We start from the raw sequence: 55,638 nt of genomic DNA, 5'->3' as shown, positions 1-55,638 counted from the left end.
AGCAGTACCTGCACTTCTGGAGCGCCCTGCTCCGGGGCGACTTCGGGCTGTCCATCTGGGTCTTCCCCAAGCCCGTCGCCGACGTACTGCTCGACGCACTCCCGTACACGCTGGGGCTGATGATCCCGGCCGTGCTGCTCAGCTGGTTCGTCGGCAACTGGGCAGGGGCGCTCGCCGCCCGCCGCAAGGTGCTCGACAACACCGTGCTGCCGGCCGGGTACCTGCTGACCGCCATGCCGTACATGTGGATCTCCGTCATCCTCGCCTGGGCGCTCGGCTCCAAGGCGGGGTGGTTCCCGATCTCCGGCGGCTACAGCCTGGACATCCAGCCGAGCTGGTCCACCGCCTTTGCCGTGGACCTGCTCCAGCACTGGGTGCTGCCGTTCCTCTCGCTGTTCCTGGTCGCGCTCGGCGGCTGGGCGATCGGGATGCGCAACATGATCATCTACGAGCTGGAGTCCGACTACTCCTCCTATCTGTCGGCCCTCGGCGCCCCGCAGCGGCTCATCCGCCGCTACGCGTTCCGCAACGCCGTCCTGCCCCAGATCACCGGACTCGCCCTCCAGCTCGGGGTCCTGGTGGCCGGCGCACTCGTCACCGAGATCGTCTTCGCGTACCCGGGGCTCGGCTCGCTGATCCTGGCCGCGATCCAGAACCAGGACTTCTTCCTGCTCCAGGGCGCGTTCCTGTTCATCGTCATCGGCGTACTGATCGCCAACTTCCTCATCGACATCGTGTACGTCGTCGTCGACCCCCGTACCCGTACCGGCATGGCAGGAGGCCAGTCATGAGCACCGCGCCCGACCCGGCCACCGAGCCCGCCGCACCCGTCTCCGCCGCCCGGCCCGGCCGGGAGACGCTCCACTACGCCGTGCGCAACCCCAAGCTGATCATCGGGTTCACCGTCGTCGTGCTGCTCCTGCTCGCCGGCCTCGTCGGACCCCCGCTGCTCGACAGCACCGACCCCAACGAGTACGTCGGCCCGCAGGCGGCGCCGCCGGACGGCACGTACTGGATGGGCACCACCACCTTCGGCCAGGACGTGTACGCGCAGTTCGTGCACGGGCTGCGCGCCACCTTCCTGGTCGGCGTCGTCGGCGGGGCCATCGCCGCCGTCATCGCCATGCTGGTCGGTTTCCTGGCCGGCTACCGCGGGGGAGTCGTCGACGAGATCCTCAACATGCTCACCAACGTGGTGCTGGTGCTGCCCGCCCTGGCGGTCCTGCTGATCATCAACGCCTACCTCGGGGTCCGCTCGGTGCCCGTGCAGGGCCTGTTCATCGGACTCACCTCCTGGCCCTGGGCGGCGCGGGCGATCCGGGCGCAGACCTTCTCGCTGCGCACCCGGGAGTTCGTGGACCTGGCCCGGCTCAGTGGCAGCGGCACCTGGCGGATCGTCTTCCGCGAGATCGCGCCCAACATGAGCTCGTACCTGTTCATGATGTTCATCCTGCTCTTCGGCGGCTCCGTACTGATCGCCTCCTCCCTCGACTTCATCGGGCTCGGCCCCACCGAGGGCGTCTCGCTCGGGCTGATGCTTCAGAGCGCCCAGCAGTGGAGCGCGCTCCAGCTCGGCATGTGGTGGTGGTTCGTCCCGCCGGGCGCCGGGATCACCGCGATCGTCGGCGCGCTGTACGTCGCCAACGTGGGCCTCGACGAGGTCTTCAACCCGAAGCTCCGGGAGGCCTGAGACATGAACGCGAACGTGACCGATCCGGGGGAGGCCCGAGACATGAACGCGAACGTCACCGATCCCGGGGAGGCCTGAGGCATGAAGCTCGAACGTGACCGATCCGGGGGAGGCCTGAGCAGATGACCCTGACCGTGACCGACCTCCGCGTCCACTACCGCACCCTGCGCGGCGAGGTCCGGGCCCTGGACGGCGTCTCCTTCGACCTGGCCGACGGGGAGATCCTGGGCCTGGCGGGCGAGTCCGGCTGCGGCAAGACGACGCTCGGCAAGTCGCTGATCCGCCTCGACGGCCGGATGCGGCACGCCGGCGGCACCGTCACCCTCGACGGCGACGACGTCCCGGTCTCCGACGACCGGGCGATGAACGCCTTCCGCTTCCACCGGATATCGCTCGTCCCGCAGTACTCGATGAGCGCCCTCAACCCGACCCGCCGCATCGGCCGCATGATCCGCGAACTGCTCGCCTCGCGCGGCGTCACCGTGGACACCGCCGAACTGCACCGCAGGCTCGACCTGGTGGGCCTGGACCACGACGTCCTGAACCGCTATCCGATCGAGCTGTCCGGCGGCATGAAACAGCGCGCCGTCATGGTGATCTCCACCCTGCTCGACCCGTCCGTCCTCATCGCCGACGAGGTCACCTCGGCCCTCGACGTCTCCACCCAGCGGGCCGTAGTCGGCGCGCTCACCGGACTCCGGGACAAGGGCCTGGTCACCAGCATGATCTTCGTGACCCACGACCTCGGCCTCACCTCGCACATCGCCGACTCCATCATGGTCATGTACGCGGGCAAGCTGGCCGAGAAGGCGCCCACGCAGGTCCTGACGACCGCACCCCGCCACCCGTACACGAAGCTCCTCCTCGGCTCGCTCCCCGAGGTCGGCGCCCGGTACGCCGACAAGCCCCTCAAGGGCATCGCGGGCGCCCCGCCCTCCCTGCTGAACCCGCCGGCCGGCTGCCGCTTCCGGGACCGCTGCCCGCTCGCCGACGAGCGGTGCGCCGAGGAACCCCCGGTCGTCGAGATCGCCCCCCGTCACTCCGTCGCGTGCTGGAAGGCCTGATGCTGACCCTCGACAACGTCACCAAGACCTACCGCGCCGGAGCCTTCGGCGGCGGTTCGGTCACCGCCGTGGACCGGGTGTCCTTCACCGCCGCACCCGGCGAGGTCGTCTCCCTCATCGGGGAGAGCGGCAGCGGGAAATCCACCATCGGCCGGATGATCCTCGGCCTCACCGGGGTCAGCGGCGGCAGCCTCACCCTGGACGGGCGGGCGGTCCGCCCGGGAAAGGACTTCTACCGCCGGGTCCAGGGCGTCTTCCAGGACCCCTTCTCCTGCTACAACCCGGTCTTCCGGGCCGACCGCGTCTTCGACCTGATCCGCCGCGCCTACCACCCCGGTGTGCCCGACAAGCAGTGGGCCGACCGCGTGGAGAAGGCCGTACGGGACGTACGTCTGGACCCCGGACAGGTACTCGGCCGCTACCCGCACCAGCTCAGTGGCGGCCAGCTGCAACGCCTCCTCATCGCCCGCGCCCTCCTGCTCGACCTGAGCTTCCTGGTCGCCGACGAGATCACCAGCATGCTCGACGCCTCCACCCGCATCGACGTCCTCAACCTCCTCGCCGTCCTCAAGGAACGCGGACTGGGCGTCCTGTACATCACCCACGACCTGGCACTCGGCACCTACCTCGCGGAACGCACCGTGGTGCTGCGCCGCGGCCGGGTGGTGGAACGCGGCGACACCCAGAAGGTGTTCGGCAACCCACTGCACCCCTACACCCGCACCCTGCTGGCCGCCGTGCCCCGTCTGAACACCCCGTGGAACCCGCCCGAACCGCTGGAGTCCTGCGCCTTCCACGAGGGCGGGGCACCCGGCACCACTGACCTGTACGAGACCGAGCCGGACCACTTCGTCGCCTGCGCCCAGCTCCCCGACTGCGGAAGGACCCCCGCGTGACCCTTCGCCACCTGCCCCTGCACGACGGCTGGACGCTCACCGCCGACGGCCCGGTGCCGCTGGGGCTCGCCACCGGGGGCGTCCCCGCCACCGTGCCCGGCTGCGTCCACACCGACCTGCTCGCGGCCGGGCTCATCGACGACCCGTACCTGGACGACAACGAGACCCGGCTCGGCTGGATCGGCCGCACCGACTGGACGTACCGCACCACCTTCGACTGGTCCCCGGACGGCCACGACCACGCCGACCTCCGCTTCGACGGCCTCGACACGGTCGCCACCGTCCTGCTCAACGGCACCGAGGTGGGCCGCACCGCCAACCAGCACCGCAGCTACCGCTTCCCCGTCCGCCCGCTGCTGCGCGAGGGCGCCAACACCCTGGAGGTACGGTTCACCGCCCCGTACACCTACGCCGAGGAGCTGCGCGACCGCCTCGGCGACCGGCCCGGCGCGTACGCGGAGCCGTACGCCTTCATCCGCAAGATGGCCTGCAACTTCGGCTGGGACTGGGGCCCGACCCTGGTCACCTCGGGCATCTGGCGGCCGGTAGCCCTGGAGACGTGGAGCGGTCCGCGGATCGCGTCGGTGAAGCTGCTCCCGGACCTGGACGCGGACGGGGTTCCGCGCCTGACCGTCGAACTGGAGGTCGAACACGACGGCTCCGCGCCGCTGTCGGGCGCGGTCGGGGTGATCGGCGCGGGCGCCGTCTTCATCGCGACGCAGGACGAGCACCGCGTCTCGGTCACCCTCACGGTTCCCGAGGCAGAGGTCTGGTGGCCGCACAGCCACGGCGAACAGCCGCTGTACGACGTCACGGTCCGCGTCGGCGACGACGTCCGGCAGGCCAGGACCGGCTTCCGGGCCGTCACCCTGGAACGCGAGGCGTTCCGCGTCTCGGTCAACGGTGAACCCGTCTTCGTGCGTGGCGTCAACTGGATCCCCGAGGACTGCTTCCCCTCGCGCCTCACCCGGCAGCGGATCTCCGACCGCCTGGACCAGGCGGTCGCCGCGGGCGTCAACCTGGTCCGGGTCTGGGGCGGCGGCCTCTACGAGAGCGACGACTTCTACGAACTGGCCGACGAGAAGGGCCTGCTGGTCTGGCAGGACTTCCCGTTCGCCTGCGCCGCGTACCCGCAGGAGCAGCCGCTGTGGGACGAGGTGGCGGCCGAGGCCCGCGAGAACGTCGCCCGCCTCGCCCCGCACCCCTCCCTGGTGCTGTGGTGCGGCAACAACGAGAACCTGGAGGGTCACGCGGACTGGGGGTGGCAGGAGGAGCTGGGCGACCGCACCTGGGGGCACGGCTACTACCACGAGCTGCTGCCCGGGATCGTCGCCGAGACGGACCCGACGCGCCCCTACTGGCCCGGCTCGCCCTACTCGGGCACCGAGGACGTCCACCCGCAGGACCCGGCGCGCGGCACCATCCACGTCTGGGACGTGTGGAACCGGGCCGACTACTCGGCGTACGCGGACCGGGTACCGCGCTTCGTCGCCGAGTTCGGCTTCCAGGGCCCGCCCGCGTACGCGACCCTGCGCCGCGCCGTCAGCGGCCCGCTCGCCCCCGACGCCCCGCTTCTCGCCCACCACCAGAAGGCCGAGGACGGCAACGCCAAACTGCTCCGGGGCCTGGGCGACCACCTGCCGCAGCCGGGCGCGGACTTCGACGACTGGCACTGGCTCACCCAGCTCAACCAGGCCCGCGCCGTCGCCTTCGGCATCCGCCACTTCCGCTCCCACACCCCGTACTGCATGGGCACGATCCTCTGGCAGCTCAACGACTGCTGGCCGGTCGTCTCCTGGGCGGCCGTCGACGGCGACGGCCGCCGCAAACCCCTCTGGTACGCCCTGCGGGCCGTCTACGCGGACCGCCTGATCGCCGTGCGCGACGGCGCGGTCCACCTGATCAACGACGCCCCCACGCCCTGGACCGGCACCCTGCGGCTGACCCGGCACGGCCTGGACGGCGCGGTACTGGCCGAGGAGGAGGTGGCGGTGAGCACGGCCGCGCGCTCGGCCACCCGCGTCCCGCTGCCGGTCTCCCTCGCCGAACCGGCCGCCCCGGACCGCGAACTGCTGGTCGCCCGCCTCGGCGACGCCAGAACGGTCGAGTTCTACGAGGAGGACACCCGCCTCGCGCTCCCGCCGGCCCGCTACGACGTGACGGTGACGGAGGCGGGGGAGCCGGCGGCCGGGCCCCCCGGCTACCGCGTCGAGGTCACCGCCCGCACCCTCCTGCGGGACCTCGCGCTCTTCCCCGACCGGCTGGACCCGGCGGCCGAGGTGGACGACATGCTCGTCACCCTGCTGCCGGGGGAGAGCACCGTGTTCATGATCACAGGCGCGGTCCTGAAGGACCCGGAGGCCCTGGGCCGGCACCCGGTCCTGCGCTGCGTGAACGACACCGTCACCCGGTAGGGGTGGCGCGCCCCTGGCGATCCGTGGCGCGCCCCTGGCGAATCGGCTGTGTGGGTGCGGCGAATTCACGTCAATTCGGATTGCCGGTCGCCGCGCCCACAACCCCGCAAAGGGTGCGTCTACGCCTCGCGGGTGTGCTGACGCACCCTCAAACGGTCAATAAAATAAGACAACATCGAGCCACTGTTCGGCTGACTGGGGGAGCCCCCCGGATAGGGTCATGTGCCAACGCGGAGCCGCGCGCCAAGCCCGGATGGTGGAATGCAGACACGGCGAGCTTAAACCTCGCTGCCCCTCGGGGGCGTGCCGGTTCGAGTCCGGCTCCGGGCACCACTGCGCGTGGGGGATGACCTGCGGAAAGGCCGATTCCGCCGGTCATCCGCCCGTGGCTTGGGAGCACGGCGGGAGCACCGCTGCCAGGCGGTCCGTCGAAGCCCCGCACCGCGAGGCGGAGAGGCCGGGCCGGCGCCGTCACGGGCCACCGGGTGAAGGGGTACATCGGCGGATTCCGGGCGGCCCCGATCCGGCCGGGGCGAGGTGATGACGGCCCGTCAGCGTCAGTCGACATGCACTGCTTGAACGCGCACGGGCGGAGGCCGTCCATCCTCGGGGGCCGGCAGGCGGAGCGGTTGAGTGGCGATCGGTCAGCCGACCTCTTGTGAAGGCCGTGGACGACGCGGGCCGGCGGTGGCGGGGTGAAGGGTCAGGGGTACATCACCGCGGTCAGTTCATTCACGCCGGCACGGGCATTCAGTGAGTTCGTCAGTCAGGTCGATGGCCACGGAGTGGGGTCGTACCGGCGGATCTTGGGTGTATGCCGTTGGCGAGCCTGCTCGTTAGGCTCCCGGCCATGACCGAATACGTGCAGGTATCCACGGCCACCGAGACGAAGCAGCAGGCGGTCGATCTCGCGGGTGGGGCTGTTCAGCAGCGGCTGGCCGCAGGTGCTCAGGTCGTCGGGCCGGTGGTCAGTGTGTTCTGGCACCTGGGCGAGTACGGCACTGGGGAGGAGTGGCAGCTCCTTCTCAAGACGACGACGGACCGGTACGCGGAGCTGGAAGCCCATCTCCTGAAGCATCACCCGTGGGACAGCCCGGAGGTGTGTGCCGTACCGATCGTCCGGGGTGCCGAACGGTGCTTGCAGTGGATCGCCGACTCTGTGGCAGCGTCCTAGCCCGCCGCGTGTTCCAAGAGATCTCGGACCACGGCGAGGTCCGTGTGGTTGCGCAGCTGGTCGAGTAGCGGAGCGATGCGCTGCCGAGGCCGGATGGACGCGACGCCCATGGAGAGCTCCAGCGCACGGCCGGTCGTCGTGGCCGCTTGCTCGACTTCACCAGCGGTGAAGTAGGCGTTGGCGAGCCAGGAGAGATAGAGCGCTTTGTCGCGCGCGTGGTCGTCGGAGTATCGGTTGAGGGCGTCGGTAAGGACGGGCACGGCGCGGAGCGGGCGGCGGAGCTCCGTCCAGCAGCGGCCGGTCATGATGTCGAGTTCGGTGTCGTCGACCCACGCCGACCAGTCGGGTTGTGGCTCGCCCTCCTGTGCGACGGCAAGGGCCTCGCGGGCGGCGGTGAGGGCGCGATCCGTACTCTGCGGCTGGTTGTCTACGGCGCAGGCCCAGGCGAGCCGTTCGTAGAGGAGAGCCCGGACGGAGGACGGCGTCCGGGCGGTGATCGTTGCGCAGGAGTCCTGCGCGAACACCACGGCGGCTCTCCGGTCGTTCGCGATGGTGCTGTAGGCGAGGAACGCCAGGCTGTTGCCGTAGAGGTCGGTGTCCTGTGCGCTGCGTGCGGCGTCGCGGCTCTCCTCGTACAGGTCCTGGGCATCGTGGGTGTGGCCGCCGTCGAACGCGGCCCACCCCGCTTGCTGGGCCTGCTCGGCGAGGAGAGCGGTGAGTCGCCGGCGCGAGTCGCCGGTGAAGGAGCCCTGGCGGAGGAGGCCCTTGGTGAACTGGACCTCGCCGAGGTACACGTGGTGCGTATCGCCTCCACCGAGGACGTCGTCCAGGCGGCGTAGCCGGGCGGTGCGGGCGCGGAGCCGGTCGACGTAGGAGTCGTCGATGCGTTTCGGGGGAGCGGGCCGGTGAAGGATCGGGAGGGCGGCGGCGAGGCCGGTGGCCGTTGCTGCCTGGAGGATGGTTCGACGACGCACGTATGGTCCGTTCTCTGCGCTGAATGTTCCAGCAGGAGCGGCGCCTTCCTCCCACGGCCGGGGAGCGAGGCCGAGCACGCGTCCGGGGACGCGTAGAGCATCCGCGATGGCGGTGATCTTTTCGAAGGTCGTGACTCTGCCCTGCCCACGCGCGAGCGTCCCGACCCGGTCGGGCTTGATGTCGCATTCGGCAGCGATCTTCGAGTAGCTGATCCCTGCCCGCTCACGCGCGAGGCGGAAGACCTTCCCGAAGTCGTGACCGATCAGCGCACGTTGTATTTCCTCGTCGTTGAGGAGATCCCTGGGTAGGGCCGTGGGGGGCTGGTAGGTCATGCGGCACTCTTCCTGCTCACCTGAGTCTGCGCGGTGGTGGCACCCGGCGTTCTACCCATCATGGGTATACCTCGGGTCGGGAGGCAGAGCTTTCGCGGGAGTACCACTCTGTACGCGAAAGCCCCGGGGGAGCGGTCCAGCCCGCCGGTCCCGGGGCGTGGACGACTGGATGGAGTCGCCGTGCGTGAGCGTACCCAACTCGCCTTCCGCGTAAGGCGGACCATGGAGGACTGTCATCGCCGATCCTTGGGGGTAGCGCGATGAGAGAGAGTGGACCCCTGGGCCTGGCCCCAACCGGTCCCCGAACAGTCGTGACGACCAGAGCCAACCGGACTCTGGCCTCAGGGTATTGGCTGTTGTCGGCCGCTCCACTACCCCCGCAGGCGAAGGCCGAATGGGAGGCGAAGGGGGCTGCCTGGCTGAGGCCCGGAGTCCTGTTCGCCGCCGCGGTGATGCGAGAGGCTGTGGTTCACGCCGCAGTCGGACTGACCAGCCCGCAAGCCTGCGCCGGACCGCTCGCTGATGTCTTCGAGAGCGGCCCGCCGTTTTACAGCGCGAACGGGTTTGGCCAGGAAGGCTCGTACACGGTGCTACTCCCGGCCCGCACGGCGAGGCTAAGGCCTGTGCCAGGTGCGACAGCGCACCCGCAACACGCCTTGCTCCTGGTGCCTGCTCCACACGTCACCGAACGAACCGATGACGGGCCCCGGTGGCTGACGCCCCTCGAAGGGCCGGGGCTGCTGTGTCCACCGGACCGCGTCGCAGCTCTGGCCGGCTTCGGCCGGGATGTCCTCCGGCGGCGTCAGGGGCGGCGGGATGCCTGAGTCGAGCCGTGCGACGGCAACAGCTCCGCCGGACACCTTGAGAGCGATCGGCAGGACGCTGTCCCGGCCCTTGAGTATGGGTTCCTCCATTGCGGTTGAGGGGGACCCGGCCGGAGGGCTGCGTACACCGAGACACTGCCGCGGCTCTGCCTGTGGATCGGCGCCTGCGCCCGGCACGACCTCGCCATATGAGGTAGCTCAGCGCTCTCGCTCACGGATCCACACCACCTGGCAACGCATTCCCACAAGGAGGCCGTCGGTGACCCTCACGACAAGCGAGAACTCAACGGTGAGCGCCACAGCGCTGTACGCCGTTACCCGGCGGGCTATCGCCCGCGCGGTCGAAGACCTATGGCCGGAGCGACAGATCGCCATAGGCGAGCAGTGCCCGAGCGTCACTTCCTACGTCTGCCGAGTCACGGTGGACGGCGAAGAGTTGATCGCCAAGTACAGCTGGCTGGGCATGTCCCTGGTGTCCGTACTACGGGGCGCCGGGGGGACGTGGGACGAGGTCCAACGAGCACAACGCCACTACGTCCACAGCACCGACCTGCTGACCGACCGCGAGAAACAGCACCTGGAGCTGCTTCGGGAACTCGGGAGCCCTCGGGTGTGCGAGACCGCCGGCATCCACAGCGGGGTGCTCTTCACACGGATCGCGCCGGGGAGGTCTCTGGCTGATGTGCTGGCCGACCGTCCGTGGGAGACGGGCGCACTCCTCGACACGGCCCTCCTGGCCCTCGGCGACCTGCACGGCCCGGCCGGTGCGCAGCGCATGCGCCGGGCGGCGCCGATCGGTGAGCGGTCGGTAGTCGGCGTCTTCCGCCGGAAATTCAACGGGGTGAGCGCCGCGGCCTATCTCGGGGTGCTCGGTATGGACAGCGGAGTACCGGAGGACGAGCGCCTGGAGGTCGTGGAGCTGCTTCGGACCGCGGTGTGGCGGCTGGTGCGTATGGCGGGTGCGGTGTCGACCCGTCAGGACACCGTGGTGTTCGGGGATCTCAAACCGGAGCACGTCTACATCGACGGTCCGCGCCTCACCTTCATCGACCCGGCTGTGCAGTGGGCTGCCGGACCTGAACCCGACGTTGCGAAACTGACCGGCCGGGCCCTGCTCCTCGCCCTTGCCCATCCGGAGGCGCGCGCCGGACAGCAGATCGTGCAGGGGGTCGCCTCCACACTCGCCCGGCACGCCGCAGCCGCCTTCCCTGAGCACGAGCGCACGGGACGTCTCCGTGAGGTCATGGTCCTGTGGCTCATGGACACGGTGAACATCCTGAGCACCTGCCTCAGCGCACCGCAGGGTCTCCCGCTGGCCTCCCATCAGCGGGCCCTCGTCGCGCAGGCCCGCGCGGTGGCGCGCGTCGTGGACCGGGCCAGCGCCCTCCTGGTCGGGTCGATGGCCGGGCCCCGCCTCCTGGACGCAGTGTTCTCCGAGGTAGAGCAAACCGCCGGGAGCGCCCGGTGAGCGGCCCGGTGGTGGGGGTCGTCGGTGCGGGTGCCGTCGGGCAGACCCTCGCTGCGGCCCTTGTGGCCGCCGCGCTTCCCGGGAGGCTCCTCGTCGTGTCCCGGCAGCCGGACCAGGCCCAGGGCCTGACCGCCGACCTCCAGGACCTCGCGCTCGCCGCCCGATCACGCACGACGGTTGAGGCCGGCGAGGTCGCTGACCTCCACGGCTGCGACGCGGTGGTGATCGCACTCCGCACCGACTTCAAGAACACCGCCGTGGGGGACATCCGGCGCGGCGGCGCCGCCGCGAACGTGCCCGCTCTCGGCGCGCTTGCGCGGGAGCTGCGCGGGTACAGCGGAACCGTCCTCGTCGTGACGAACCCTGTGGACCTGATGGCCCGCCGCTTCGCCGAAGTGTCCGGAGTGGATCGGGTTTTCGGGATCGGGTCGAACCTCGACTCGGCCCGCTACCGGCTCTTTCTGGCCCGGTATGCCCAGGTGTCTCCGGACCTTGTACGCGGCCACGTGATCGGCGAGCACGGTGACCGCGCCGTCGTGTGCGTGTCCACGACGACCGTCGCCAGTCGGCCGGTCGCGGTCCTGGTGGACGCGGTCGTGGAAGAACTCCAGCGACGGCCGGCCCTGATCCGCAATGGCATCGGCCGTACCCGCTGCGGCCCCGCCGGCGCCGTGCTGTCCACGCTCCGCAAGGTCCTCGGCCTGGTCGACGGTATCGAGGAGCTGTCCGTGCCGTACGGGGACGTCCATCTCGGCGTCCCTCTGCAATTCACGGGCGGCGAGCCCGTTCCGCGCTTGCCCCTGCTCACTCGTACCGAACGCCTATGTCTGGATTCTGCGGCCAGCAGCCTCCGCGACGCCTATGCCCAGCTCCCCGCTCATTCCGAGAGGATCGCCCCATGATCAGCGCTACCCGGCTCGAGGCCGCTACGGCGGCAGTCACCGTGCTCAGTAACCGACCGGAGGTCGCGGGCTGGGCCTTGCGGTACTTCGGCCCGTGGTGGAACGCCGCCACGGTGGACGCAGCCTCGGTGTGTGCCGAAGCGGTGGTGATCGCGGACGTCGACCCGGCCGACTACGAGGAGGTCACCCGTCTCGTCCGTGACGGCCGGTCCACGCAGGAGCTGGACTACGCCAAGCATCCGCTGCTGGTGGCGCATGACGGAGAGGACATCATCGCGACGTCGCCGCAGGAAGGACTCGCGTACCGCAGCACACCGTCCTCCGGTCGCCTCGTCCTTTCCGGCACCGACGCGGAGCCTCTTGCCCTGGCCGCAGCGCGCCTCGCTCGCGAGTCGATCCGCGGCCAGCTCCTCCGAGACGGCTGGGCGGTGCTTCACTCCTCCGCCGTCGTGCGGCCGAGCGACGGCGGCACGATCCTCGCGTTCGGCGACAAGGGCGCTGGAAAGACGAGCACCGCGCTGCTGCTCGCCTCGAATGGCTGGCAGCTCCTCGCCAACGACAGGGTGCTGGTCCGGCCGACCGGCGAGCGGGATGTCGAGGTCGTGCCCTGGCCGTCCGCCGCCGCGCTCGGTCTCGGGCTGCTCCACGCGCTTGGCTGGGACGTCACCGCACGGCAGCACCTGGAGGCCGGAGGTACCTTCCACCCGACGCAGCACGAATCCGTGACGGAGGCGCTGCTCGCCGGCGACCACACGCCGCTGTGGGAGAACGCGCGGAGGGAGTTGAAGGTCCAGGTGTTCCCGGACCAGTTTCCGGACCTGTTCGACGTACCGCTGGCCACCGGCGGCCGGGCGGCGGCGCTCCTCTTCCCCGAGGTCGACGCCGACGCGGCGCCGGACGTTGTCGACAGCATCCGCACGCTGAGGGAGGCCGACTTCATGTCCGGTGCGACGGAGGACAGGTACCCGGACGTCTTCGGGCAGGCCCACGGGGTGGACGGTGGGGGCCGGAAGAGCGCCCGCGCCGAGGTGGCGTCGCGTCTCGCCGCGCTGCCGCACCGTGCGGTCCGGCTGAGTCACGACATCCCGGCGAGCATTGCCGTGCTGAGTAAGGTCGCGGACACGACCTGACGCCCGTGGCCAGGCCCTTGAGGCTCCGGGAATCGAGTGTGGTGGCCCTTCCCCGGAACGGGGGAGGGCCACTGTTCTGTTGCGGAGGCGGGCTGAGACACGGCCCTGGTGACTGGTTCTGGACACTCGGGCGTTCCGTGCGAATCGCGACAAGTGGTCCGTGCGCCCACGGGCGCACGGGTGCGTGGCGGGACGGGGCTGGATGGGAAAGGACGGGAAGGAACGGTTGGCACGGCCCAGGTCAGATGGGAAGTGCCTGGTCAGAGGGTTGCGTGGGTCCGGTTCGAGTCCGGCTCCGGGCACCACTGCGCGCATGCGGCCTGACCTTTACGTAGGGTTTGTTCCGCATGTCCCCCTTATTCCCCCCCTTCCGGATGCGTGGGTGCGCCGTTGTTCTGCGGCGCCGACGGGGCGTACGTCGCGAGGCGTGAGAACAGGGCCGGCCGGGTCGCGAGCTACTAGGTGACGTGGCGCCAGGACGGTTCCCGAAAGGGGGACTGGCAGGCGGAGCGAGGCGATGACGGACCGTCTGCGGAGATCGTCCAAGGGACTGTTGGCGACGATGGCCGGCCGTGGCCGACGAGCTGGATCGCGTCCCGGACGCGGTGCGTCTGAGGAAGGGGGGCGGGGCTGGGCGTGCCGCGCCCTGGTCCGGCCGACCGGCGAGCGGGACGTCGAGGTCGTGCCCTGGCCGTCCGCCGCCGCCCTCGGTCTCGGCCTGCTCCACTCGCTCGGCTGGGACGTCACCGCGCGGCAGCACCTCCGGGCCGGAGGCACCTTCCACCCGACGCAGCACGAATCCGTGACCGAGGCGCTGCTCGCCGGCGACCACGCGCCTCTGTGGGAGAACGCGAAGCGGGAGCGGAAGGTCCAGGTGTTCCCCGACCAGTTCCCGGACCTGTTCGACGTGCCGCTGGCCACGGGCGGCCGGGCGGCCGGTCTCCTCTTCCCCCAGGTCGACGCCGACGCGGCGCCGGAGGTCGTCGACGGCACCCGCACGCTGGGGGAGGGCGACTTCATGTCGGGTGCGACGGAGGACCGTTACCCGGACGTCTTCGGGCTGGCTCAGGGCGTGGACGGTGGCGGCCGGGAGAGCGCGCGCGCCGACGTGGCGGCGCGGCTCGCCGTACTGCCGCACCGTGCGGTCCGGCTGAGTCACGACATCCCGGCGAGCGTTGCCGTGCTGAGCAAGGTCGCGGACACGATCTGAAGCCCGCAGCCCGGAGAGCTCAACCCGGCTCGACAACCTGACTCGGCTTCCGTGAACCGCAGTGGACCCGCCCGTGTTCACCTTGGAGTGAATGGCCTCAGTCGGACGCCCAAATATCGTCCGAGCGAGTGGTTTTGGGTCTTCAGCACGCTTCCTCCCGGAGCCGGCGCTCACGATGATCCCGTTGCTTCGCAACCCGGACACGTACCCGACGACTGCCGAACCGAGGAACGATGAAGCTGTCCCGCACCCTGTCAACGCTGGCCTCAGCCGCTGTACTGGGCACCCTCTCCGTGGCCGGTCAGGCGGCACCCGCCGCCGCCGACTCCTTCGTGGTCAGTGAAGGCCAGTTCAACCAGATGTTCCCGAACCGGAACTCCTTCTACACCTACAGCGGTCTGGTCGACGCGCTGAGCGCGTACCCGCAGTTCGCCGGCACGGGCAACGACGGCACCCGCAAGCGCGAGGCGGCGGCCTTTCTCGCCAACGTCAGCCACGAGACAGGCGGGCTGAGGTACGTCGTCGAGCAGAACACCGCCAACTACCCGCACTACTGCGACCAGTCGCAGCCCTACGGCTGCCCGGCCGGACAGTCCGCGTACTACGGGCGTGGGCCGTTGCAGCTGAGCTGGAACTACAACTACAAGGCCGCGGGTGACGCCCTTGGCATCAACCTGCTGAACGACCCGTACCAGGTCGAGCGGAACTCGGCTGTCGCCTGGAAGACCGGGCTGTGGTTCTGGGACACACAGTCGGGCGCCGGATCCATGACCCCGCACGACGCCATGGTCAACAGCGCGGGCTTCGGCGAGACCATCCGCAGTATCAACGGCGCTCTGGAGTGCAACGGTCAGAACCCGGGCCAGCGCGACGACCGGATCAACCTGTACAAGCAGTACGTCGGCGTTCTGGGCACCGACGTCGGGGGCGGCAACCTCTCCTGCTGAAGGGGCTGACCGGGGCGGAGCAAAGAGCCGGCCGCCGGACCGGACCGGTTGTCAGCTGACGCGTTGAGTGGCGAACAGTTCCAGGTGCGAGCAGGCCGGGCAGCGGAAGGCGTCGATCTGCCAGTGCGGCCTGCCCACTCTCTTCGCTCCGCCCAACAGGCCGCGCTCCAGGGCGCCCGCGATCCACCGCGCGTATCCGCGGGACCCCTGGCCGGAGTCGTCGACGAAGCCGGGCTCCAGCCCCACCGCACCGCACTGGGTGCACCGTATGTCATTGATCGGGTTCATCGGGGGAGTGTAGTGAGTGGCCGTGGGTGTTCGGGCCCGGCTCCGTGAATCCTCACGCCGTCCCGTGTGGGGCTTCCTCGCCCGTCGTGGCGCGGGCGGCCGGCGTCGGCCGGTCCGCGGTGCGGTGGGTGAGGGCGCAGACCGCGGCGCCCAGGGCGAAGCCGTAAGCGGACACGAGGCCGTGGCCGTTGGACTGGGTGAACCAGACCGCCAGGCCGAGTACGGGCACGCCCACGGCGAGCAGGGTCTCCTTGAGGTTCTCCCGGTCCTTGCGGCGGCCGGTGCGCAAGGTGCGCAGGGCGCGCAGGAGCAGGGCCGCGGACAAGGTCGCCGCGAGGAAGTACGTGGCGCCGGAGCTTCCGGCGAAGTTGCGGGGGTCGGTGCTGTGGCCGTTCTCGCCGAACAGGGCGTCGATGCGCTCGGGCAGCAGGATGCCGGCGAGGAACAGGGCCAGGGTGAGGGGCGCGCCCCAGAACCAGTTGGCCAGGGCTGCGATGACCGCGAGCGTCGCGATGTTCCACGCCCCGCCGAGCAGGCCGCCGTTCTGCATGAACACCGAGGTGTCGGTCCGCCACCAGCCGGACCTGGCCGGGTCGTTGTCGAGGGCGTCCATCGCACCCGGCCAGCAGAGCTGGGTGATCACCCCGGCGACGGCGACCGCGGTCAGTCCCACCGCCGCCCACGGGACGGGGCGGCGTCGCAGGGTGTCCTGGCCCACCAGGGCCAGTCCGCCGTTGAGCATCAACATCATCAGTACCGCCGTGGTCACGTTGAACAGCAGTCCGCCCATCGCCACCACCCCCCTTCTAACACTGTTCGATTCTCGGTGTGACGAGAGTAGACGCACGCCGGATGTTTTTCAAACGCCGTTTGAAAGTCGGTTACAGTGGGTTCCATGAAGCTGAGCAAGGACCGGATCATCGACGCCGGCATGGCGGTGTTCGCCGAGGCCGGCTACCACGGCCTGTCCATGCGGCAGGTGGCGAAGCGGCTCGACGCGCAGGCCGGCAGCATGTACTACCACGTGCCCAACAAGGGCGCCCTGCTCCAGCTGATGGCCGACAGGCTGGCCCAACAGGCGTACGACGCGGGCACCGAGGCACTCGCCGCACTGCCGGAAGGGGCGGACTGGCCGGAGCGGATCGAGGCCCAGGCCGTCTCGCTCCGGAAGAGCCTGCTGAGGCACTCCGGCGGCGCGGTCATGTTCGCCGACAGCCCGAAGGTGCTCAGCTCCGGCGCGCTGTCCCTCATGGAGCGGCTGCTGCTGACGCTGAAGGACGCCGGCATCGACGACGAGCACCTCGGCGTCGCCGGTGACGCGGTGTTCAGCCACATCACCGGATTCGTACTCCAGGAGCAGAGCGAGCCGCCCGTCCTCGACGTCAGCGCCGAGGACGTCGCCGAACTCCGCCGGCGCTTCCCGATGACCCTGGCGGCGGCGGCCTCCCACGAGGAGGACGAGGTCTTCACCCGCGGCGTGCGACTCCTCTGTGCCGGAATCCGGGCGCTCGGTGAGCAGGGGCGTCCGTGAACGACTCGGGGCGGGGCCGGCTTCCCGGCAACCGCCGGAAGGTGTCCCCGAAGACGGCTGCCGGGGTGTCGCGGTGACGGGCGATTCGGCTCCGCGGGACCGTGGCGAGTGCGGACTTCCCCCGGCCCGGCCGTGGCCGGTCACTCTCCGGTGATCACCGTCGGCGCACTGTGGACATCCCGTGGCAGACATGGAGAATGGGCTTTCTCATTCAGTCGCAGTGGGGGGTCGCATGAGTGGTAGTGGTGGAGCTTCAATTGGCGCGTTAGGGCTGATACTCATTCTGCTCGCCTATTTCGTGCCGACCGTGGTCGCTTTCGTGCGAGGGGTGCCGAACAAGGGCTCCGTTCTTGTGATCAATCTGTTTCTGGGCTGGACCCTGGTGGGCTGGGTCGTGTCGCTCGCGATGGCGGCGCGCAGCAATCAGCCGCGCCCGCGCATGTGAACCCGTCAGTCCATCGATTTCCGTGAATGCGGGTTGATTTCCGTGAGGTGGTCCGCCGGGTCTCCCCGGCGGACCGTGCGACCCGGCGGACCGGCGGTGTCGGGCGTCACCCGGGCCGGCGGCCGGCCACTGTGCGTAACGCCGCGTGCGCGCCCCGCCACTCCTCGCCCGCTTTGTCCGCGGGGCGGGCCCGGTTGACCCGGTGGCGTGTCTGAATTGGGACCGGGATTGGGCCCACGGGCCCGTGCCGTACCAGGTGCACCTCTCCTAGCCTCCCTGGCCTAAGGCCATACGGGGAGGAACAAGTCATGCCGCGAACGAGGCACCGGGAGCTCATACCCAGCAGCAGACGGGGTGATCGGGGAGCCACCGCGTTCGAGTACCTCGGGACGATCCTGGTCGTCGTCTCTCTCATCGGCGGTATGGCGGTGGCCGGTCTCGGTGGGCAGATCACCCAGCGGATCCAGTGCCTCGTCGCATCGGTCGGCGGTGGCAGCGGCGGGTGCGACACGGGCAAGGGTGACGAGGCGGGCGGCGATCCCAACGCCGAATTCGAGCCCATCACCTGTGCGACGGTCACGAAGTCCGGTACTCAGGGCGGCAAGATAGGCGTCTCGTTCGAGACGCTCGGTATCGAGTTCGGCGGCGAATTCGGCTTCGAGGAGACGACGTCCAAGGCCAATAAGGACGTCAACAAAGACGGAAAGATCGACGACAAGGACGAGCAGGTCACGCTCACCTTCACGGACGCCGGCTCGGTGAAGGGGACGGAGAAGCCCAAGGGCCGCGTCAAGATCGGCGACGTGGGCAAGGACAAGGTCGAGATCGGCGCCGGGCTCACGGTGACCACGGGCGACACCTGGGTGTTCGACAGCCAGAAGGAAGCCGACCAGTTCCGCAAGGACCTCCAGGAGTACAAGAAGCTCAGCCGGCTGAACAAGCTCTCCAACCTCAGCCCGATCGTGGGCGGCAGCACCGAGATAGCCAGCTGGTTCGGCAAGGGCCCGAAGGCCAAGGAGAGCCGCCTCAAGAAGAACATCGAGGACAAGCTCGGCAACAAGCACATCACCACCCAGAAGCTGAGCCTGGAGGTCGCCGCGCAGGCCGGGTTCCAGTTCGGCGCGGGGCTGAACGCCCCTGACACGACCAACCCCGACGGCACGACCACCCCGGCACCCACGCCGGGCGCCACCATCGAGGCGGGCGTCAAGATCTCCGAGTCCCAGGAGGTCACCCTGACGCAGAACCACATCGACAACACCGACTCGTACACCTACCAGGCCAAGGCCACCGGTGGTGCGTACGCGAAGGGAGAGGCCGGACCGGTCAAGGCCGGCGCCGAGGCGGAAGGCTCGGCGGCGGGTGCGATCACCGTCACGGTCGACAGCAAGACCGGCAAGGTGAAGAGCATCACGATGACGCGGACCCTTGAGGGCAAGGCCGACGCCAACGCCGGTCTCACGGGTGACGTCAGCGGCAGCAAGAAGGGCGGCGGGACGACCACCCAGGTCGTCACGACCACCGTGCCGCTGGACGACAAGAGCCTCTCCAAGGCGGAGTCCGACCGCATCAAGGCCCAGATGTTCTCCGGGCAGGGCATGAACAGTGCGTTCAACTACCTGTTCACCGGCACGCCCGTCCCGACCAAGGACCCCGGTCCCGGCGACCCGTTCGGCCACTACGCGTTCCAGCACGGCCAGGTCAGCAAGCAGGAGTACGACGGTTCCTCCTCGTCCGACGAGATCGGCCTCGACATCAATCTGGAGGTGGCGGGCATCAACGGCGCCTACACCACCTCCGAGAGCGAGAAGAGTCTGCAGAAGGCCGAGTTCCTGGGGGCTCCCACCAACGGGCAGCGTTCCTTCGTCCCGTACAGCTACTGTGCGAACTGATCGATCAGTACAAGGAGACGTGATCATGACCTACCGTTCCCTCCGCCGGACGGTGCAGGCTGTCGCCGTCACGACCGCTGTCCTCACCGCCGGCCTGACGCTCAGCGCCTGCGGCGCCGAGAAGAAGGACGCACCGGCCGCGCCCAGCGGCTGGAAGGAGCTGTCGGGGCCGACCGTGTCGCTCTCCTACCCGGCCGAGCTCACCGAGCAGAGCAAGGCGGAGCTCGGCAAGCTCAACGACGCCGCGGCTCTGCGCACCGAGGGCGACCGGCCCACGGTCAAGGTGTCGATCCAGAGCGGCTTCGCCAACGCCTCGAACGGCGACGACGCGGCCTCCGTAGGGCGGGCCCTCCTCATGGCGACCACCGAGGTGAAGGACACCAAGGACGCCGACATCAAGGGCGCGAAGGGCGCGAAGCGCATCGACTTCAGCTACACGGGTACGGGTGTGCCGCAGTCGCCCCCGAAGGGCGCCAAGGTCAACGGCGTGGTCATCACGGGTGTCGACTCCAAGGGCAAGATCTACTCCGTACGCATCGACGCCCAGGCGGGCAAGCTGAGCGATGCCGACCGGACGAAGATCGTCGACAGCATCGAGGTGAAGTAGTGCCCGAGCGCCGGCCGACGACGAAGAGGCAGCCGAATGTCGCGATTTGACGCCCACCGCGGGTACGCCCCCGCCGGTGACAGGCCGCGGCTGCTCGACCTGATGCTGCCCTGGGCCGCGGGCATCCTGGTGACCCTGATCACGGAGCTGTGCGTCGCGGTGGTCGTGTGGGACTGGGTGGCGGGCGACGACCCGTCGAGCGTGGCCTCGCCCGCCCGTACCATCCTGTTCCTGCACCTGCCGTCCGCCGTCTGCATCGCGCTCGGGACCTGGGCCGCGGCGGCGCTGCACCGCTCGCCGTCACGCGATTCACGCGTACGGCACGGCCTCGCCGCGTTCGCGCCCGCCGTTGCCCTGCAACTGGTGATCTACGTGTCCCAGGGGAGCGACCTCACGGCCATCACCTTCCTGGTCCAGCTGGTGGTTCTGCTGGTGGGCTGTGCGGTGGGCTTCCTCGCCGACCGGCTGCGCAACGGCTAGAGGCATCAGGCAATCAGGGCATCGGGGCATCCGGGCATCCGGGCATCCGGGCATCCGGGCACGGCATCGTCGGGGCACCGCATCAACGGACCAAGGAATCCATGAACACGTCGTACGTACTCATCGGTGTGGTCGCCCTGGCGGCGCTCAGGTCCCTGGGGCGGACCGCCCGGCAACTGCGCGGGGCGCGCTCCGGCGTCTCCGCGCCGGCGCGCTGCATCCGTGTGTACGAGCGCGACGCGGCGACCGGTTCGTCGAACGACCGGCGGGCCTGGCGCGTCTTCGCGTTCACCGCTCGGAACGGGGAGTGGGTCGAGTTTCACGACGGCGGCAGCAGGCGCTACGTCGAGGGCGCGCGGGTCACGGTGCGCTACGACCCCGCCGACCCGAAGCGCACCGCCACACTGGCCGGCAGCCCGCGCGCGGCCCTGGCCGAGGGGGCCGGTGCGCTGGTGCTGATGGGGCTCGTGCTGGTGATGTTCCTGACCGACTTCCCGGAGAATCTGTTCTCCTGACGGCGCGGGGAGCGGTGCGGACGGGCCGGCGCGGACAGCCGTGGTGGAGGTCCGGGGCGGCGGAAGTCAGGGGGCCTCTTCGAGCAGCCGGACGAGAGCGTGCAGCTGGGGCGTCAGTTCGTCCTCGTCCAGCCCGTCCGGCATGGGCGGCCTTTCCGGCACCCCGCTGAACGCGAGGGACTCGTTGGCGGCCCGCCAGGACACGGCCGCCGCGCGGACATCGCCCCCGGCCAGGTCGTCGCGGAGCGGCAGCAGTTCCGCCAGCCACGGACGCGGGTCGTGGTCCAGGTAGGAGCCCTCGCCGTCGGCCTCCTGGCGGTGGAGGTTCAGTACGACATCGTCGCCGAGAACCGCCGTCCTCACCCCGCGACCGCCCGTGTAGGGGGCTGTCCGGTGGGCGAGCGCGGCCGGGAGCCGCAGCCACAGAGTGCGCGATCCCTCCTGGCTGAAGCGGAGACCGGCGTCGAAGTGCCGGGAGAAGATCTCGTCCTCCGCACCGGACACCGGGTGTGCGGTGGGGTCGGACCACTCGTCGAGCACCAGGGAATCGGCGGTGACGTCCGCTCCGGGCAGCTTCGCACGCAGTTCGAGCATCTGACGCTCGATGAGGCTCCGCCCGATCGTCCGGAACTCGTAGTACCAGTGCTTCCCTCCTCGCCGCCGCCGCTCGCTGGGGACCGACGCCAACCGCGGCAGCTGGACCTGGCCGCGTATCCGCTGCCTGAACCACGACCAGCCCATGATGGTCCGGGCCGCGAATCCGGCGCCCGGGGCGATGCCGCACCCCAGGTCCTGTTCCGCCCGGTCGTGGCCCGCGCCGTCGTCGCCGTAGGCGCCTGCCAGGTACCAGCCGAGAAACGCCGCGCGCCGCGCGGCCTGCCGCGCGTGACCCGCCCGCCCGACCTGTGCGTGGACGGCCCGCACCAGCCCGGCGGGGTCGGTGTGCTCCGTCCGCATCCGCGCGAGCTGCACGCGGAAGAGCTGGACGAGCGCCCCGAGATCGCGATCGACCTCGGGGCGGGCCCGGTAGCTGTCGGCGGGGGCGGCCAGCCGCGCCAGCACCGGGGACGTCAGATCGTGCAGCACCCGTGCGCAGGACGCGGACCGCAGCGGCATCCGTCGCAACTCGGCACCGGCGGGCTCCAGCACCAGCAACACCCCCGTCGCCTCGTCCAGCCAGATCCGGTGCCGGACCCCGCCGTGTGCCGTGTGCGCCGCGTCGATCCTGTCCAGGTCTCGCGCGCCGGGATGCTCCTCACGTACCCGCCGCGCGAGGTCGTCGGCGTCGCCGCCGGTCGAGTTGGTTCCGGTCGGCTGGTCCCGCTGCTCCTGGCGCATGGACATCGTCTCCGTCCCGATTCGGGTCCGCTCCGGCCTGTGGGATCCCCATGGTGCCGACTCTCCCGGCATTACGTGGCCCGCGAGCGGTATTCCGTCTCTCCGGCGATCATCCAGGCCCTGCGTTTCCACGTACGGTCCGCAGAGGACTTCGGCCGGGTACCGCCGGGCCACCGCCTCCTTCTCGTGCACCTGGCCGGTGGGGAGGCTGGGCTTGAACCTCGACCTCGTGCACCCGGGAAAGGACCGTCCCGGAAAGATCCTCCCCTGGCACTAGGGAGTTTGTTTTGCCTACCCATTACTCTTGTCCCAAGGCCGCGCTGGGTGGCCATGGAGGAGTGAGATGAGGAGCAGCAACCCGGTCTTCTCGCGACGGGGCTTCAGCCGCGACAACGGTTACGCGAACGTCAACGCGGCACCGCAGGCCGGGGCCCCGGTAGCGGGTGCCAACCCATACGCCACCAACCCCTATGCCCAGCCGGACGCCCAGTTCGGCGCCCCGCAGGCGCCGGCGCGTTCCGGTGTGATGACGATCGACGACGTCGTCACCCGTACGGCGCTGACGCTGGGCACGGTCGTGGCGGGTGCCGCTGTCGCCTGGGCCCTGCTCCCGGTCGACGAGGCCAACCTCAACAAGTCGTACGGCATCGCGATCGGCGCCGCGCTGATCGCGTTCGTGCTGTCGCTCGTCCAGTCCTTCAAGCGCACTCCGGTCCCCGCGCTGATCATCGCGTACGCGGCCTTCGAGGGCGTCTTCCTCGGGGTCATCTCCAGCGCGGTCAGCACGTACATCGGACCGGGCGTCGTGATGCAGGCGGTGATGGGCACCATGTGTGTCTTCGCCGGTGTGCTGTTCGCGTACAAGATGCGCTGGATCCGCGTCACCCGCCGGTTCTACGGCTTCGTGATGGCCGCCGCCATGGGCTTCATGCTCCTGATGGTGGTCAACCTGCTGTTCGCCGCCTTCGGTGGCGGTGACGGCCTCGGCTTCCGCAGCGGCGGCCTCGGCATCCTCTTCGGTGTCGTCGGCATCATCCTCGGCGCGTGCTTCCTGGCACTGGACTTCAAGCAGGTCGAGGACGGCGTCGCGTACGGCGCCCCGCGCGAGGAGTCCTGGCTGGCGGCCTTCGGCCTCACCATGACCCTGGTGTGGATCTACCTGGAGATGCTGCGTCTGCTCTCCATCCTCAGCGGCGACGACTAGGTCGTGCTCTGGACGTCCCGTCTGTGTTGTGGACGTCCCGTCCGTCTCGTGTGAACGGCCCGCAGGCTCCTTCGACGGAGCCTGCGGGCCGTTTCCCGTTCGCGGGGACGGAGGCGCTCCCGAAGCCGTGCCTGGGCGTCGGCCCGTTGGCAACCGTCCCGGAGGGGCGCGTAGGGTCGCGGGGTGCTCGATACGACGCCCCTGATCATCGCCGTGGACCGATTCGCCGACCGGCTGCGCGCCGCCCCGCAGAGCAGGCTGCAACGGGGAGCGGCGGCCGAAGGGCTGGCCGTGGCCAGGCAATTGGCGGTGCGGGCGCAGCGCATCGAGGCGCCCGGACGGGAGCCGATGACCATGCCGGACGCCGGGATCTTCGCGATCGGTGACCAACTCGCGGTCGCGGGGCGGGATCTGGCCGTGGCACTGGAAATGGCCCCGTCAGCGGAGCTGGACGAGGCCGTGCGATTCGTCGATGAAGCGGCCGCGCGGGCGTTCGCCTGAGAGACAGACGGCAGGAGGCAGGCGCCGGACGCTTGGGCGTGCGGGGGTGTTCTGGGCGGCGGCCGGCGAGGGCCGCTGTGCCGGGGAGGCGCCGGACGACCGGTCCGCGGGCTAGAAGCTCGCGATGACGCGGTCGGCCAGTATGTACACGTTCTCCCTGCCGCAGGAGAACGTCAGCGCGTACGCACCGGAGACCCCGGAACCGCCCAGCAGCACCGGGTGCTCACCGGACCGCAGCGACTCGGCCAGACGCTCGGCCGTCTCCCGGTGGCCGGGGGTCATGCAGAGCGTGGTGCCGTCGGCGAAGACGTAGACGTCCAGGGTGCCGAGCGGGCCGGGTCGCACGTCGGAGAGTTCCGTACGGCTGTCGGCGAGCTCTTCCAGACGGTTCACTGTACGCTCGTGGTCGGTGACAACGGGTGTCTGCACCGGCACGAAGTCGGGGTGCGAGGGGTGGCGGCGACGGGCCGCGGCCAGTTCGGGGGAGTCCTCGGCGAACTCCGCGATCTCGGGGAGCTCCGCGATGTCCGCCAGTTCCGTCAGCTCCTCCAGCGCCTCGGTGGCGTCGAGGTCCATCGCCTCCAGGCCGGCGAAGTCAGCCTGGCGCGGCATGAAGAACGGGGCGTCCTCGCCGAGCCCGGCCAGGCCGCCCAGCAGGGACGGGGCGTCGGCGGCGTCGCGCGCTTCCTGCGAGGCCCAGAAGGCCCGCGCCTCGGCGAGCTCGCGCTCGCGCTCCTCGGCCAGGGCCTCGGCGACCGCCGCGCGTATTTCCGCGACAGGGGTGGCGTCGTTACGGCTCTGGGTGGGGACGGCGGCGGCATGGGCGCGGTCGTCGGCCAGCTCACTTCGGAGGGCGGATACCTGCTTACGCAGCCCGTGAGCGGCGTGCAGAGCAGCGGCGCCCACGGCCGTGGCAGCGGCGGTGGTCAGCAACAGGGCAAGAGGCATGGCGCTCACTGACATACTCCCGGTTTCAATCGATCCCCCGACTTCCTACATCAGCTTGGCCTGTACCGGCACCATGTGTCAGTGCATTACGTCACGAATTGGACAGGTCTTTGTGCCTGGGGTTTAGCCCTGATGTGGGTGTGACCTGCGGGAATGACTCTCCCCCAGGAGATAGGTCACATCCTGGGGGAGATTCGGTCACGGTCGGGGCTCGGAACCGGCCATGCCGACCGGTCCGGAAGGCCCGAAAGGCCCGAAGAGCCCCGGCGGGCGGGGCCGGTGACGGGTCTTGTGACGGCTCCCGTGGCGGGTTTTGTGACGGCTCTTGTGCGGCCGTGCCCGGCCGTGCCCGGCCGGTCGCCGCGGTCCTCGGCGGGACGGCGGCGGTCAGCTCAGTCGCTCGATGACCATCGCCATGCCCTGGCCGCCGCCCACGCACATCGTCTCCAGGCCGAACTGCTTGTCATGGAACTGCAGGCTGTTGATCAGCGTGCCGGTGATCCGCGCGCCGGTCATGCCGAAGGGGTGGCCGACGGCGATGGCGCCACCGTTGACGTTGACCTTGTCCAGCGGCAGGCCGAGGTCCCGGTAGGAGGGGATCACCTGGGCGGCGAAGGCCTCGTTGATCTCGGCCAGGTCGATGTCGTCGATGCTCAGCCCGGCCCGCTTCAGCGCCTGCTTGCTCGCCTCGACCGGTCCGTAGCCCATGATCTCGGGGGAGAGGCCGGACACGCCGGTGGAGACGATCCGGGCCAGCGGGGTCAGGCCCAGCTCGCGCGCCTTGGTGTCGGACATGATCACGAGCGCCGCGGCGCCGTCGTTGAGCGGGCAGCAGTTGCCCGCGGTGACCAGGCCGTCGGGCCGGAAGACCGGCTTCAGGCCCTGCACGCCCTCCAGGGTGACGCCCGCGCGCGGGCCGTCGTCCTTGGCGACCACCGTGCCGTCCGGCGTCGTCACCGGGGTGATCTCGCGCTCCCAGAAGCCGTTCTTGAGGGCTTCCTCGGCGAGGTTCTGCGACCGGACGCCGAACTCGTCCATGTCCTGGCGGGTGACGCCCTTGGTCCGGGCCAGGTTCTCCGCGGTCTGCCCCATCGAGATGTACGCGTCCGGCACGAGGCCGTCCTCGCGCGGGTCGTGCCAGCTCGCACCGGACTCCTCGGCGCGGGCCGCGGTGCGGGCCTCGGCGTCGGCGAACAGCGGGTTGTGGGTGTCCGGCCAGCTGTCGGAGTTGCCCTTGGCGAACCGGGACACCATCTCGACACCGGCCGAGATGAACACGTCGCCCTCGCCGGCCTTGATGGCGTGCAGCGCCATGCGGCTGGTCTGCAGGGAGGAGGAGCAGTAGCGGGTGACCGTACAGCCGGGAAGGTGGTCCATCCCCATCTGTACGGCGATGATGCGGCCCAGGTTGTTGCCCTGCTCGCCGCCGGGGAGGCCGCAGCCGAGCATCAGGTCGTCGATGTCCCTGGGGTCCAGCTCGGGGACCTTGGCCAGTGCGGTCTGGATGATCGTGGCGGTCAGGTCGTCCGACCGCAGGTCCTTCAGCGAGCCCTTGAAGGCCCGGCCGATGGGGGAACGGGCAGCAGAGACGATCACGGCTTCGGGCATCACGCGGCTCCATGAGGGCTGGAAGGCTGTCTGGCTGGACTGCTCTGGAAGTTACCCGGACGTACTGCTGAGGTCACCCGACTGTGCGTGTGATGCGGGCCTCTTTTCTAAGCGACCGCTCAGTCAGTCGGCTCAGGCGGTCCGGGACGAGGTACCCGTATCGGTGCCCGGAGGCGGGTCCGCCCGGGTGGACCCGCCCTGCTCCCCGTGCGCCGCCGGGTGCGCATGGGGGTGCGAGTGCGGATGCGGCTCCGTGGCCGCGGGCAGACGCCGCCGCCTGCGGTGCTTGAGGAGCGCCCAGGGCGCACGGGCCCCGGTGACCTCCGTACCGGCCTCCCTGGCCGCCTGGGAGGCCGCCTTGGCCACCGGCAGCATGTCCTCGCGCCGGGCGCCGTCCAGATGATCGGACTCCGGCCACAGCCCCAGCACCGCGCAGACCGTCGGCAGGAGCGCCATCGCGGCCGTCGCGTACCCCTCCGCCGAGGGGTGGTAGTTGTCCGGGCCGAACAGCTCCCGCGGGTTCGCCTCGAACTCCGGGCCCAGCAGGTCGCCCAGCGACACCGTGCGCCCGCCCTGCTCCACCGAACCGATCGTCTGCGCCGCCGCCAGCTGCCGGCTCACCCGCCGGGCCAGGAACCGCAGCGGCTGGTAGACCGGCTCGATCGTGCCCAGGTCCGGGCAGGTGCCGACCACCACCTCGGCCCCCGCCGTACGCAGCCTGCGCACCGCCGTGGTCAGACAGCGCACCGACTGGGTCGCGGGCATCCGGTGCGTCACATCGTTCGCCCCGATCATGATCACGCAGATGTCCGGGACCCCGGACGGATCCGACAGCAGCAGCGACACCTGCCGCTCCAGATCGTCCGACCTGGCTCCCGGCTGCGCGACATTGCGCAGATCCACCGGCCGCTCCGAGACGGCCGCGAGCCCCGAGGCCAGCAGCGCCCCCGGTGTCTGCCCGGCCCGCCGTACGCCCTGCCCGGCCGCCGTGGAATCCCCCAGCATCCCGAGCCGCAGCGGGTCCGCCGGTCCGGCGAACGCCACCCCGTACCGCCCGTCCGCGCTCGGCGGCACCGGTGCGGTGCCGCCGCCCACCAGCCGCTTCGCCAGCTGGACCTCCGCCAGCAGGACCCCTACCGCCGCGGCGCCCAGCAGCCCGACGCTGCCGCCGCCGTAGGCCGCGCCCGCCGCGATCCGCCGTGCCACCCTTGCTCTCGACACAGTCCGGTCCACCTCCTCGTCGCCTTACGACCCCGCCCACGACCGCCGCGGCGTCGCGGCGTCCGCAATCGCGGGTGAGGTCGTCACCGTCGTACACAGAGCTAGTCGTACACAGAGCTAACTGCCCCCAAGGGACCGTTGTTCAATCGCTTCGCCCAATCCCGTCCCCGTACGCATACTCTTGCGGCACCATCTCGGAGACCCCGGAGTACACGGTGCAATTCCACGATTCGATGATCAGCCTCGTAGGCAACACCCCGCTGGTGAGGCTGCGCAGTGTGACGGCAGGCATCCAGGCGACGGTCCTGGCCAAAGTCGAGTACTTCAACCCCGGCGGCTCGGTCAAGGACCGGATCGCCCTTCGCATGATCGAGGCCGCCGAACAGAGCGGCGAGCTGCAGCCCGGAGGAACGATCGTCGAGCCGACGAGCGGCAACACGGGCGTCGGCCTGGCGATCGTCGCGCAGCAGAAGGGCTACAAGTGCATCTTCGTCTGCCCGGACAAGGTGTCCACGGACAAGATCAATGTGCTGCGCGCCTACGGGGCCGAGGTCGTCGTCTGCCCGACGGCGGTCGACCCCGATCACCCGGACTCCTACTACAACGTCTCCGACCGGCTGGTCCGTGAGACGCCCGGAGCCTGGAAGCCCGACCAGTACTCCAACCCGAACAACCCGCGCTCCCACTACGAGACCACCGGTCCCGAACTGTGGGAGCAGACGGACGGGAAGATCACCCATTTCGTGGCGGGGGTCGGCACCGGCGGCACGATCAGCGGCACCGGCCGCTACCTGAAGGAAGCCAGCGGCGGCGCGGTCAAGGTCGTCGGCGCGGACCCGGAGGGCTCGGTCTACTCGGGTGGCTCCGGGCGGCCGTATCTGGTCGAGGGCGTCGGCGAGGACTTCTGGCCGACCGCGTACGACCGGACGGTCACCGACGAGATCGTCGCCGTGTCCGACAAGGACTCCTTCCAGATGACCCGCCGGCTCGCCAAGGAGGAGGGCCTGCTGGTCGGCGGCTCCTGCGGGATGGCGGTCGTCGGCGCCCTGGAGGTCGCGAAGCGGCTCGGGCCGGACGACGTGGTCGTCGTCCTCCTGCCGGACAGCGGGCGCGGCTACCTGAGCAAGATCTTCAACGACGAGTGGATGGCGGACTACGGCTTCCTGGAGGACACCGGCCCCTCCGCACGCGTCGCGGCCGTCCTCGACTACAAGGAGGGCCCGATCCCGACCCTCGTCCACATGCACCCGGAGGAGACCGTCGGCGAGGCGATCGAGGTCCTGCGCGAGTACGGCGTCTCGCAGATGCCGATCGTGAAGCCGGGCGCGGGCCACCCGGACGTGATGGCCGCCGAGGTCATCGGCTCGGTCGTCGAGCGGGAGCTGCTGAACGCGCTCTTCGCCGAGCACGCCTCGCTCTCCGACCCGCTGGAGAAGCACATGTCGCCGCCGCTGCCGCAGGTCGGCTCCGGCGAACCGGTCGAGGACCTGATGGCGGTGCTCGGCGGTGCGGGCGCGGCGGACGCGGCGATCGTGCTGGTGGAGGGCAAGCCGAAGGGCGTGGTCAGCAGGCAGGACCTGCTGGCGTTCCTCGCCAGGGACGCGTCGGCCCCCGGCACCAAGCCGTAGCGCGGGTCCGGCGTACGGGCTTCGCGAAAACGGTACGAGCGCGACACGTACCCGCAGCACCGGCTTAACACGGCTCGGGCAGATTGATGGGTGTCGGCGGGGGAGACCCGCCGGCACCATACGGCGACACGGACTACGGAGCGGCTCCCGGACCTCCACTGTCGCCCGGATGCGAGACCGGCCCTGACCCGGACCGCGTCCCTCGCGGGGACCGCCGTCGTCCCGCCCTCCGGGAAACCGGGGGTGCGGCGGTCCCCGCGACACATCCGTACGCCGGGTTCCCGCGAGCTCCCGCTCTCAGCCGGCGGGTGCGCCCACCGCTCACAGCCGGCGGGTGCCCACCGCTCACAGCCGGCCGGTGCGCCCACCGCTCACAGCCGGCGGGTGCCCACCGCTCTCAGCCGGCGGGTACGCCCACCGCTCTCAGCCGGCCGGTGCGGTCGCCCGGTTCCGGTGGCCGCTCATTCCTCCCAGTCGGACTTCTGCGTTTGCCGCTCGTCGTCCCGGCGCCGGAAGAGCCGCCCGCCGCGGGCGGCCTGGAAGGCGTTGACACCGACGATCCCGAGCCAGGCCACGACCAGCCCCTGGATGCCCGCGTTGGCGACGCCGATGGCCGACAGCGGGATGGCCAGGACCAGCGAGATGATCGCGAATCCGTACCGCTCACCGAAGTGCCCCGCGGGGGGCCGCGGCGGACGGGCCCCCCTGGCGACGACGATCTGCTGCTCCGCGAGATGACGCCTGACCCGCCGGTCCAGCGTGCCGTCGAGCCGCTGCTCGACCTTTTCGAGAAATGACTCGACGAGCGCGGACTCGTACTCGGCCCCCAGCTCACTGCGGGCTTGAAGGGTGGCGTCGAGCTCCTTCTTGAGCTCGGTGTCGGGTGCGTCCATATCCATACGGTACGAAGCCGCGGTGGCCGGGTCAGTGGGGCTAACCCCCCTGTTTGTGCCGGAGCGCGCCCCCGGCGCCGCCGCCGGATCCTCCCTCACCGGTCGGCTGCATATGGACATGCAGACGCCTTGCTGGCTGAATGGATTCGTCGGTGCCGGAGCGCGGCGCGACGGATCTAGCGAGGGGACAGGATGAGCGGGAGCAGCCCGGCCGCGAGGTTGCAGCAGCTGTTCGAGGGGCGCAGGCTCACTCCCACCCAGCGGCGCATCGCGCACTCGATGGTGCGCAGGGCGGGCGACGCCCCGTTCCTGTCCAGCGTCGAACTGGCCGAACTGGCCGGGGTGAGCCAGCCCTCCGTCACCCGGTTCGCCGTGGCGCTCGGCTTCGACGGCTACCCCGCGCTGCGCAGACATCTGCGCGAGGTCTCCCCGGCCGGGCCCGCCGCGGGCGCCGGGGAGGACACGTACAACGAGTACCAGCAGGCGGTGCACGCCGAGATCGAGAACCTGCGCCACCTCGCCGAGCTGCTCGCCGATCCGGGCCCGGTCGAGCGGGCCGGGCGGCTGCTCGCCGCCTCCCGCCCGCTGCCCGTGCTCGGGCTGCGCGCCGCCTCCTCGCAGGCCCGCGGCTTCGGGTACTTCGCCGCCAAGGTCCACCCCGACGTCCGGGTGCTCGACGAGGGCGGCAGCATGCTGCACGACCGGATCGACGCAGCCCGGCGGGCCGGGGCCAGCGCGCTGATCTGCTTCGCGCTGCCGCGCCACCCCCGGGAGGTCGTGGACGCCCTCGCGTACGCGCGGGAACAGGGACTGACCGTGGTGTCGGTCGCGGACTCCGCCTTCGCCCCGGTGGCCGGCCACAGCGACCTCCTGATCCCGGCGGCCGTCGGGACCGGGCTCGCCTTCGACACGGCGTGTGCGCCGATGCTGCTCGGACGGGTGCTGCTGGAGTCCATGTGCGACGCCCTGCCGGACGCGCAGGCGCGGCTGGAGGAGTTCGACGCGAGGGCGGCGGCGCGGGGCCTGTTCGTCGAGTGAACCGCGCGGCATAGAGCCAACCGTGCGGCGCCCCGCCCGTCACGGGCGCGGTGCGCCGCTTCTCAGACTTCGCTCATGTCCGGCCCCTAATCTGCGCCCACGGAACGAGCACAGGGCCCGTCGGAGAGGGGTACGGACGTGGGGCGCGGAGCGCAGTCGTTGGCGAGAGTGGCCGTGATCGTACGGGCCGGCGCGGCGCCGATGTGGTGGCCGGGGCTGCTCGCCGCGGCCATCGGGGCACTGGTGCCGGGGCTCACCGGCCGGCGCATCGGACTGCTGGCCGGGGCCGCGCTGTTCCTGGTCACGATGGCCGTCGTGGCGTCGGCACGCGGCAAGCGGTACGACGGACTCGCGCGGGGTGCCACCCGGGCCGGCCGCACCGACTTCCTCCAGGACCGGGCCGTGACCGTACGCAACTGGCGCCGCGGGCACCGCTGGTGGCTGCTCGGGGCGTTCCTGGTGGCCGTGGCGAGCGCGTTCGTGGTGCCAGGGGCGGGCGGGCTGCTGCTCGCGGGGGCCGGGGCCGGGCTCTGGGCCAAGGCCGTCCGGATCGGGCAGCGGGAGCGCCGGGACGACGTCCTGTACTGGGTCCGTACGGACTGGGTGGAGCGCGGGCGGCCCACCGGCAAGCCGGTCAGGGCGTACCGGACGACGGGGCCGGCGGCCGGGGACGCCGCACCCGGTGGGGCGCGGCGCTCCCGCTGACCGGCCGGTCAGACCTCCAGCTCGGCCTCGATCTTCTTGAGCTGGTGACGGGCCATGGCCAGGTTGGCGCGGCCCGAGTCCAGCACCAGATAGAGGAACAGGCCGTTGTTGCCACGGGTCTTGAGCAGCCGGATCAGGTGGTACTGGGTGCCCAGGGTGATCAGGATGTCCTCGATCTCGTCCTGGATGCCCAGGTGCTCCATGGTGCGGAGCTTGGCGCGTACGACGTCGGTGTTGCCGGCCGCCGCGACCTCCAGGTTGAATTCCTTGCCGCCGCCGAGTGTGCCCAGCGCCATGCCGCTCGTGTAGTCGACGAGGGCGACACCGACGGTGCCCTCGATGGACGTCATCGCTTCCTTCAGTGACGCTTCGGTGTTCGCCATGAGTGCTCGATTCCTTTCCCTGACCGGCCGTGACGACCGGTTCCGTTTTCTGGGTGCGAGAGCTGGGGGGTGGGTCATGTCGTGCGGTGGGGCAGGATGCCCGGCTGCTGCGGGGTGCGTGGCAGCGGCGGGCGTGCGCCGGGCGCGGGCTGCGGGGTGCGTTCCAGTGCGGCGTCGACGAGCTGACCGATCCTGGCGCCGGCCCGGCGGCCCTCCAGATGGAGCCTGCCGACGTTGATCCGGTCCTCGGCCAGCAGGGTCAGTACGGCCGACGACCCCGCGGCGTACGCGGCGATGTAGCCCGTCTCGCCGCGTACGAGGAGTTCACGGAAGCCGCCCCGGCCGGTCGCCTCCGTCATCCGGATCGAGACCCCGAGCGCGGCCGCGGTCAGTGCGGCGACTCCTTCGGCCTCCACTCCCGGGGTGTCATGGGCGAGGACGAGTCCGTCGGTGCTGGCCGCCAGGGCGCCGGCGAGGAGCGGCACCCGCGCCCGCAGCCGCTGGAGTTCGGCCAGGACATCCTGGACTTCGGCCTCGGGCACCATCGGCTGTCTCCTCCCGGCACGCTGTCTGAGCGCGCGTATCACAGGGCCTCCAACGCGTTTCGGAGCCGGCGCAACAGGGCGACGTCGGGGTCGGCCGTGACCTCGGGCAGCTCGATCCGGGCGGCCGGGCCCGTCGGCAGGCGGACCGCTTCCACCAGCCCGGAGGCGGCCAGCCGCCGTAGGTCGACCAGGGTGTGGAACGCCGATCTGCCCAGCTCCTGGGCGATGTCCGTCGCGGTGCACGCCCCGTCCACGCGCTCCAGTACGCGCTGCTGGCGCGGTGGTACGGGGGAGTCGACCGGGCGGCCGGTCCGTACGAGCGGGGCGCTGTCGGTCACCGCCTCGGGCCAGATCCGGTCCAGCAGCTCCCGGCGCCGGAGCGTCTCGCGCTGCACGGCGTCCACGGGCACGGGGCGGACCGGGCCGATCCAGTGGGCGACCCCGTAACGGAAGCGGGCCGGGGTCGCGGTCGGGGCGAGGGCGAAGAACGCCGCGTCGTACAACGCCCCCAGGTGGCACAGCTCCAGCGCGCCGCCCGCCACCCGGCCGCTGTCCACGAGGTAGCGGCCGACCCGCTGTCCGGCGCCCGCCTGGGCGACCGCGTCCCACCAGCCGTCGCGGTGCAGCGCGCCGCCCCGGGTGAGCAGGACGTCGATACCGGGCGTGGCCGGGCTCTCGGCGTGCACCACCTTGCCGTCGGCGAGGTAGAGGGTGCCCCGGTCGCGCATCAGGGCGCCGGTGGCCCGTTCGTCGGCGAGGCGCTGGAGCATGGGCGAGAGCACGGCGGCGGGGGAGGGGGCGGGCGCGGGGGTGGTCGTTCTCATGCCAGGACCAGCCGCTCGGCCATCTCGCCCAGCCGTATCCGGGCCAGGGCCAGATTGCCCTCCGCGCGGTCCAGCCACAGGTGGAGGAAGACGCTGCTGTCGAAGTCCGTCTCGACGAACCGGAGGATGTGGTACCCGGCCCGGGTGGTGACGATGACGTCCTCGACCGGGGACCCCGTCCCCGTGACGCCCCTGCCGACGGCGGTCGGCGGCTGCGGTAACTCCAGGGCGAAGGCGGGCTGCTCGGCCGCCATCCGTGCCACCTCGGCCGTCTCGGCGGCGGTGGCCTCGTGGTCGCCGTTGGGCGAGTCACCGATGGTGCCGAGAGCGAGACCGCTCGTCCAGTCGACCACGGCGGCACCACGGGCACCGGGCAGTCTCATGACGTCGAGCAGGCACTCGTCGATTCCGGGCACACGGACTCCCCTCCGACACTGTGTGCGGCTGTGACCCAGAGGTTACGCAACGTGCTCACGCCTGGTGGAGGTTCTGGCATTTTCCACAGGTACATGCGGGCGGCGGTGGAAAATGCCCTGCCACACACCGGAAGGAGGCCGTCCGGACATCGCAGGGAGGTCGTCCGAACACCGGAAGGGGCGCCGTCCGGGCGTCGTCCTGGTCCGGGTCGCGCCACCCTGTTGACTGGAGGTATTCAGCCGATCAAGATGTGAATAGAAAATTCACAGTCGCGAGGAGGCATTGCCATGTCAGGACCCCGCCCCGTACGGGCACCGCGCGGTACCGAGCTGAGCGCCCTGGGATGGCAGCAGGAAGCCGCGCTGCGGATGCTGCAGAACAACCTGGACCCCGAGGTCGCCGAGCACCCCGACAAGCTCGTCGTCTACGGCGGCACCGGCAAGGCCGCCCGCGACTGGCGCTCGTTCGACGCGATGGTGCGCACGCTCCGGACGCTCAAGCAGGACGAGACGATGCTCGTCCAGTCCGGGCGCCCCGTCGGCGTCATGCAGACGCACGAGTGGGCCCCGCGGGTCCTGATCGCCAACTCCAACCTCGTCGGCGACTGGGCGAACTGGGAGGAGTTCCGCCGCCTGGAGGCGCTCGGGCTCACCATGTACGGCCAGATGACCGCCGGATCGTGGATCTACATCGGCACCCAGGGCATCCTTCAGGGCACGTACGAGACGTTCGCCGCCGTCGCCGCGAAGCTGCACTCGATCGGCAAAGGGGTCGGCGGGACGCTGGCCGGGACGATCACGCTGACCGCCGGGCTCGGCGGCATGGGCGGCGCCCAGCCCCTCGCCGTGACGATGAACGACGGCGTCGCGATCTGTATCGACTGCGACCCGCGCGCCATCGAGCGCCGCATCGAGCACCGCTTCCTGGACGTGCGGGCCGACTCCCTGGAGCACGCGCTCCAGCTCGCGGTCGAGGCACGGGACGCCCGCAAGCCGCTCTCCATCGGGCTGCTCGGCAACGCCGCGGAGCTGCTGCCCCGGATGCTCGCCGAGGGCGCCCCCGTCGACATCGTCACCGACCAGACCAGCGCGCACGACCCGCTCGCCTATCTGCCGCTCGGGGTCGACTTCGACGACATGGCCGACTACGCCACCGAGAAGCCCGCCGACTTCACCCTGCGCGCCCGTGAGTCGATGGCGAAGCACGTCGAGGCGATGGTCGGCTTCATGGACGCGGGCGCCGAGGTCTTCGACTACGGCAACTCCATCCGCGGCGAGGCCAAGCTCGCGGGCTACGGGCGGGCCTTCGACTTCCCGGGCTTCGTGCCCGCGTACATCCGGCCGCTCTTCTGCGAGGGCAAGGGCCCCTTCCGCTGGGCGGCCCTGTCCGGCGAGGCGTCCGACATCCACAAGACCGACAAGGCGATGCTCGAACTCTTCCCGGAGAACGAGTCGCTGCACCGCTGGATCAAGATGGCCGGCGAGCGCGTCCAGTTCCAGGGGCTGCCCGCCCGTATCTGCTGGCTCGGCTACGGCGAGCGGGACCGGGCCGGCGAGCGGTTCAACGACATGGTGGCGAGCGGTGAGCTGGCCGCGCCGCTGGCCATCGGGCGCGACCACCTGGACTGCGGCTCCGTGGCCTCCCCCTACCGGGAGACCGAGGCCATGCTCGACGGGTCCGACGCGATCGCCGACTGGCCGCTGCTGAACGCGATGGTCAACGTGGCGTCGGGGGCGTCCTGGGTCTCCATCCACCACGGCGGCGGCGTGGGCATGGGCCGCTCCATCCACGCGGGCCAGGTGACGGTGGCCGACGGGACGAAGCTGGCCGGCGAGAAGATCCGCCGGGTGCTGACCAACGACCCCGGCATGGGCGTCATCCGGCACGTGGACGCCGGGTACGACATCGCGGAGTCGGTCGCCGCGGACAAGGACGTGCGGGTGCCGATGCGGGAGGGCGAGGCGTGACGGCGCCGCGCGGACCCCGGTCGACCCTGTCCTTCCAGGATATGTGGCGGGAGCTCGCTCCCATCGGACGGCACCCGGACAGCGGCGGCTACCGCCGTTACGCCTGGACCTCCGCCGACACCGACTGCCGTACGTGGTTCCGGGCGCAGGCCGAGGCGCGCGGGCTGGCCCTCGAGACCGACCGCAACGGCAACCAGTGGGCCTGGCTCGGTGACCCCCTGGCCGGGGACGCCGTCGTCACCGGGTCGCACCTCGACTCGGTGCCGGACGGCGGCGCCTTCGACGGGCCGCTCGGTGTCGTCTCCTCCTTCGCCGCGCTCGATGAACTGCGCGGCAGGGGAGTGGAGTTCACCCGGCCGCTGGCGATCACCAACTTCGGTGACGAGGAGGGCGCCCGCTTCGGCCTCGCCTGCGTCGGCTCCCGGCTCGCCGCCGGGCAGCTGACCGTCGAGGCCGCGCACCGGCTCCGGGACGGGGACGGTGTCACGCTCCCGCAGGCCATGGAGGCGGCCGGGTACGACCCCGGCGGCATCGGGCCGGACCCCGAACGGCTCGCCCGGATCGGCGCGTTCGTCGAGCTCCACGTCGAACAGGGCCGCGCCCTCGACCTCACCGGCGACCCCGTAGGCATCGCCTCCGCGATCTGGCCGCACGGACGCTGGCGGTTCGACTTCCGGGGCGAGGCCAACCACGCGGGCACCACCCGGCTCGCCGACCGGCGCGACCCGATGCTCACGTACGCCGAGACGGTGCTGGCTGCCCGCCGGGAGGCGGAGCTGGCCGGCGCCCTCGCCACCTTCGGCAAGATCGCCGTCGAGCCGAACGGCGTCAACGCCATCCCCTCCCTCGTGCGCGGCTGGCTCGACTCCCGGGCCGCCGACCAGGACACCCTGGACACCGTCGTCACCGGGATCGAGCGGGCCGCCCGGGAACACGCCGAACGGGCCGGTATCGATCTCGACGTCGTACGGGAGTCCTTCACGCCGGTGGTGGAGTTCCAGCACGCCCTGCGCGACGAGCTGGGCACGATTTTGAAGGGTGCCGCCACCCGTGGGGACGGCCGCGCCGTCCCCGTACTCGGCACCGGAGCGGGACACGATGCGGGTATTTTGTCCGCTTCGGTCCCTACCGCCATGCTGTTCGTCCGGAACCCCACCGGGATCTCGCACTCGCCGGCCGAGCACGCCGACGAGGACGACTGCGTGGCCGGGGTGATCGCACTCGCCGATGTACTGGAAGGTCTCGCGTGCCGATGACGACGGAGCCGACGAAGGTCCCCGCAACAGGGTCCGCGAAAGTCCCCGCGAAAGTCCCCGAGAAGGTCCCCGCGACGGAGCCGGAAGCCGGGCCGGCGGGCAGGCCCGGCACCGTGACGTACTGGCTCTCCCATGCCTGGCTCGGCACCCATGTCGAACCGGGTGTCGTCCTGGAGGTGGCCGACGGGCTGATCGCCGGGGTGCGGACCGGGGCCGACTCCCCGCCGCCCGGCGCCACCGTGCTGCGCGGGCTCACCCTGCCCGGTCTCGCCAACACCCACTCGCACGCCTTCCACCGCGCCCTGCGCTCCACCGTCCAGGTCGGCTCGGGCACCTTCTGGACCTGGCGCGACACCATGTACCAGATCGCGTCCAGGCTCACCCCCGACACCTACTACGAACTGGCCCGTGCGGTGTACGCCGAGATGGCGCTGGCCGGCATCACCGCGGTGGGCGAATTCCACTATCTGCACCACGCGCCCGGCGGCACCCCGTACAGCGACCCGAACGCGATGGGCGCGGCCCTGATCGCGGCCGCGCGCGAGGCCGGCATCCGGATCACCCTGCTGGACACCGCCTACCTCGCCGCCGGGTTCGGCCGCAGGCCCTCCCAGTACCTGAAACCCGACCACCACCAGCTGCGCTTCTCCGACACCACCGCCGACGCCTGGGCCGAGCGCGCCTCCCTCCTCAAGGGCGACGAGCACGCCCTGATCGGCGCCGCCGTCCACTCCGTGCGCGCCGTGCCCGCGGCCCAGCTCGCCACCGTCGCGGCGTGGGCGCGGGAGAGGCAGGCGCCGCTCCACGTCCACCTCTCCGAGCAGACCGCGGAGAACGACGCCTGCCTCGCCGTCCACGGCTGCACTCCCACCCGGCTCCTCGCCGACCACGGGGTACTCGGCCCGCGTACCACCGGCGTCCACAACACCCATCTCACCGGCGAGGACATCGCGCTGATCGGCTCCACGGCCACCGGCACCTGCATGTGCCCGACCACCGAACGCGATCTCGCCGACGGCATCGGCCCCGCCGTCGCCCTCCAGCGCGCCGGCTCCCCGCTGTCGCTCGGCAGCGACAGCCACGCCGTGATCGACCTCTTCGAGGAGGCCCGCGCGATGGAGCTCAACGAGCGCCTGCGCACCCGGGCCCGCGGCCACTGGACCGCCTCCGCGCTGCTGCGCGCCGCCTCCGTGGACGGCCATGCCGCGCTCGGCCGGCCCGACGCGGGCATCCTCGAACCGGGCGCGCCCGCCGACCTCGCGACCATCGCCCTGGACTCCGTCAGAACAGCGGGGCCGGTCCCCAGGCTGGCCGCCGAGACAGCCGTATTCGCCGCCTCCGCGGCCGATGTGCGCCATACGGTGGTCGCCGGACGGCACATCGTGCGCGACGGACAGCACACGCTGGTCCCCGACGTCCCCGCGGCACTCGCGAAGGCCATCGCGGCCCTGCACCGCTGAGCGCTCCCCGGGAGCCGCCCGGCCCCGCGCCCCCGCCGAAGCCGACACGCAAGGAGAGCAGTCCCCCGATGACGACGACCGCCATCACCCACATCGCCGCGCTGGTCACCAACGACCCCTCCCTCGGTGACGATTCCCCCCTCGGACTGATCCAGGACGCGGCCGTCGTCATCGAGGGCGACCGGGTCGTCTGGACCGGTGAATCCAGCAAAGCACCCGCCACTGACAACGCCGTCGACGCGGCCGGCCGGGCCGTGATCCCGGGCTTCGTCGACTCCCACTCGCACCTCCTCTTCGCGGGCGACCGCACCCAGGAGTTCAACGCCCGGATGTCCGGCCGGGCCTACAGCGCGGGCGGCATCCGCACCACCGTCGCCGCCACCCGCGCCGCCACCGACGAGGAGCTCGACGCCAACGTCGCCCGCTACCTCGGCGAGGCGCTGCGCCAGGGCACCACGACCTTCGAGACCAAGTCCGGCTACGGCCTCACCGTCCAGGACGAGGCCCGCGCCCTGCGCATCGCCGCCCGGCACACCGACGAGGTCACCTTCCTTGGCGCCCACATCGTCTCCCCGGACTACGCGGACGACCCGGCCGGCTATGTCGACCTGGTCACCGGTCCGATGCTCGACGCCTGCGCCCCGTACGCCCGTTGGATCGACGTCTTCTGCGAGAAGGGCGCCTTCGACGGCGACCAGGCGCGTGCCGTCCTCACCGCCGGCCGCGCCAAGGGCCTGCACCCCCGCGTCCACGCCAACCAGCTCGGCCACGGCCCCGGCGTCCAGCTCGCCGTGGAACTCGACGCGGCGTCCGCCGACCACTGCACCCACCTCACCGACGCGGACATCGACGCCCTGGCCCAGTCCGCCACCGTCGCCACGCTGCTTCCGGGCGCCGAGTTCTCCACCCGCGCCGCCTGGCCCGACGCCCGCCGCATCCTCGACGCGGGCGCCACCGTCGCGCTCTCCACCGACTGCAACCCGGGCTCCTCGTTCACCTCGTCCATGCCGTTCTGCATCGCACTCGCCGTGCGCGACATGGGCATGACCCCCGACGAGGCCCTCTGGTCCGCCACCGCGGGCGGCGCCGCGGCGCTGCGGCGTACCGACATCGGGCGCATCGCTCCCGGCGCCCGCGCCGACCTGGTCGTCCTCGACGCACCCAGCCATGTCCACCTCGCCTACCGGCCCGGCGTACCGCTGGTGCACGAGGTCTGGCGGGGCGGCGAGCGCACCGGCGCCCGGCGCCGCGGCTGACTCACCTCGGCAAACGCGGAAGGACCTGCCCTTTTCCGGGGCAGGTCCTTTGTCCGGCAGTCCTCGCGAGCGCGCTGCGAGGTGCCCGCTCATTCCTCCAGTGTCAGGCCCTTGCGGAGCTTGACCAGGGTGCGGGAGAGCAGCCGCGAGACGTGCATCTGCGAGATACCGAGCTCCTCGCCGATCTCCGACTGCGTCATGTTGGCGACGAAGCGGAGCGAGAGGATGGTCCGGTCGCGGCCGGGCAGCGAGGCGATCAGCGGCTTCAGGGACTCGACGTACTCGATGCCTTCGAGTCCGTGGTCCTCGTAGCCGATCCGGTCGGCCAGCGCGCCGTCGTTCTCGTCCTCCTCGGGCTTGGCGTCCAGCGAGCTCGCGGTGTACGCGTTGCTCGCGGCCATGCCTTCGACGACTTCTTCGTTGCTGATGCCCAGGCGGTCGGCGAGCTCGCCCACGGTGGGCGCGCGGTCCAGCTGCTGGGCGAGCTCGTCGCCCGCCTTGGCCAGGTCGAGCCGGAGCTCTTGCAGGCGGCGCGGCACGCGCACGGACCAGCTGGTGTCGCGGAAGAAGCGCTTGATCTCGCCGACGATGGTCGGCATCGCGAAGGTCGGGAACTCGACGCCGCGGCTGAGCTCGAACCGGTCGATCGCCTTGATCAGGCCGATGGTGCCGACCTGGATGATGTCCTCCATCGGTTCGCTGCGGGAGCGGAACCGGGAGGCGGCGAACTTGACCAGGGCCATGTTCAGCTCGACGAGCGTGTTGCGTACGTAGGAGTACTCGTGGGTGCCCTCTTCGAGGGATTCGAGCCGGGCGAAGAGCGTCTTGGAGAGCGCCCTGGCGTCCAGCGGCCCCATCTCGGAGGAGGGCGGGATCTCGGGAAGCTCCGCGAGCTCGCCGGTGGTGCCTTCGGTGTCGCTGTGGTCACTGCTGGTGGTGCTGTCGCGCGTACCGTCCAGGACGGCCGCGGCAGGGGAGTCTGATTCGGTCAGTCCCTGAGGACATGCTGACGTCGCGTTGTGGGTACGCGGTTCGTCGAGCCGGGGTGACATGGTCTCCTCCATCGTTCTCGGCATATGGCTGCCGATGCCCATACGTGTTCCTGCGGTGAAGCGGCGCCTCCAAAGCCGGCCATGTTTTGGGTGTCCCCCTACCCTTACCCGGTCCTTGCGGGTCGTTACAAGCTCCAATTACCGCTATATGTCCGGTTTGTTGAGGTCTTCGGCTACCGCGTGGCGCACGGAACGCGTACTGTTTTAAGAACGTCAGCGACAGGTGCAACACATCTGCACGCACAGTGATGCAGACAGTGACGATCGGTGAAGAGGGACGGGCATGGACCGCGGGACGGTCGGCAGCGCGAACCGGGGTCGGCTTCAGGTCGAGGCCCGGACCGTGGGCCGCAGTGAGGTTGTGACGCCGGTGGGCGAGCTCGATCACCACACGGCCGATCTGCTGCGTGAGCCTCTGGAGAGCGCGGTCGAGCAAGGGCGTGTGCGCCTGGTGGTGGACTGCTCGCAACTCGAATTCTGTGATTCCACCGGGCTGAACGTGCTGCTCGGTGCCCGCCTCAAGGCGGAGGCGGCCGGGGGAGGGGTCCATTTGGCCGGAATGCTGCCAGTGGTGGCGCGGGTATTCGAGATCACCGGGGCCGAGGCGGTTTTCACCGTTCACGGCTCCCTCGAAGAGGCCCTGGACGACTGATCGTGGTGCGTTCCACCACCCCCGCGACCTCATGTGTTGCGCGCGTCACGCGATCCGCGTAGGCGAAGTGGGTGTTGTCACGATTCGGCCGGGCAGGAGACCCCCCGGCGAGCCCTCGGCGAGCCGCACGCTCCGTATCCGTCCGGTGCCTGTATCGGTGTCCGTATCTGTATCTGTATCTGTTCGATGGCGACATGGTGAATCGGTGAGGTGAAGCGCTGATGAGCACCACCCGGCAGCATCCGCCGGGCGACCTCGGCCGCGAGCCGGAGGGCGCAGGCGTGGGTGCACGTACCGACGCGGGCACACGCGCGGACGCGGGCGCCGGCGCTTCCTGCGACGGGTCCGCCGGGCGGCAGTGGCGCACGCTGTCGCTGCGGCAGGTCAGCGGCATCGTGCCGACGGCCCGCGATTTCGCCCGTCAGGCGCTCCACGACTGGGGCTGGCTCCCCGCCTCGACCGCCGACCGCCGTGCGGCCGCCGAGGACGTCCTGCTGGTCGTCTCCGAGCTGGTCACCAACGCGTGCCTGCACGCGGAGGGCCCCGACGAGCTCCGTATCGCGTGCACGCCGAAGGCGCTGCGGGTCGAGGTCGTCGACGGCGGTGCGGGACAGCCCGCGCCGCGTACCCCGCACCGGGCCGGCCGGCCCGGCGGGCACGGCATGTTCATCGTGCAGCGGCTCTGCCTTGACTGGGGAGTCGTACGGGTGCCGGGCGCACCCGGCAAGACCGTCTGGGCGGAGCTGGCCGCCCCCGCATAGCCGCACGCGGGTTTCCCCGCCCGCCCAAGGGCCATACCCCCTGGGCCCCACGCCCCTCGAAGAGCGCGCCGGATCGGCGCGCTCTTTGTCTTCCCTCCACAAGGCGCCGGGCGTACCTTGAGCGCCCAATCTGATGTGTCGTCAGCTATTTGGGCCGCGCGGAAGCGGCGCACGGCGACTCCCGGCATGAGGGGAATTCGAGGTGTCGTACCAGAAGCGAACAGCTCTCGCGCTGGCGTCCGGACTGGCGGGGGCGGTGGTGCTGATGGCCGCGCCCGCCGCTCACGCGACGGTCGTTGACGTCAACTACAAGTGCAAGACCCCGATCGGGGACAAGGCCGCCGTGTCGCCCATCGACATCAAGAGCGTCAAGAGCGGCAGCGCCTACAAGCTCACGATGTCCTTCCAGAAGGGCGTCTCCTCCAGCCCGGTCGAACTGGGCAAGGGGGCGATGAACCCCAGCGCGGTCATCAAGGTGGGCGGCGCCGACCCGGGCCAGGTCCAGGTGGCAGGAGCGGCCAACTCCGCCGCGATCCCCGCCAACAGCCCCATCAAGATCAGTGATCTGTCGGGGACGTACACCCCGAAGAAGAGCGGGAAGGTCGACTTCACCGCCGGAGTGCTGACCATCAAGGCACTCGGTACGACGACGACCTGCACCCCGTCCAACAACCCGGGCCCCTCGCTCTCCCTCGACGTCCAGGCCGCGGGCGGCAGCGCACCGGACACCGGCGGCTCGCTGCCGAAGACCGGCCCGCTCGACTCGGCGGTGGCGCTCGGCACGCTCGGCGGCACGGTGCTGCTGACCGGCGCGGCCGGAGCGCTGTGGCTGACCAGGCGCGGGCAGCGGGCCACGGGCTGACACCCCGCGAACCGCCGCCGCCGTCACGCACCAGGGAGCCGCCCATGCCGCCGTTGACCGGTCACGCCACCCGATCCGCCCTTGCCGTACCGCTGCTCGCCGCCCTGTGGTGGGCCGCCCCCATGACCGCGCCGGCCGGTGCCACCGAGCACCCGGCCGCCCCGGCGTGGACGGCGCAGCCCGCGGCGAACGGGGCCGGCGGCAGACCGTACTTCTACCTGGAGGGCCTGCCCGGCAGCGTCCTCCAGGACCGCCTCTCGGTCACCAACCCGGGTCCGGAGCCGGTGACCGTACGGCTGCGCGGCGCCGACGCGTACAACACCGCGAAGGGCGGCTTCGCGGTACGCGGCGCGCAGGGCTCCACCGGCACCGGGGCCTGGCTGCGGACGGCCACCACCAAGGTGACCGTGCCCGGCCGGACCCGCGCGGAGGTGCCCGTCTCCGTCACCGTGCCCCAGGACGCGCTGCCCGGTGACCACCCGGGCGCGATCGTTGCCGAGAGCGGCGGCCGCTCGGTGGGCGTCCGGGTCCAGCTGCGGGTCGGCGGGCCGACACTGGCCGCGCTCACGGTCGAGGACGTCACGGTGTCCGGGCGGACCATCCACTACACGCTGGTCAACCGGGGCAACGCGGTCCTCGCGCCCCGGCTCGCCGTCAGCGCCGACGGGTTGTTCGGCGCCCTGCTGCGACGCGACGCCCGCACCTTGCCCGTCGAGCTGCTGCCCGGACAGCGGGTACGGCTCACCGAACCGTGGCGGGACACCCCCGCCCTGGACTCCGCCACCGTCCGGCTGCGCGTCACGGCGGCGGGCGGCGCGCACGGCGAGGCCACCGCCTCGGCGCTCTTCGTCCCGTGGGTGCCGGTGACCGGGGGCGCGCTGCTGCTCCTGGCCGCGGCCGCCGCGGGCACGTACGCCCACCGGCGCGGGCGAGGAGCACGGCGGAGCGGGCACGACGACGGGCCCGTCCCGTCCCCTGACCATCAACGGCATTCCGACGAGAGGCACTTGGTGAAGGCGGGAGCGGAATCGTGACTGGACGGACCGGACCGGCGGCACTCCGGAGCGGCGGCCGAGGGCGGGCGGCCCCGCTGTTCGCCGCACTGCTGGCCGCGATACTGCCCGCCCTGCTGCTGACCGCGGCCGGCGCCCACGCCACCGGCCGCAGCGCGGCGGACCCGAAACCGGCGGTCACGCTCTCCGAGAAGCAGGCGGGCAAGGGCGGCGAGATCACCGTCAAGGGCAGCGGCTGGCGGGCGGACACCCTGCTGATGATGCTGGTCTGCGGGCAGTCCAGCCCCGCCCGCGGCGTGATCGGCGGCACCAACTCCTGCGCCAACGCGGACGGCCGCGCCGTCACCACCGACTCCAAGGGCGCGTTCGCCAAGAAGCTTCCGGTCGCGGAGCCGCCCGCGCCCTGCCCCTGCGTGGTGCACGTCGCCACGGTCACCGGGGACCAGGCCGTGGCCGACGCGGTGTTCGTCGTCGCCGGACACCCTGTCGCCGCACTGCCCGAGCAGGACGGCGACGGGAAGCTCGCCGTCCTCGCCACCACCCGGCTGGAGGGCGACAGCGGGATCCTCACCTGGTTCGGCGCCCCGGCATCGCGCCGTCTCGTCCTCACCGTCGGCAATCTGGGCTCCGCCGCGGTCAAGGACCCGGTCTTCCAGGTCGGCACCGCACACGGCGTCTACGCCCCGCAGTGGGAGGAGCGGCAGTGGCGCGGCACCATCGAGCCCGGCCGCAAGGCGCGGATCGAGCTGCCCGTCGAGCTGACGGCGGGCGCCCACGGCGACTACCAGGTCTCGCTGAAGTACGGCACGAAGGTGCTGGCCGAACAGCCGTGGGGAGTCGGCCGCCCGTGGGGCGTGACGCTCTTCTGGATCCTGCTCTGCCTCGTCGTGCCCGCCGCCGTGTTCCGTATCGGCATGGCGGTCGTCGACAAGGTGCGCCCGCGCTCCGCGCACGCGGCGGCCCGCTCGCGCCGTGGCCCCGACCGGTTCGCCGATGTGACAGCCCGGTTGCCGAGGCTGCGGCGAGCGCCCGCGCCGTCCGAGGGCCCCGCGCCCGCGACGGCCCCGAGCACCACCACGGCCGCGCTGCCGTGGTTCACCCCTGATTCCGCACCGTCAGAGCACAGACCGACGACGAAGGGACATTCGTGAGTACGCAACGCAGGACGGTCGCGGCGGGAGTCGCGATGATGATCGGCGGGGCGGGCATGCTGCTGGCCGCCGGCCCGGCCCAGGCCGCCGACATCTCGTACAAGACGGAGTGCAAACCCCCTGCCATCTCCGGACTGCCGCCCGTCGAGGGCACCACCCAGGTGCAGCTGACCGCACCCGCCGAGGCGAAGGTCGGGGACACCGTCGAGGTGGTGTGGAAGACGGTCAAGGGCGCTTCCGACAACCCCGATGTCCTCGATCTGGAGAAGGACACCGTCAAGCCGACCGGCACCATCAAGCTGGGCGGCGCCGCGACCGGCGACCTGAAGATGGAGGGGCCGCGGGAGAACCCGGCGATCCCCAAGAAGAGTCCGATGATCATGTCGGACATGAAGGGCTCGCTGAAGCTGGAGAAGGCGGGTGATCTGACGCTGACGCCGGACGCGTACAACCTCAACGTCTCCAAGCCGATCTCCACGGACACCAAGTGCACCCCGAAGGAGACGGTCAAGCCGGGCGCGACGATCAAGGTCTCGGACGGCGGCGGAAGCACGGCCGGCGGTACGGACGCCGGGGGGACGACCACCGGAGGTACGACGGCCGGGGGCACGACCGACGGCGGTACGGACGCGGGCGGCACCACGGCCACGGGCGGCACCACGGCCACGGGCGGCACCACGACCTCCGGTGGTACGACAGCCGGTGGTACGGACGCCGGCGGCTCCACCGCGGGCTCCGGCGGCAGCGGCGGCGCCACGGACTTCCCGGGCAAGGAAGTCGTCGTGAACTACACCTGCCAGTCGCCCGGCCCGTCGGACGGCATCGCCACCAAGGTGACGATCAACGCCAAGAAGAACGGCGGGAGTTACGCGCTCACGGTGAAGACCGCCAAGGGTGTGATGGACAGCCCTGCCGACCTGCCCGCGGGCGCGCTCAAACCGTCCATGCAGATCGTCATCGGCGGCTCCGACAAGGGCTCCGTCAAGGCCACCGGGCCGGCGAACCCCGAGCCCCTGAAGATAAACAAGCCGGTCAGCCTGACCGACATGACCGGCACGTACAAGCCGGGCGCCTCCGGCAAGTCCACGCTCACCCCCGGCAATCTGACGATCGACGTCACGCTGGGCACCTCGAAGATCAACATCCCCTGCACGGTCAAGGGCGCCGTGAAGGCGTCACTTGAACTCGACACCACCGCCCAGGAAGGCGGTGCGTCCGGCGGTGACACCGCGGGCTCCGGCGGAGCGGCGGCGGGCGGCGGCACGGCCTCCGGCGGCGGGCTCGCGGCCACCGGCGCCGAGGACAACGGCGCCCTGCGCGCGCTCGGCCTGGTCGCCGGCACGGCGATCCTGCTGGGCGGCGCGGTGTTCACGTTCACCCCGTGGCGCAGGCTGAGGTCCGGCCGGTGAGCTGAGTCCCGCACGGCACGACGCAAGGGGCCTTCGCACCGAACGGCGCGAAGGCCCCTTCCGCATGCATGGAACCGCGAGGTCAGTCATGGAACCGCATGGTCAGTTCGCGTCGCCCATGAGCCTCGTGACCTTCCTGCGGTACATCCAGATGCCGAAGCCGGCGACGACCGCGAGTACCGCCTCGACCGCGACGGCGGCCGAGGTGTTCAGGTTGACGTCGAGCTGCGGGGACGTGAGCAGGCCGGTCAGGGAGTCGCCCGCGGTGACCGCGAGGAACCAGACACCCATCATCTGGGAGCTGTACTTCGCCGGGGCCATCTTCGTGGTGACCGACAGGCCGACCGGCGAGAGGCAGAGCTCCGCGACGGTCTGGATGAAGTAGATCGCCACCAGCCACATCGGGCTGACCCTGCCGCCGTTGGCCGCGGTGTCGATCAGCGGGATCATGAAGACGACGAACGAGATACCGATCAGCGTGAGGCTGGAGGCGAACTTGACGGCGGTGCTCGGCTCCTTGCCGCGCTTGTTCAGCCACAGCCACGCCGAGGCGACCACGGGGGCCGCCGCCATGATGAAGACCGGGTTCAGCGACTGGTACCAGGACGTGGGGAAGTGGAACCCGAACAGGCTGTTCGTGGTCGAGTTCTCACCGAAGATCGACAGGGTCGAGCCGTTCTGGTCGTAGATCATCCAGAAGACGGCGGCGACCACGAAGAACCAGATGTAGCCCGAGAGCTTGGACTGCTCGGTCTCCGTCAGCTCCTTGTCGCGCTTCATCCGGACCAGGACCGCGACCGGGATGACCAGACCGGCGATGGTGATCGGCAGCAGCGCCCAGTCGGCGAAGTTGCCGGTGACGGCGAGCAGACCGTAGAAGACCGTCGCGACGATCAGCCAGACCAGGCCCTTGCGCAGGACGGAGCTCTTCTCCTGCGCCGTCGCCGGAGTGGCGACGACGTCGCTCTCCCGGCTCAGATGGCGCGAGCCGAGCAGGAACTGGGCGAGGCCCAGCGCCATGCCGACCGCGGCGAGCGCGAAGCCGAAGTGCCAGTTGACCTTCTCGCCGATGGTCCCGATGGACAGCGGGGCGAGGAAGGCGCCGAGGTTGATCCCGATGTAGAAGAGCGTGAAGCCACCGTCACGGCGCGGGTCCTTCGGACCGTCGTAGAGGTGGCCGACCATCGTGGAGATGTTCGCCTTGAGCAGGCCGGAGCCGATCGCGACGAGGGCCAGACCCACGAAGAACGTCGCCGGGTTGGGCACAGCAAGCGTGATGTGGCCGAGGATGACGACACCGCCACCGATGGCGACCGTCTTGCGCGGCCCCCAGAAGCGGTCGGCCATCCAGCCGCCGGGCATGGCGAGCAGGTAGACCATCGCCATGTAGACGGAGTAGATCGCCGTCGCCGTGGTGGCACTCATGTGCATGCCGCCGGGGGCGATCAGGTACAGCGGGAGCAGTGCCTTCATGCCGTAGAAGCTGTAGCGCTCCCACATCTCGGTCATGAAGAGCGTGGCCAGGCCGCGGGGGTGGCCGAGGAAGGTCTTCTCTGCACCAGGGGGACTGGAGGGGTCCTTCGTCAGGCTGGACGCCATGATCGATCCTTGCTTGCTCGGGACGCGGCGCCTCGTGCGGCGGTACGCGCCCGGTGGGGGGAGGCCGGCACCGACGCGGGTACGCCCACCACGTCGGGATCCACGCCCGGCGCCTTCATTGGCGTTCCGGGCCCGGCCCACAGGTCATTCACTGAGAACTCCGGACTGGCGGGTACCAGCCCTGCACACAAAAGAGACCCCGGGCGCTAATAGCTGCCCAAAGGTCTTTGAGTAGTGCAACAGGCGTTGAGACACCATACGACACGACAGAACCGGATATGAAAGGACTTGAGACATGAATCACAGGCCAGGGTGGGATCACACTCCCATATTCGAAGGTCCGGTCGTGAGCAGGGCGCAGACCCGCAGGGCTTTTGGATCACCTCACTCCTAGTCCGCTCCGCGGACTACCATCACTCCATGACCCGTGTACTGCTCGCCGAGGACGACGCATCCATCTCGGAGCCATTGGCCCGCGCCCTGCGTCGGGAGGGTTACGAGGTCGAGGTCCGCGAAGACGGTCCGACCGCTCTCGACGCCGGCCTCCAGGGCGGCATCGACCTGGTCGTACTCGACCTGGGGCTGCCCGGGATGGACGGCCTCGAAGTCGCCCGCAGGCTCCGCGCCGAGGGCCACACCGTGCCGGTCCTGGTGTTGACCGCCCGCGCCGACGAGGTCGACACGGTCGTCGGCCTCGACGCCGGCGCCGACGACTACGTCACCAAGCCCTTCCGGCTGGCCGAACTCCTGGCCCGGGTCCGGGCGCTGCTGCGCCGCGGGGCCACCGAGCCCGTCGCGCAGCCCGCCACCCACGGGGTCAGGATCGACGTCGAGTCGCACCGGGCCTGGATGGGCGAGGAGGAACTCCAGCTCACCGCCAAGGAATTCGACCTGCTGCGGGTCCTGGTCCGCGACGCGGGCCGGGTCGTCACCCGCGACCAGCTGATGCGCGAGGTCTGGGACACCACCTGGTGGTCGTCCACCAAGACGCTCGACATGCACATCTCCTGGCTCCGCAAGAAGCTCGGGGACGACGCCGCCAATCCGCGCTACATCGCCACCGTCCGGGGCGTCGGCTTCCGCTTCGAGAAGAGCTGACGTACAGAAGCACTCATGCGCCGACGACTGATCAACTCCACCCTCGCCGTGGTGCTCGTGGTGATCGCCGTCTTCGGCGTCTCCCTCGTCATCGTCGAGGCCCGCACCATCAGCAGCAGCGCCCAGGAGAGCGTGGACTCCGAGGCGCTGCGGGTGATCAGCGTCATCGAGAGCCGGCTCCTGGGCTCCGAGCGGATCAACCCCGACGTGCTGGCCGAACAGGTCGACGACAAGCGCTACGCCCTGGTGAAGATGCCCGGCCGCGCCCCCATCGAAGTGGGCGAGCGCCCCAGCGGCAGCGTGATCAGCGCCACCCAGGTGGGCGTGCACGGCGAGACGGTCACCATCGAGGAGTCCAGCTCCGCCGTCACCCGTGAGCTCGGCCGCACCCTGATGATCATCGGCGCGGTGGCGCTGCTGGCCATCGTCTCCGCCGTACTCCTCGCCGTACGCCAGGCCAACAGGCTGGCCTCGCCGCTCACCGACCTCGCCGAGACCGCGGAACGCCTGGGCTCCGGCGACCCGCGCCCGCGCCACAAGCGGTACGGGGTGCCGGAGCTGGACCGGGTCGCCGATGTCCTGGACTCCTCCGCCGAACGGATCGCCCGGATGCTGACCGCGGAGCGCCGGCTCGCCGCCGACGCCTCCCACCAGCTCCGTACGCCGCTGACCGCGCTCTCCATGCGGATCGAGGAGATCTCCGTCACCGACGACCCGGAGACGGTGAAGGAGGAGGCGAACATCGCCCTCACCCAGGTCGAGCGGCTCACGGACGTGGTGCAGCGGCTGCTGACCAACGCCCGCGACCCGCGGACGGGCTCGGCCGTCGTCTTCGACCTCGACGAGGTCGTCAAGCAGCAGATCGAGGAGTGGCGCCCGGCCTACCGGGGCGAGGGCCGTGCGGTGGTCCGCTCCGGAAAGCAGGGGCTGCGAGCCGTCGGCACGCCGGGCGCGGTCGCTCAGGTGCTGGCCGCGCTGATCGAGAACTCGCTGATGCACGGCGGCGGCACGGTGGCCCTGCGCACCCGGGTCACCGGCAACCAGGCGGTCATCGAGGTGACGGACGAGGGCCCCGGAGTCCCCGCCGACCTGGGGGCCCGGATCTTCGAGCGGACCATCAGCGGCCGCAACTCCACGGGCATCGGCCTCGCGGTCGCCCGGGACCTGGCGGAGGCGGACGGCGGCCGTCTGGAACTGCTCCAGCAGCAGCCCCCGGTCTTCGCCCTGTTTCTCAGCCGAGTGGCCCTGAACAGAAAAGAACCGGAACGCCCGGTGAGGTGAGCCGGGCCCTGCTCAAGCCCGGCCCGTGACGATCCAGCCCGTCCGCCACGATCAAGCCGGGCCCGTCACGATCAAGCCCGGCACAATCAAGCCCGCCCGTCACAATTAGGCCTGGCCCGTCACAATCAGCGCGGCCCGTCACGATCAAGCCGGGCCCGGCACAAATCAAGCCCGTCCGGCGATTGAGGACAAAGCGTCCGCCCGGACGCCCCCGGGCCATCGATCCGATCCGCCCGCTACCCCCGCGCCGCATCCGCCTCGACCCGCGCAGCGGGCAACGGCACAGGCGCCGAACCGGAAGCAGCCGGAGCAACCGCAGCCGGAGCAACCGAGGCCGGACCCGCCGGCGCCGGCGCCGGCACGGCCCCCGCCTCCGCCCCCGCCGCCTCACTCAGCACGCCCCCTTTGTCAGGCAGCGCCTTGAACACCCAGCTCCGGTACGACCAGAAGCGGAACAACGTCGCGACACCGATCCCGACGATCTTGAAGACATTGCTCTGGACCGGGCTGTTCCAGCCGAACCCGTACGTCGCCGCGTACAGCACCCCGGTCTCGATGACCGCCCCCACCGCGCTGAACAGCAGGAACAGCGTCAGCTCCCGGGTCCGGCCGCTCTTGTCGCGGTCCCGGTACGTCCAGTAGCGGAAGCCGACGTAGTTGCAGAGGATGGCGACGAACGTGGCCATCAGGCCCGCCCGGACCGTCGGGATGTCCGTGTAGCGCCACAGCAGGTTGGATACCGCGATATTGACGACCAGACCGACCGCACCGACCACGCCGAACTTGGCGATCTCCCGGGCCAGCACATCCAGCCGGGCCCGCAGTGCGCCCCGTTCACTCATGGTGGTTGCTCAGCCCGTCTGTCGGTTCGTCCGCCGGTTCGTCCGCCGGTTCGTCTTCGGGTTCCGTCAACTCGTCTTCAGGTTCCGTCAACCCGGCCATGCTAACCAGCCCGCACGTCGGCCGCCTGTGAGTACCGGTGCAGGTGTGGCGAGCCTGTGACACCCGCGAGTCTCCCCAGTCTCCGCGCGGGCGCCCGCGCGGGCCGTCGTCGGGCGGCCCCGGGGCGTGCGGATACCCTGGAGGAGTGACGTTTCCGGTAGTCGGCATGGTCGGTGGCGGTCAGCTCGCCCGTATGACCCACGAGGCGGGCATCCCCCTCGGCATCAAGTTCAAGCTCCTCAGTGACACCGCTCAGGACTCGGCGGCCCAGGTCGTGAATGAAGTCGTCGTCGGCGACTATCGCGACCTGGACACGCTGCGTGCCTTCGCGCGCGGCTGTGACGTGATCACCTTCGATCACGAGCACGTGCCGACCGAGCACCTGCGGGCCCTGGAGGCGGACGGCATCCCCGTGCGCCCCGGCCCCGACGCGCTGGTGCACGCCCAGGACAAGGGGGTGATGCGCGCGAAGCTCACCGAGATCGGCGCGCCCTGCCCCCGCCACCGCATCGTGAAGGACCCGGCCGACGCCGCGGCCTTCGCCCACGAGGCCGGCGGCTTCCCCGTCATCCTCAAGACCGTGCGCGGCGGCTACGACGGCAAGGGCGTCTGGGTGGTCCGCTCCGAGGCGGACGCGGCCGACCCCTTCCGGGCCGGTGTCCCGGTCCTCGCGGAGGAGAAGGTCGACTTCGTACGGGAGCTGGCGGCCAACATCGTCCGCTCGCCGCACGGCCAGGCCGTCGCCTACCCGGTCGTCGAGTCGATCCAGGTCGACGGCGTCTGCGACACGGTCATCGCCCCCGCCCCCGAGCTGGACGAGCGCCTCGCGGGCGAGGCCCAGCAGCTCGCGCTGCGGATCGCGGCCGAGCTGGGCGTGGTCGGCCACCTCGCGGTGGAGCTGTTCGAGACCCGCGACGGGCACATCCTCGTCAACGAGCTGGCGATGCGCCCGCACAATTCCGGGCACTGGACGCAGGACGGCGCGATCACCTCGCAGTTCGCCAACCACGTCCGGGCGGTCCTCGACCTCCCGCTCGGCGACCCGCGCCCGCGCGCCACCTGGACGGTCATGAGCAACGTCCTGGGCGGCGACTACCCGGACATGTACCAGGCGTACCTGCACTGCATGGCCCGCGACCCGCAGCTCAAGATCCACATGTACGGAAAGGACGTGAAGCCCGGCCGCAAGGTCGGCCACGTCAACACCTACGGCGACGACCTGGCGGATGTGCGCGAGCGCGCCCGGCACGCGGCCGACTACCTGCGAGGAACGATCACCGAATGACTTCCCCCTCCTCCGCCGCACCGGTCGTCGGCATCGTCATGGGCTCCGACTCCGACTGGCCCGTCATGGAAGCGGCGGCCAAGGCACTCGACGAGTTCGAGATCCCCTTCGAGGTCGACGTCGTCTCCGCCCACCGCATGCCGCACGAGATGATCGCGTACGGCGAGAACGCCGCGGGCCGCGGCCTCAAGACGATCATCGCGGGCGCGGGCGGCGCCGCCCACCTGCCCGGCATGCTCGCCTCGGTCACCCCGCTGCCGGTCATCGGCGTGCCGGTCCCGCTGAAGTACCTGGACGGCATGGACAGCCTGCTCTCCATCGTGCAGATGCCCGCCGGTGTCCCCGTCGCCACCGTCTCGGTCGCCGGCGCCCGCAACGCGGGCCTGCTGGCGGCCCGTATCCTCGCCGCCCACGACAGCGAGCTGCAGGCCCGCATGGCCGAGTTCCAGAAGGAGCTGAACGACCAGGCCACGGAGAAGGGCAAGCGGCTGCGCGCCAAGGTCCAGAGCGGCGACTCCTTCGGCTTCGGAAAGTAGGGCAGTGATGGACCAGCTGGAGCGGGCCCGGGAACTCCTCGCGGAGCACCCCGTCGTCGACGGCCACAACGACCTCCCGTGGGCGCTGCGCGAACAGGTCAACTACGACCTGGACGCCCGCGACATCGCCACCGACCAGTCGGCCCATCTGCACACCGACATCCCGCGGCTGCGCGCCGGCGGCGTCGGCGCCCAGTTCTGGTCCGTCTACGTACGGTCCGACATGGCGGGCGAGGACGCCGTCAGCGCCACCCTGGAGCAGATCGACGCGGTCGCCGAACTGCTGGCCCGCCACCCCGCCGACCTGCGCCGCGCGCTGACGGCCGACGACATGGAGGCGGCTCGGGCCGAGGGCCGTATCGCCTCCCTGATGGGCGCCGAGGGCGGCCACTCCATCAACAACTCGCTGGGCACCCTGCGCGCCCTGCACACCCTCGGCGTCCGCTACATGACGCTGACCCACAACGACAACATCGCCTGGGCGGACTCGGCGACCGACGAACCGGGCGTCGGCGGGCTCTCGCCGTTCGGCCACGAGGTCGTACGGGAGATGAACCGCACCGGGATGCTGGTCGACCTCTCGCACGTCGCGGCCACGACGATGCGCGACGCCCTGCGCACGTCCACCGCGCCGGTGATGTTCTCGCACTCCTCGGCGCGGGCGATCTGCGACCACCCGCGCAACATCCCCGACGACGTCCTGGCGCAGCTCCCGGCCAACGGCGGCATCGCCATGGCGACCTTCGTACCGAAGTTCGTCCTGCCGGAGGCCGTCGACTGGACCCGGTCCGCGGACGAGAACATGCGCGCACAGGGCCTGCACCACCTGGACACCACCGAGCGGGGCATGAAGGTCCACGCCGCGTTCGAGGCGGCGAACCCCCGCCCGATGGCGACCGTGGCGACGATCGCGGACCACCTCGACCACATGCGCGAGGTCGCCGGGATCGACCACATCGGCATCGGCGGCGACTACGACGGCACCGCGTTCCTCCCGCAGGGCCTGGAAGACGTCGCGGGCTACCCGAACCTGATCGCGGAACTGCTCGGCCGCGGCTGGTCCGCCGCCGACCTGGCCAGGCTCACCTGGCAGAACGCGGTACGGGTGCTGCGCGCCGCGCAGGACGTGTCCCGCGACCTGTCCGCCCGCCGCGGCCCGTCGCACGCCACGATCGAACAGCTGGACGGCTGAGCGCCGGGCCGGGCCCTGCGGACCCCTCTGGTGGCCCCTCCTAGCAGGCGCAGAGACAGAACGGGTGCCCCGCCGGATCGGCGTACACCCGGAAGGTCCGCTCCCGGTCCTCCGCTTCGAGCACCGTCGCACCCAGCGCCAGCACCTCCCGCTCCGCCGCGTCCAGATCCTGCACGGTCAGATCCAGATGGAACTGCTGCGAGCCGTCCGGACGCGGCCACCGCGGCGGTACGAAGCCGGGCGCGGCCTGGAAGGCGAGCGGCGTGCCGGCGCCTCCCGTGAGATCCACCCAGTCCTCCTGCTGCTCGACCTTCCCGCCGAGCACCTGGGCGTAGAAACCGGCCAGAGCGACGGGATCGGGGCAGTCCAGGACGACGGCACCCAGTACGGCAATAGCCATGACGTTTCCTCCTCGGGCAGACACGGTCAGTCGGTTACCGGTAGAGCAGCTCAACCAGTAACCGTTACTGCATGCTCCCGTAATGGGGGTAACGTCGCAACCGAGAATCGAGAACCGATGGATGAGAACCGATGGATGAGAGGTACTCCGCCCCCGGCGGACTCGCGCTGATCGAGGCCCTGGTCAACACCCTGGACGTCGAGACGGGCGCGGACACCCTCGACACGGCCGACGGGCGCGCCGAATTCGCCCTCGCCGAGCGGGACGCCCCGGCGGCCCGCGCCCTGCGCGAGGCCCTGCGCACCGTCTGCCTGGTCCACGCAGGCCACCGCCCGCCCGAGGACGACTCGGTGCCCCTGCTCGACCGGCTGCTCGCCGACGCGCCCCTGCGCGTCACCGTGGACGCGACGGGCGACGCGGCGCTGCGCC

The 55,638-nt window shown here is 70.9% G+C and carries 55 protein-coding genes and 1 tRNA gene (2 of these 56 only partly in view); 39 read left to right on the top strand and 17 right to left on the bottom strand.

From position 1 onward, the window contains the following. From ACZ6S6_RS13765 to cutA, 7 genes are all read left to right on the top strand, one after another. On the top strand, positions 1–791 hold the 3' portion of the coding sequence (locus ACZ6S6_RS13765; protein ID WP_362954968.1) for an ABC transporter permease. The gene continues 205 nt to the left of window position 1, outside the view; only the last 791 of its 996 coding nucleotides appear in the window; its start codon lies off the left edge, out of view; the stop codon is at positions 789–791. After that, positions 788–1,690, top strand: a complete 903-nt coding sequence (locus tag ACZ6S6_RS13760) for an ABC transporter permease (protein WP_469705757.1) — start codon at positions 788–790, stop codon at positions 1,688–1,690. Before ACZ6S6_RS13765 ends, ACZ6S6_RS13760 begins: the two co-directional genes overlap by 4 nt. A gap of 122 nt (positions 1,691–1,812) precedes the next feature. Continuing rightward, entirely contained in the window at positions 1,813–2,754 is a 942-nt protein-coding gene (locus ACZ6S6_RS13755; RefSeq protein WP_469705755.1) for an ABC transporter ATP-binding protein, read from the top strand. Next, positions 2,739–3,650, top strand: a complete 912-nt coding sequence (locus ACZ6S6_RS13750) for an ATP-binding cassette domain-containing protein (protein WP_469705753.1) — start codon at positions 2,739–2,741, stop codon at positions 3,648–3,650. The genes ACZ6S6_RS13755 and ACZ6S6_RS13750 overlap by 16 nt, the downstream gene beginning before the upstream one ends. Further along, complete coding sequence (locus tag ACZ6S6_RS13745; RefSeq protein WP_469705751.1) at positions 3,647–6,064, top strand: glycoside hydrolase family 2 protein; 2,418 nt, start codon at positions 3,647–3,649, stop codon at positions 6,062–6,064. Before ACZ6S6_RS13750 ends, ACZ6S6_RS13745 begins: the two co-directional genes overlap by 4 nt. A 247-nt stretch (positions 6,065–6,311) precedes the next feature. Then, positions 6,312–6,397: transfer RNA gene (locus ACZ6S6_RS13740), tRNA-Leu, on the top strand. Positions 6,398–6,914: 517 nt separating this feature from the next. After that, positions 6,915–7,238 (top strand): divalent-cation tolerance protein CutA, encoded by a 324-nt coding sequence (gene cutA, locus ACZ6S6_RS13735; RefSeq protein ID WP_469705748.1) that lies wholly within the window; start codon positions 6,915–6,917, stop codon positions 7,236–7,238. Here the strand turns inward: cutA and ACZ6S6_RS13730 are convergent. Then, positions 7,235–8,545 carry a helix-turn-helix domain-containing protein gene (locus ACZ6S6_RS13730; protein WP_469705746.1) on the bottom strand — a complete coding sequence of 437 codons (1,311 nt, stop codon included), beginning with the start codon at positions 8,543–8,545 and terminating at the stop codon, positions 7,235–7,237. The two genes, cutA and ACZ6S6_RS13730, sit on opposite strands and share 4 nt — an antisense overlap. A 614-nt stretch (positions 8,546–9,159) precedes the next feature. Further along, positions 9,160–9,459 carry a hypothetical protein gene (locus ACZ6S6_RS13725; protein ID WP_469705744.1) on the bottom strand — a complete coding sequence of 100 codons (300 nt, stop codon included), beginning with the start codon at positions 9,457–9,459 and terminating at the stop codon, positions 9,160–9,162. Between the two features lie 169 nt (positions 9,460–9,628). On the opposite strand from ACZ6S6_RS13725, the gene ACZ6S6_RS13720 reads away from it, so the two are divergent. From ACZ6S6_RS13720 to ACZ6S6_RS13700, 5 genes are all read left to right on the top strand, one after another. Further along, positions 9,629–10,837: a phosphotransferase gene (locus ACZ6S6_RS13720; RefSeq protein WP_469705742.1), complete on the top strand. Its 1,209-nt coding sequence runs from the start codon at positions 9,629–9,631 to the stop codon at positions 10,835–10,837. Next, on the top strand, positions 10,834–11,739 hold the full coding sequence (locus ACZ6S6_RS13715; protein WP_469705740.1) for a lactate/malate family dehydrogenase: 906 nt from the start codon (positions 10,834–10,836) through the stop codon (positions 11,737–11,739). The genes ACZ6S6_RS13720 and ACZ6S6_RS13715 overlap by 4 nt, the downstream gene beginning before the upstream one ends. Next, positions 11,736–12,869, top strand: coding sequence for a hypothetical protein (locus ACZ6S6_RS13710; protein WP_469705738.1), 1,134 nt, complete (start codon positions 11,736–11,738; stop codon positions 12,867–12,869). Before ACZ6S6_RS13715 ends, ACZ6S6_RS13710 begins: the two co-directional genes overlap by 4 nt. Positions 12,870–13,551: 682 nt before the next feature. After that, positions 13,552–14,079, top strand: coding sequence for a hypothetical protein (locus ACZ6S6_RS13705; RefSeq protein WP_469705737.1), 528 nt, complete (start codon positions 13,552–13,554; stop codon positions 14,077–14,079). A gap of 233 nt (positions 14,080–14,312) precedes the next feature. Next, complete coding sequence (locus ACZ6S6_RS13700; RefSeq protein WP_469705736.1) at positions 14,313–15,026, top strand: chitinase; 714 nt, start codon at positions 14,313–14,315, stop codon at positions 15,024–15,026. A gap of 51 nt (positions 15,027–15,077) precedes the next feature. Here the strand turns inward: ACZ6S6_RS13700 and ACZ6S6_RS13695 are convergent, their stop codons facing one another. Continuing rightward, positions 15,078–15,314: a hypothetical protein gene (locus ACZ6S6_RS13695; protein ID WP_363077147.1), complete on the bottom strand. Its 237-nt coding sequence runs from the start codon at positions 15,312–15,314 to the stop codon at positions 15,078–15,080. A 52-nt stretch (positions 15,315–15,366) separates the two neighbouring features. Next, on the bottom strand, positions 15,367–16,104 hold the full coding sequence (locus ACZ6S6_RS13690) for a hypothetical protein (RefSeq protein ID WP_469705734.1): 738 nt from the start codon (positions 16,102–16,104) through the stop codon (positions 15,367–15,369). A 105-nt stretch (positions 16,105–16,209) separates the two neighbouring features. On the opposite strand from ACZ6S6_RS13690, the gene ACZ6S6_RS13685 reads away from it, so the two are divergent. The 6 genes from ACZ6S6_RS13685 (at position 16,210) to ACZ6S6_RS13660 (ending at position 20,784) form a co-directional block, all read left to right on the top strand. Beyond that, positions 16,210–16,845 (top strand): TetR/AcrR family transcriptional regulator, encoded by a 636-nt coding sequence (locus ACZ6S6_RS13685; RefSeq protein WP_362954951.1) that lies wholly within the window; start codon positions 16,210–16,212, stop codon positions 16,843–16,845. A gap of 190 nt (positions 16,846–17,035) precedes the next feature. Further along, positions 17,036–17,290: a superinfection immunity protein gene (locus tag ACZ6S6_RS13680; protein ID WP_362955249.1), complete on the top strand. Its 255-nt coding sequence runs from the start codon at positions 17,036–17,038 to the stop codon at positions 17,288–17,290. Between the two features lie 308 nt (positions 17,291–17,598). Next, entirely contained in the window at positions 17,599–19,182 is a 1,584-nt protein-coding gene (locus tag ACZ6S6_RS13675) for a hypothetical protein (RefSeq protein ID WP_362954949.1), read from the top strand. A gap of 25 nt (positions 19,183–19,207) precedes the next feature. Continuing rightward, entirely contained in the window at positions 19,208–19,789 is a 582-nt protein-coding gene (locus tag ACZ6S6_RS13670; protein WP_469705731.1) for a hypothetical protein, read from the top strand. A gap of 36 nt (positions 19,790–19,825) precedes the next feature. Beyond that, positions 19,826–20,269, top strand: a complete 444-nt coding sequence (locus ACZ6S6_RS13665; RefSeq protein WP_362954946.1) for a hypothetical protein — start codon at positions 19,826–19,828, stop codon at positions 20,267–20,269. A 101-nt stretch (positions 20,270–20,370) separates the two neighbouring features. Then, on the top strand, positions 20,371–20,784 hold the full coding sequence (locus ACZ6S6_RS13660; protein ID WP_362954944.1) for a DUF3592 domain-containing protein: 414 nt from the start codon (positions 20,371–20,373) through the stop codon (positions 20,782–20,784). A gap of 66 nt (positions 20,785–20,850) precedes the next feature. Here ACZ6S6_RS13660 and ACZ6S6_RS13655 read toward each other — a convergent pair whose 3' ends face one another. Next, positions 20,851–22,128: a hypothetical protein gene (locus tag ACZ6S6_RS13655; protein WP_469705728.1), complete on the bottom strand. Its 1,278-nt coding sequence runs from the start codon at positions 22,126–22,128 to the stop codon at positions 20,851–20,853. A gap of 337 nt (positions 22,129–22,465) precedes the next feature. Between ACZ6S6_RS13655 and ACZ6S6_RS13650 the strand changes: the two genes are divergently transcribed. Both ACZ6S6_RS13650 and ACZ6S6_RS13645 read left to right on the top strand, forming a co-directional pair. Next, positions 22,466–23,326: a Bax inhibitor-1/YccA family protein gene (locus ACZ6S6_RS13650; protein WP_362954940.1), complete on the top strand. Its 861-nt coding sequence runs from the start codon at positions 22,466–22,468 to the stop codon at positions 23,324–23,326. Between the two features lie 183 nt (positions 23,327–23,509). Further along, positions 23,510–23,827 (top strand): hypothetical protein, encoded by a 318-nt coding sequence (locus tag ACZ6S6_RS13645; protein ID WP_362954938.1) that lies wholly within the window; start codon positions 23,510–23,512, stop codon positions 23,825–23,827. 111 nt (positions 23,828–23,938) lie between these two features. Here the strand turns inward: ACZ6S6_RS13645 and ACZ6S6_RS13640 are convergent, their stop codons facing one another. The 3 genes from ACZ6S6_RS13640 to ACZ6S6_RS13630 all read right to left on the bottom strand — a co-directional run bounded on the left by ACZ6S6_RS13640 (position 23,939) and on the right by ACZ6S6_RS13630 (position 27,589). Beyond that, complete coding sequence (locus ACZ6S6_RS13640; RefSeq protein WP_362954937.1) at positions 23,939–24,790, bottom strand: hypothetical protein; 852 nt, start codon at positions 24,788–24,790, stop codon at positions 23,939–23,941. Between the two features lie 372 nt (positions 24,791–25,162). After that, the gene (locus tag ACZ6S6_RS13635; protein WP_362954935.1) at positions 25,163–26,383 is read right to left on the bottom strand and encodes an acetyl-CoA C-acetyltransferase; all 1,221 of its coding nucleotides are present in this window, start codon (positions 26,381–26,383) and stop codon (positions 25,163–25,165) included. Positions 26,384–26,515: 132 nt separating this feature from the next. Then, positions 26,516–27,589 carry an SGNH/GDSL hydrolase family protein gene (locus ACZ6S6_RS13630; RefSeq protein WP_362955246.1) on the bottom strand — a complete coding sequence of 358 codons (1,074 nt, stop codon included), beginning with the start codon at positions 27,587–27,589 and terminating at the stop codon, positions 26,516–26,518. Positions 27,590–27,819: 230 nt separating this feature from the next. Between ACZ6S6_RS13630 and ACZ6S6_RS13625 the strand changes: the two genes are divergently transcribed. Then, positions 27,820–29,232, top strand: coding sequence for a cystathionine beta-synthase (locus ACZ6S6_RS13625; protein WP_362954933.1), 1,413 nt, complete (start codon positions 27,820–27,822; stop codon positions 29,230–29,232). Positions 29,233–29,693: 461 nt separating this feature from the next. Here the strand turns inward: ACZ6S6_RS13625 and ACZ6S6_RS13620 are convergent, their stop codons facing one another. Then, complete coding sequence (locus tag ACZ6S6_RS13620; protein WP_362954932.1) at positions 29,694–30,125, bottom strand: hypothetical protein; 432 nt, start codon at positions 30,123–30,125, stop codon at positions 29,694–29,696. A 192-nt stretch (positions 30,126–30,317) separates the two neighbouring features. Here ACZ6S6_RS13620 and ACZ6S6_RS13615 point away from each other — a divergent pair, with 192 nt between their 5' ends. Together ACZ6S6_RS13615 and ACZ6S6_RS13610 are read left to right on the top strand one after the other, a co-directional pair. Continuing rightward, positions 30,318–31,163, top strand: a complete 846-nt coding sequence (locus ACZ6S6_RS13615; RefSeq protein WP_469705724.1) for a MurR/RpiR family transcriptional regulator — start codon at positions 30,318–30,320, stop codon at positions 31,161–31,163. 168 nt (positions 31,164–31,331) lie between these two features. Beyond that, positions 31,332–31,868: a hypothetical protein gene (locus tag ACZ6S6_RS13610; RefSeq protein WP_469705722.1), complete on the top strand. Its 537-nt coding sequence runs from the start codon at positions 31,332–31,334 to the stop codon at positions 31,866–31,868. Between the two features lie 8 nt (positions 31,869–31,876). On the opposite strand, the gene ACZ6S6_RS13605 is transcribed toward ACZ6S6_RS13610, so the two are convergent. The 4 genes from ACZ6S6_RS13605 to ACZ6S6_RS13590 all read right to left on the bottom strand — a co-directional run bounded on the left by ACZ6S6_RS13605 (position 31,877) and on the right by ACZ6S6_RS13590 (position 34,036). Then, positions 31,877–32,251 (bottom strand): hypothetical protein, encoded by a 375-nt coding sequence (locus tag ACZ6S6_RS13605; protein WP_362954926.1) that lies wholly within the window; start codon positions 32,249–32,251, stop codon positions 31,877–31,879. Between the two features lie 74 nt (positions 32,252–32,325). Beyond that, a complete protein-coding gene (locus ACZ6S6_RS13600) occupies positions 32,326–32,796 on the bottom strand; it encodes a roadblock/LC7 domain-containing protein (protein ID WP_362954924.1) in 471 nt (156 codons plus the stop codon). A gap of 38 nt (positions 32,797–32,834) precedes the next feature. Then, positions 32,835–33,620 (bottom strand): transcriptional regulator, encoded by a 786-nt coding sequence (locus ACZ6S6_RS13595; protein ID WP_362954922.1) that lies wholly within the window; start codon positions 33,618–33,620, stop codon positions 32,835–32,837. Further along, positions 33,617–34,036 carry a hypothetical protein gene (locus ACZ6S6_RS13590; protein WP_362954920.1) on the bottom strand — a complete coding sequence of 140 codons (420 nt, stop codon included), beginning with the start codon at positions 34,034–34,036 and terminating at the stop codon, positions 33,617–33,619. Before ACZ6S6_RS13590 ends, ACZ6S6_RS13595 begins: the two co-directional genes overlap by 4 nt. Positions 34,037–34,324: 288 nt before the next feature. Between ACZ6S6_RS13590 and hutU the strand changes: the two genes are divergently transcribed. The 4 genes from hutU to hutI all read left to right on the top strand — a co-directional run bounded on the left by hutU (position 34,325) and on the right by hutI (position 39,976). Beyond that, entirely contained in the window at positions 34,325–36,004 is a 1,680-nt protein-coding gene (gene hutU / locus ACZ6S6_RS13585) for a urocanate hydratase (protein ID WP_362954918.1), read from the top strand. 41 nt (positions 36,005–36,045) lie between these two features. Further along, positions 36,046–37,260, top strand: a complete 1,215-nt coding sequence (locus ACZ6S6_RS13580; protein ID WP_469705933.1) for an allantoate amidohydrolase — start codon at positions 36,046–36,048, stop codon at positions 37,258–37,260. After that, positions 37,257–38,720: a formimidoylglutamate deiminase gene (locus ACZ6S6_RS13575; RefSeq protein ID WP_469705716.1), complete on the top strand. Its 1,464-nt coding sequence runs from the start codon at positions 37,257–37,259 to the stop codon at positions 38,718–38,720. Before ACZ6S6_RS13580 ends, ACZ6S6_RS13575 begins: the two co-directional genes overlap by 4 nt. Positions 38,721–38,788: 68 nt before the next feature. Further along, positions 38,789–39,976: an imidazolonepropionase gene (gene hutI, locus ACZ6S6_RS13570; RefSeq protein WP_469705714.1), complete on the top strand. Its 1,188-nt coding sequence runs from the start codon at positions 38,789–38,791 to the stop codon at positions 39,974–39,976. Positions 39,977–40,065: 89 nt separating this feature from the next. Here hutI and ACZ6S6_RS13565 read toward each other — a convergent pair whose 3' ends face one another. Continuing rightward, positions 40,066–41,028 (bottom strand): RNA polymerase sigma factor SigF, encoded by a 963-nt coding sequence (locus ACZ6S6_RS13565; RefSeq protein WP_362955240.1) that lies wholly within the window; start codon positions 41,026–41,028, stop codon positions 40,066–40,068. A 283-nt stretch (positions 41,029–41,311) separates the two neighbouring features. On the opposite strand from ACZ6S6_RS13565, the gene ACZ6S6_RS13560 reads away from it, so the two are divergent. The 6 genes from ACZ6S6_RS13560 (at position 41,312) to ACZ6S6_RS13535 (ending at position 46,876) form a co-directional block, all read left to right on the top strand. Further along, on the top strand, positions 41,312–41,680 hold the full coding sequence (locus ACZ6S6_RS13560) for an STAS domain-containing protein (RefSeq protein ID WP_362954912.1): 369 nt from the start codon (positions 41,312–41,314) through the stop codon (positions 41,678–41,680). A gap of 221 nt (positions 41,681–41,901) precedes the next feature. After that, positions 41,902–42,441 carry an ATP-binding protein gene (locus ACZ6S6_RS13555; protein WP_362954911.1) on the top strand — a complete coding sequence of 180 codons (540 nt, stop codon included), beginning with the start codon at positions 41,902–41,904 and terminating at the stop codon, positions 42,439–42,441. A 202-nt stretch (positions 42,442–42,643) separates the two neighbouring features. Beyond that, the gene (locus ACZ6S6_RS13550; protein WP_362954909.1) at positions 42,644–43,303 is read left to right on the top strand and encodes a peptidase; all 660 of its coding nucleotides are present in this window, start codon (positions 42,644–42,646) and stop codon (positions 43,301–43,303) included. A gap of 44 nt (positions 43,304–43,347) precedes the next feature. Further along, a complete protein-coding gene (locus ACZ6S6_RS13545; protein WP_469705710.1) occupies positions 43,348–44,337 on the top strand; it encodes a COG1470 family protein in 990 nt (329 codons plus the stop codon). Next, positions 44,334–45,467, top strand: coding sequence for a hypothetical protein (locus tag ACZ6S6_RS13540; protein ID WP_469705707.1), 1,134 nt, complete (start codon positions 44,334–44,336; stop codon positions 45,465–45,467). Before ACZ6S6_RS13545 ends, ACZ6S6_RS13540 begins: the two co-directional genes overlap by 4 nt. A gap of 38 nt (positions 45,468–45,505) precedes the next feature. Further along, complete coding sequence (locus ACZ6S6_RS13535; protein ID WP_469705932.1) at positions 45,506–46,876, top strand: hypothetical protein; 1,371 nt, start codon at positions 45,506–45,508, stop codon at positions 46,874–46,876. A gap of 102 nt (positions 46,877–46,978) precedes the next feature. Here the strand turns inward: ACZ6S6_RS13535 and ACZ6S6_RS13530 are convergent, their stop codons facing one another. After that, positions 46,979–48,475 (bottom strand): peptide MFS transporter, encoded by a 1,497-nt coding sequence (locus ACZ6S6_RS13530; RefSeq protein ID WP_469705705.1) that lies wholly within the window; start codon positions 48,473–48,475, stop codon positions 46,979–46,981. Between the two features lie 420 nt (positions 48,476–48,895). On the opposite strand from ACZ6S6_RS13530, the gene ACZ6S6_RS13525 reads away from it, so the two are divergent. Both ACZ6S6_RS13525 and ACZ6S6_RS13520 read left to right on the top strand, forming a co-directional pair. Beyond that, the gene (locus tag ACZ6S6_RS13525) at positions 48,896–49,573 is read left to right on the top strand and encodes a response regulator transcription factor (protein ID WP_362954903.1); all 678 of its coding nucleotides are present in this window, start codon (positions 48,896–48,898) and stop codon (positions 49,571–49,573) included. A 15-nt stretch (positions 49,574–49,588) separates the two neighbouring features. Further along, positions 49,589–50,854, top strand: coding sequence for an ATP-binding protein (locus ACZ6S6_RS13520; protein ID WP_362954902.1), 1,266 nt, complete (start codon positions 49,589–49,591; stop codon positions 50,852–50,854). Between the two features lie 236 nt (positions 50,855–51,090). Here the strand turns inward: ACZ6S6_RS13520 and ACZ6S6_RS13515 are convergent, their stop codons facing one another. After that, the gene (locus tag ACZ6S6_RS13515) at positions 51,091–51,696 is read right to left on the bottom strand and encodes a GtrA family protein (protein ID WP_469705701.1); all 606 of its coding nucleotides are present in this window, start codon (positions 51,694–51,696) and stop codon (positions 51,091–51,093) included. A 245-nt stretch (positions 51,697–51,941) separates the two neighbouring features. Here ACZ6S6_RS13515 and ACZ6S6_RS13510 point away from each other — a divergent pair, with 245 nt between their 5' ends. From ACZ6S6_RS13510 to ACZ6S6_RS13500, 3 genes are read left to right on the top strand one after another with little or no spacing between them, the layout of a single operon-like run. Next, positions 51,942–53,081: a 5-(carboxyamino)imidazole ribonucleotide synthase gene (locus ACZ6S6_RS13510; protein ID WP_469705699.1), complete on the top strand. Its 1,140-nt coding sequence runs from the start codon at positions 51,942–51,944 to the stop codon at positions 53,079–53,081. Further along, positions 53,078–53,617, top strand: coding sequence for a 5-(carboxyamino)imidazole ribonucleotide mutase (purE, locus tag ACZ6S6_RS13505; protein WP_362954897.1), 540 nt, complete (start codon positions 53,078–53,080; stop codon positions 53,615–53,617). Before ACZ6S6_RS13510 ends, purE begins: the two co-directional genes overlap by 4 nt. A gap of 7 nt (positions 53,618–53,624) precedes the next feature. Continuing rightward, a complete protein-coding gene (locus ACZ6S6_RS13500; protein ID WP_362954895.1) occupies positions 53,625–54,809 on the top strand; it encodes a dipeptidase in 1,185 nt (394 codons plus the stop codon). A 40-nt stretch (positions 54,810–54,849) separates the two neighbouring features. Here the strand turns inward: ACZ6S6_RS13500 and ACZ6S6_RS13495 are convergent, their stop codons facing one another. Then, positions 54,850–55,209, bottom strand: coding sequence for a VOC family protein (locus tag ACZ6S6_RS13495; RefSeq protein WP_362954894.1), 360 nt, complete (start codon positions 55,207–55,209; stop codon positions 54,850–54,852). 131 nt (positions 55,210–55,340) lie between these two features. Here ACZ6S6_RS13495 and ACZ6S6_RS13490 point away from each other — a divergent pair, with 131 nt between their 5' ends. Continuing rightward, positions 55,341–55,638, top strand: partial view of a CGNR zinc finger domain-containing protein gene (locus ACZ6S6_RS13490; RefSeq protein ID WP_362954892.1) — the 5' portion only. 215 nt of this gene lie beyond the right edge of the window; only the first 298 of its 513 coding nucleotides appear in the window; it begins with the start codon at positions 55,341–55,343; the stop codon falls past the right edge of the window.

The organism is Streptomyces sp. NPDC048671, assembly GCF_055587045.1.
This window is presented reverse-complemented; position numbering and strand designations above follow the sequence as displayed.

Excerpts from the sequence above, each read along its gene's own strand:
- ACZ6S6_RS13605 (WP_362954926.1), bottom strand. The coding sequence starts at position 32,251 with ATGGCGAACACCGAAGCGTCACTGAAGGAAGCGATGACGTCCATCGAG.
- ACZ6S6_RS13495 (WP_362954894.1), bottom strand. The coding sequence starts at position 55,209 with ATGGCTATTGCCGTACTGGGTGCCGTCGTCCTGGACTGCCCCGATCCC.
- hutI (WP_469705714.1), top strand. The coding sequence starts at position 38,789 with ATGACGACGACCGCCATCACCCACATCGCCGCGCTGGTCACCAACGAC.
- ACZ6S6_RS13515 (WP_469705701.1), bottom strand. The coding sequence starts at position 51,696 with ATGAGTGAACGGGGCGCACTGCGGGCCCGGCTGGATGTGCTGGCCCGG.
- ACZ6S6_RS13670 (WP_469705731.1), top strand. The coding sequence starts at position 19,208 with ATGACCTACCGTTCCCTCCGCCGGACGGTGCAGGCTGTCGCCGTCACG.
- ACZ6S6_RS13520 (WP_362954902.1), top strand. The coding sequence starts at position 49,589 with ATGCGCCGACGACTGATCAACTCCACCCTCGCCGTGGTGCTCGTGGTG.
- ACZ6S6_RS13680 (WP_362955249.1), top strand. The coding sequence starts at position 17,036 with ATGGAGAATGGGCTTTCTCATTCAGTCGCAGTGGGGGGTCGCATGAGT.
- ACZ6S6_RS13615 (WP_469705724.1), top strand. The coding sequence starts at position 30,318 with ATGAGCGGGAGCAGCCCGGCCGCGAGGTTGCAGCAGCTGTTCGAGGGG.
- cutA (WP_469705748.1), top strand. The coding sequence starts at position 6,915 with ATGACCGAATACGTGCAGGTATCCACGGCCACCGAGACGAAGCAGCAG.
- hutU (WP_362954918.1), top strand. The coding sequence starts at position 34,325 with ATGTCAGGACCCCGCCCCGTACGGGCACCGCGCGGTACCGAGCTGAGC.
- ACZ6S6_RS13685 (WP_362954951.1), top strand. The coding sequence starts at position 16,210 with ATGAAGCTGAGCAAGGACCGGATCATCGACGCCGGCATGGCGGTGTTC.
- ACZ6S6_RS13675 (WP_362954949.1), top strand. The coding sequence starts at position 17,599 with ATGCCGCGAACGAGGCACCGGGAGCTCATACCCAGCAGCAGACGGGGT.
- purE (WP_362954897.1), top strand. The coding sequence starts at position 53,078 with ATGACTTCCCCCTCCTCCGCCGCACCGGTCGTCGGCATCGTCATGGGC.
- ACZ6S6_RS13530 (WP_469705705.1), bottom strand. The coding sequence starts at position 48,475 with ATGGCGTCCAGCCTGACGAAGGACCCCTCCAGTCCCCCTGGTGCAGAG.
- ACZ6S6_RS13665 (WP_362954946.1), top strand. The coding sequence starts at position 19,826 with ATGTCGCGATTTGACGCCCACCGCGGGTACGCCCCCGCCGGTGACAGG.
- ACZ6S6_RS13690 (WP_469705734.1), bottom strand. The coding sequence starts at position 16,104 with ATGGGCGGACTGCTGTTCAACGTGACCACGGCGGTACTGATGATGTTG.
- ACZ6S6_RS13500 (WP_362954895.1), top strand. The coding sequence starts at position 53,625 with ATGGACCAGCTGGAGCGGGCCCGGGAACTCCTCGCGGAGCACCCCGTC.
- ACZ6S6_RS13580 (WP_469705933.1), top strand. The coding sequence starts at position 36,046 with ATGTGGCGGGAGCTCGCTCCCATCGGACGGCACCCGGACAGCGGCGGC.
- ACZ6S6_RS13710 (WP_469705738.1), top strand. The coding sequence starts at position 11,736 with ATGATCAGCGCTACCCGGCTCGAGGCCGCTACGGCGGCAGTCACCGTG.
- ACZ6S6_RS13635 (WP_362954935.1), bottom strand. The coding sequence starts at position 26,383 with ATGCCCGAAGCCGTGATCGTCTCTGCTGCCCGTTCCCCCATCGGCCGG.
- ACZ6S6_RS13725 (WP_469705744.1), bottom strand. The coding sequence starts at position 9,459 with ATGGAGGAACCCATACTCAAGGGCCGGGACAGCGTCCTGCCGATCGCT.
- ACZ6S6_RS13650 (WP_362954940.1), top strand. The coding sequence starts at position 22,466 with ATGAGGAGCAGCAACCCGGTCTTCTCGCGACGGGGCTTCAGCCGCGAC.
- ACZ6S6_RS13760 (WP_469705757.1), top strand. The coding sequence starts at position 788 with ATGAGCACCGCGCCCGACCCGGCCACCGAGCCCGCCGCACCCGTCTCC.
- ACZ6S6_RS13660 (WP_362954944.1), top strand. The coding sequence starts at position 20,371 with ATGAACACGTCGTACGTACTCATCGGTGTGGTCGCCCTGGCGGCGCTC.
- ACZ6S6_RS13525 (WP_362954903.1), top strand. The coding sequence starts at position 48,896 with ATGACCCGTGTACTGCTCGCCGAGGACGACGCATCCATCTCGGAGCCA.
- ACZ6S6_RS13560 (WP_362954912.1), top strand. The coding sequence starts at position 41,312 with ATGGACCGCGGGACGGTCGGCAGCGCGAACCGGGGTCGGCTTCAGGTC.
- ACZ6S6_RS13600 (WP_362954924.1), bottom strand. The coding sequence starts at position 32,796 with ATGGTGCCCGAGGCCGAAGTCCAGGATGTCCTGGCCGAACTCCAGCGG.
- ACZ6S6_RS13545 (WP_469705710.1), top strand. The coding sequence starts at position 43,348 with ATGCCGCCGTTGACCGGTCACGCCACCCGATCCGCCCTTGCCGTACCG.
- ACZ6S6_RS13640 (WP_362954937.1), bottom strand. The coding sequence starts at position 24,790 with ATGTCAGTGAGCGCCATGCCTCTTGCCCTGTTGCTGACCACCGCCGCT.
- ACZ6S6_RS13700 (WP_469705736.1), top strand. The coding sequence starts at position 14,313 with ATGAAGCTGTCCCGCACCCTGTCAACGCTGGCCTCAGCCGCTGTACTG.
- ACZ6S6_RS13535 (WP_469705932.1), top strand. The coding sequence starts at position 45,506 with ATGATCGGCGGGGCGGGCATGCTGCTGGCCGCCGGCCCGGCCCAGGCC.
- ACZ6S6_RS13695 (WP_363077147.1), bottom strand. The coding sequence starts at position 15,314 with ATGAACCCGATCAATGACATACGGTGCACCCAGTGCGGTGCGGTGGGG.
- ACZ6S6_RS13655 (WP_469705728.1), bottom strand. The coding sequence starts at position 22,128 with ATGTCCATGCGCCAGGAGCAGCGGGACCAGCCGACCGGAACCAACTCG.
- ACZ6S6_RS13620 (WP_362954932.1), bottom strand. The coding sequence starts at position 30,125 with ATGGACGCACCCGACACCGAGCTCAAGAAGGAGCTCGACGCCACCCTT.
- ACZ6S6_RS13595 (WP_362954922.1), bottom strand. The coding sequence starts at position 33,620 with ATGAGAACGACCACCCCCGCGCCCGCCCCCTCCCCCGCCGCCGTGCTC.
- ACZ6S6_RS13575 (WP_469705716.1), top strand. The coding sequence starts at position 37,257 with ATGACGACGGAGCCGACGAAGGTCCCCGCAACAGGGTCCGCGAAAGTC.
- ACZ6S6_RS13555 (WP_362954911.1), top strand. The coding sequence starts at position 41,902 with ATGAGCACCACCCGGCAGCATCCGCCGGGCGACCTCGGCCGCGAGCCG.
- ACZ6S6_RS13755 (WP_469705755.1), top strand. The coding sequence starts at position 1,813 with ATGACCCTGACCGTGACCGACCTCCGCGTCCACTACCGCACCCTGCGC.
- ACZ6S6_RS13565 (WP_362955240.1), bottom strand. The coding sequence starts at position 41,028 with ATGTCACCCCGGCTCGACGAACCGCGTACCCACAACGCGACGTCAGCA.
- ACZ6S6_RS13730 (WP_469705746.1), bottom strand. The coding sequence starts at position 8,545 with ATGACCTACCAGCCCCCCACGGCCCTACCCAGGGATCTCCTCAACGAC.